Below are 55,923 nucleotides of genomic sequence, written 5' to 3'. Positions count from 1 at the left end.
AGCGTCACCACCCCGCCCTCGGGATGGCGCAGCAGAAGGCCGTACCCGTCGCGGTCGCCCGGCACGAGGCGGGGGCAGGCACCGGGATGGCGGCCGGCCCACTCCTCGATCGCCTTGCCCGCCTCGGTGAGAGGCGTGGCCCGACGGCTCAGGGTGCGCAGGATCTCCGCGCCCTCGGCGAGTACGACGGCGAACCCGGCGATCGCCGCCGCTCCCCCGTCTCGCGTCACGAGCGGGCCGTGGTCTCCACGAATCACGGTAGGGAGGCTAGGAACCCGTGCTTGAGTGTCACTGGTTCCGATCTTGCAGACGGCTTGTACGCCCCGAGCCGGCGGGCGTGACGTGCTCCTCCGGGGTTCACTAGCGGCGCAGTCACGAGCGGCGGGTGCGCGGAGCTCGCGCCCCGGCGTCCTCCGGAAAGGCGACCGGCGGCGGAAGGGCCGGAGACCGCCGATCGGTCTCCGGCCCTCCGGGGAATCGTGTGCGTCAGCTCCAGGCGAGCATGCGCAGGGGGTCCTCCAGCATGGCGCCGACGTCGCGCAGGACATGGGAGCCGAGTTCGCCGTCGACCACACGGTGGTCGAACGACAGCGCCAGCGTGGTCACCTTCCGGACGGCGAGCTGCCCGTCGACCACCCAGGGCATGTCCCTGATCTGGCCGACGGCGAGGATCGCCACCTCTCCCGGGTTCAGGATCGGCGTCCCGGCGTCGACGCCGAAGACCCCCACGTTGGTGATCGTGATCGTGCCGCCGCTCAGCTCGGCCGGCTGGCACCTGCCCGCCCGCGCCCGCTCGGTGAGCTCGCCGAGCGCCCGCGCGAGGTCGGGCAGCGACATCGCGTCGGCGTCCTTGACGTTCGGCACGATCAGCCCGCGGTCGGTGGCGGCGGCGATCCCGAGGTTCACGTAGTGCTTGACCACGATCTCCTCGCCGGTCCACGAGGCGTTCGCCATCGGGTGCCGCTTCACCGCCGTGATCAGCGCCTTCGCCACCAGGAGCAGCGGCGACACCTTGACCTCGGCGAACTCGGGCAGCGTCCGCAGCCGCCGCACGGCCTCCATCGTCCCGGTCACGTCGACCTGGAGCCACTCCGTCACGTGCGGAGCCGAGAACGCGCTGGCCACCATGGCCTGCGCGGTCGCCTTCCTGACCCCTCGGACCGGGATGTACTCCTCCCGCGCGGTCCCCGAGGCCGCGGAGGTTCCCGAGGTCGCCGGAGCGGGCGCCGCCACCGCGGCCTCCACGTCAGCCCGGGTGATCGATCCCTGCGGGCCGGTGCCGGTGAGGGCCGTCAGGTCGACGCCGAGGTCCCTGGCGAGCTTGCGCACCGGCGGCTTCGCCAGCACGCGGGCCCCGGCGGAGGCCGGGTGCCCGTTCCCGGGCACAGCGGGCACGGAGGACACAGCAGGCGCGGAGGACACAGCGGGCGGGGTGGCCGGAGCAGGTGTGACCGAAACAGGCGGGGCCGAAACAGGCGCGGGCGAGGCCGGTTTGCGGGGCCGGCGGCGGGTCGCGGACGTCTTCACGCCGTATCCGACGAGCACCGGCTGACGCTTCTCCTTCTTCGGCTCGGCGCCGTCTCCCGCGCCCGGCACCAGATCGTCGGCCAGCGCCTCCCGGCCGGCGTCGGCCGGGCCCTCGCCGTCGCCCGTACGGACCGAGATGATCGGGGCGCCGACGTCGACCGTCTGGCCCTCGTCGGCCATCAGGGCCGACACCGTGCCCTCGTACGGGCAGGGCAGCTCCACCACGGCCTTGGCCGTCTCGATCTCCACGATCGTCTGGTTGATCTTCACGGAGTCGCCCGGGGTGACGTGCCACCTGACGATCTCGGCCTCGGTCAGCCCCTCGCCCACGTCGGGGAGCCTGAACTCACGGAGCATCAGATCTCTCCCCTCTAGTAAGCGAACGAGCGGTCGACGGCGTCGAGCACCCGGTCGAGGTCGGGCAGGTAGTGCTCCTCCAGCCGGGACGGCGGGTACGGCGTGGAGAACCCGCCCACCCGCAGCACCGGGGCCTCCAGGTGGTAGAAGCAGCGCTCGGTGACCCGCGCCGCGATCTCGGCCCCGAACCCGGTGAAGACCGGAGCCTCGTGGACGACCACGCAGCGGCCGGTCCGCGTCACCGACTCGGTCAGCACCTCGGCGTCCAGCGGGTTGAGCGAGCGCAGGTCGATCACCTCGATGTCCCGTCCGTCCTCCTCGGCCGCCGACGCGGCCTCCAGGCAGGTCTTCACCATCGGCCCGTACGCCACGAGCGTCACGTCCCGGCCGGGCCGTACGACGCGGGCGCGGTCGAGCGGCAGGCCGGGGTCGGCGAGGTCCACCTCGGCCTTGTCCCAGTAACGGCGCTTGGGCTCGAAGAAGATGATCGGGTCGTCGCAGCGGACCGCGTCCTGGATCATGGTGTACGCGTCGGCGGGGTTGGAGCACGCGACCACCCGCAGGCCGGCGGTGTGGGTGAAGTACGCCTCCGGCGACTCGGAGTGGTGCTCGACCGCCCCGATGCCGCCGCCGCAGGGGATGCGCACGACGACCGGCAGCTTCAGCGTGCCGAGCGACCGCAGCGGCATCTTGGCGAGCTGCGTGATGATCTGGTCGGCGGCAGGGAACACGAACCCGTCGAACTGGATCTCGCAGATGGGCCGGTAGCCGCGCAGGGCCAGGCCGATCGCCGTGCCGATGATCCCCGACTCGGCGAGCGGAGTGTCGATGACGCGGTCCTCGCCGAAGTCCTTCTGCAGGCCGTCGGTGACCCGGAAGACGCCGCCGAGCTTGCCGACGTCCTCTCCCATGAGGAGGACCTTGGGGTCGTCCTCCATCGAGCGCCGCAGTCCCTCGTTCAACGCCTTGGCGAGAGTCAGTGTGGTCATCGCTCGAATCCCGCCAGGTAGGTCAGATACTGCTCGCGCTCCTCGTCGAGGAGTGCGTGGGCGCCCGCGTACACGTGATCAAAGATAGCCCCGGGCGGCGGGTCGGGCAGCGCGAGGCACCGGTCGCGCACGTCCTTGCCGAGGGCGTCGGCCTCCGCGTCGACCTTCTCGAAGAACTCCTGGTCGGCGAGCTGGTTCTTGAACAGGTACGCCTTGACCCGCTCGATGGGGTCCTTCAGCTTCCAGGCCTCCAGCTCGTTCGCGAGGCGGTAGCGGGTGGGGTCGTCGGAGGTGGTGTGCGCGCCCATCCGGTAGGTGAACGCCTCGATCAGGGTCGGGCCCTGCCCCTCGCGGGCGTTCCGCAGCGCGCGGCGGGTCACGGCCAGGCAGGCGAACACGTCGTTGCCGTCGACCCGGATGCCGGGGAAGCCGAAGCCCGAGGCCCTCTTGTAGAGGGGGATCTTCGACTGCTTCTCCAGCGGCTCGGAGATCGCCCACTGGTTGTTCTGGCAGAAGAACACGACCGGGGCGTTGAACACCGAGGCCCAGATGAAGGACTCGTTCACGTCGCCCTGGGAGGTCGCGCCGTCGCCGAAGTAGACGATCGCCGCGGACTCCCCGCCGTCGCGCTGGACGCCCATGGCGTACCCGACCGCGTGCAGGGTCTGGGAGCCGATGACGATCGTGTAGAGGTGGAAGTTGTGCTCGGCCGGGTTCCATCCGCCGTTGTTCACTCCGCGGAACAGCGCGAGCAGGTTGACCGGGTCGACGTCGCGGCACCAGGCCACGCCGTGCTCGCGGTAGGTGGGGAAGGCCATGTCGGCGCCGGTGAGCGCCCGGCCCGACCCGACCTGCGCGGCCTCCTGCCCGAGCAGGGACGCCCAGAGGCCGAGCTCGCCCTGTCGCTGGAGCGCGACGGCCTCCAGGTCGATGCGGCGGACGAGGACCAGGTCGCGATAGAGGGAGCGGACCTCTTCGGCGGTCAGCTCGATGTCGTAGTCGGGATGCTCGACCCGCTCTCCCTCGGGGGTGAGCAGTTGGACGAGCTCCGGGGGTGCGTCGGCACCGCGAGGGGCGTGGGCTGTCACATGCCACTCCTGTGCGTCTCGTGCCCGCCACGGGTGGGGTCGCCACCGCCGGAGGGCCGGGTAGGGTCGGCGGACGGCCGCTGGGGGTGGGCGACCGGTCGCATATGCGGACATCGTGGCAGAAGTCACACCCCTTCGCGCAAGACCCCGCCTCCTGTCCATACTTCTCCGATTCCCGGGGCGTGAGGCGCCACACCCCTCCGCCGCGGCCCCGCCCGCCGCGTGGCCCGTCGCGAGCGCGTCGCAGGGCCGCCACTAGGCTTGACCCAGAAACGGACCCACCGAAACCGGCGGACCCACCGAAACTGGCGGACCACTCGAAATTGGAGGCACATCGTGGCGCGCGTCATCGTCGACGTCATGCTCAAGCCGGAGATCCTCGACCCGCAGGGGCAGGCGATCGCCCGGGCGCTGCCGCGGCTCGGCTTCTCCGGGGTCTCCGAGGTGCGGCAGGGCAAGCGGTTCGAGCTGGAGCTGGACGGGCCTGCGGACGAAGCCGCCCTTTCGGAAGTCCGAAAGATGGCCGAAACCCTGCTGGCCAACACGGTGATCGAGGACTTCGCAATCCACGTCGCAGAGTGAAGTGGTGCATTTCACACCGCCGCGCCCCTGACTTCTCCCTCGTAAATGGGACATAGGTCGTCTTAAACCCACCCATGAGGCACGCCCCGAATAACAGGACCGTGATTTTGCGGTTAGCCCTGATTCAGTGGGGAAGCCTACCGTGGTGACCTTCGACACCGGGGAGGGGTCCGGTGGATATTGAGTTCTCGCTGGCCATGCCGAGGGATGCGATCGGCATCCCGATGGTCCGCCGCGTGGTGGGTAACGCGCTCAGGTCGCTCGGCGTGACCGAGGAGTGCGTGTCCGACATACTCCTGGCCACGTCCGAGGCATGCGCCAACGCTGTAAGGCACGGTGGACCGGCAAACCGTTACGAGGTCATGGCCACCATCGGCAACGGCCGATGTGAGCTGCGCGTCGCCGACGGCGGCGAGGGGCTGCACATGATTCCCCGCCAGCACCCGCCGGCCGAGACCGAGCACGGCCGTGGGATCCTGATCATGCGGGCCGTCGTGGACGACCTGTCCTTCGACATCACGCCCGGCCGCGGCACGACCGTGCGGCTGTGCAAGGAGCTCGACTGGGCCGAGGACGCCATCGCCCACCATCTCACTCTCGACCGCCACCTGGCCGGGGTCTGAGGACCCCGGCCACCGGCCGCGCCGGCCCAGGGCGCGGCACGTGTGGCTCATGACGCGGCCCGATCGGTTCGGGGCTCCGCGAGAGCGGCCGATTTGGCGGCTCCGATACTCTGAGGTGTACCGCCACTGACCGCCGTCCGGCACATGAGACGGTGGCGTCCGGCCTGGCGGCGATCCTTGGAGGGAACACAGTCATGAGCGCTGCCCGGGTGGGCGTCGTCACCTTCCCCGGAACACTCGACGACCAGGATGCCGCGCGAGCCGTACGGCTGGCCGGAGCGGAGGCGGTGCCGCTGTGGCACGCCGACCACGACCTCAAGGGCGTCGACGCCGTCTTCCTGCCCGGCGGGTTCTCCTACGGCGACTACCTTCGCTGCGGGGCGATCTCCCGGTTCTCCCCCCTCATGACCGAGCTGATCCCGGCCGCGCAGGCCGGGCTGCCCGTGCTCGGCACCTGCAACGGCTTCCAGATCCTCTGTGAGGCGCACCTGCTGCCGGGCGCGCTGACCCGCAACGAGGGCCTGCACTACATCTGCCGCGACCAGCGCATCCGCGTGGAGAGCACGCGTACGGCCTGGACCGCGGACTTCGCGGACGGCCAGGAGATCGTGCTGCCGATCAAGCACGGCGAGGGCCGCTACGTCGCCGACGCCGCCACGCTGGCGGCGCTGGAGGGCGAGGGCCGGGTGGTCTTCCGCTACGCCGGCGGCAACCCCAACGGCTCGCTCAACGACATCGCGGGGATCGCCAACGAGGCCGGGAACGTCGTCGGCCTCATGCCCCACCCCGAGCACGCGGTCGAGGACCTGACCGGCGCGCCGAGCGTGGACGGCCGCGGCTTCTTCACCTCGATCCTGAAGAGGCTGGTGAACGCGTGATGGCCCTCGACAGCGTGAAGCGTGCGCAGGAGACGCCCGAGGAGCGTCAGCCGTACGCCGAGCTGGGCATGAAGGACGACGAGTACCAGCGCGTACGGGAGATCCTCGGACGGCGGCCGACCGGCTCCGAGCTGGCGATCTACTCCGTGATGTGGAGCGAGCACTGCTCCTACAAGTCGTCGAAGGTCCACCTGCGGCAGTTCGGGACCAAGGCGCCCGAGTCGGAGGCCCTGCTCGTCGGCATGGGCGAGAACGCCGGCGTGGTCGACGTCGGCGACGGCTGGGCCGCCACCTTCAAGATCGAGTCGCACAACCACCCGTCGTACGTCGAGCCGCACCAGGGCGCCGCGACCGGCGTCGGCGGCATCGTGCGCGACATCATGTCGATGGGCGCGCGGCCGGTCGCGGTCATGGACTCGCTTCGCTTCGGCGGGGCCGATCAGCCCGACACCCGCCGGGTGCTGCCCGGGGTGGTGGAGGGCATCAGCCACTACGGCAACTGCCTCGGCCTGCCCAACATCGGCGGAGAGGTCGTCTTCGACCCCTGCTACATCGGCAACCCGCTCGTCAACGCCCTGTGCGTCGGCCTGCTGCGCAAGGACCAGATCAAGCTGGCCACCGCCCCCGGCCCCGGCAACAAGGTCGTGCTGTTCGGCGCGCGTACCGGCGCGGACGGCATCGGCGGCGCGTCGGTGCTCGCGTCGGCCACCTTCGAGGACGAGTCGCAGGCCAAGCGGCCCGCCGTACAGGTCGGCGACCCGTTCATGGAGAAGCTGCTGATCGAGTGCTGCCTGGAGCTCTACCAGGCGGACGTGGTCGTCGGCATCCAGGACCTCGGCGCGGCCGGGGTGTCCTGCGCGACCACCGAACTGGCCGCCAAGGGCACCGGCGGCATGCGGGTGGACCTGAACCTCGTCCCGCTGCGCGATCCCTCGCTGCGGCCCGAGGAGATCCTGATGAGCGAGTCGCAGGAACGCATGATGGCGGTCGTCACGCCCGACGACATCCCGGCCTTCATGGCGATCTGCGACAAGTGGGACGTCCCGGCGACCGTGATCGGCGAGGTCACCGACTCCGGCAGGCTCGTCATGACGTGGGACGGCGAGGTCATCGTCGACATCCCGCCGGGCACGGCCGCCGACGAGGGCCCGGTCTACGAGCGTCCGTTCCACGAGCCCGCCGGGCAGGCGGCGCTCAACGCCGACGGCCCCGAGCGCCTGCCCCGGCCCGCGGACCTGCGCGAGACCCTGCTCACCCTGCTCGGCTCGCCCAACCTCGGGTCGAAGGAGTGGGTGACCTCCCAGTACGACCGGTACGTGCGCGGCAACACCGTCCTGGCCCAGCCCGCCGACGCCGGCATGCTCCGGATCTCGGAGGCGATGCCGGGGGCGGAGGAGACCACCCGGGGCATCGCGCTGGCGACCGACGGCAACGGCCGCTACGCCAGGCTCGATCCGTACAGCGGGGCGCAGCTCGCGCTGTCGGAGGCGTACCGGAACGTCGCCGTCACCGGCGCGAAGCCGCTCGCGGTCACCAACTGCCTCAACTTCGGCTCTCCGGAGGACCCCGAGGTCATGTGGCAGTTCTCGGAGGCCGTACGCGGGCTCGCCGACGCCTGCCGCACCCTCGGCGTGCCGGTCACCGGCGGGAACGTGTCGTTCTACAACCAGACCGGCTCGACCGCGATCAACCCGACACCCGTGATCGGCGTGCTGGGCGTGATCGACGACGTGGCGCGGCGGGTCAGGTCCGGCTTCCCGGAGGCCGGCCTGCGCGTGCTGCTGCTGGGCGAGACCCGCGAGGAGTTCGGCGGCTCGGAGTGGGCGCACGTGGTCCACGGCCACCTGGGCGGGCTGCCGCCTCAGGTGAACCTGGAGGCCGAGCGCGCCCTGGCCGCGGTGCTGGCCGAGGCGGCGGCCCGCGGGCTGCTGGAGGGCTCGCACGACCTCTCCGACGGCGGTCTCGCGATCGCCCTGGCCGAGGCGTGCCTCTCCCGTGGCGTCGGCTGCACGGTGACGCTGCCGGGCGAGGACGCGTTCACCGACCTGTTCAGCGAGTCGGCCGCGCGTGCGCTGGTGTGCGTCCGCCCGGACGCGTTCGACGCGTTCGCCGAGCTGTGCGTCCGGCACGAGGTGCCCTGCTCCGGGCTCGGCCTCACCGGCGGCGACGCGCTCGTGGTCGAGGGCGTTCTCGACGTCCCGGTCGCCGAGCTTCGCGAGGCCCACACCTCGGCCCTGCCCCGCGTCTTCGGCTGATCGTCATCAGAGGGCCCTTCCGGACGACCCCGTCCGGAAGGGCCTTCGCTTTCGCCGGGGTTCCGTCGCGGCGGGGAAAACGGCTGGCGAGCGGGGTGCTCGGGGACCACCATGGGCACGGTGAACGACCAGCCCCAGCGGTGGACCCAGGCGACCGTATATCGAGACATGTGGGTGGATCCGGCTGACGATCCCCGCGAGAACAACGAAGTCAGCCCGGAAGGCGAACCGGCGACGCTGCGGGAGTACCTGAGGAACTACCGGCTGACCCTGCTGATGAAGTGCGAGGGGCTCAGCGCGGAGCAGCTGGCCCGCCGATCGGTGCCGCCGTCGACCATGTCGCTGCTCGGCCTGCTCCGGCACCTCGCCGAGGCGGAGCGGGACTGGCGCGGCTGGATCCTTCCCGGCGGCCCGCCGCCGAAGCTGTACGGCCCGGGTGGCGACTTCGACGGAGCGGTCGGCGACCAGGCGGTGGTCGACGCCGCGTACGCCGACCTCGCCCGTGAGCAGGAGGCCACCGACGCCGCGCTGGCCGAGCACCCGGATCTGAGCGTGCGTCTGGGGAAGGACGCCATCGCCGTCCGCGACCTGCTGGTGCACCGGATCGAGGAGTACGCCCGGCACTGCGGCCACGCGGACCTGCTGCGGGAGTGCGTCGACGGCCGCGTGGGCCAGTGAGGCACATCGCCCGGGGGCGTCAGGAACACCTGCCGTTCTTGAGCAGACGCCCGCCGACCGCCTTGTTGTCGCAGGTGATCCTGTTTCCGCCTACGGTGTCGTTGATGCCGACGCCGGCGGCGCCGTCGAGATAGAGGGTGTTCCTGCGGAAGACGTTGCCGGTGCCCCAGCCGTCGACGATCTCGTGGGTCTGGAAGCCGTCGACGGGGGTGTTCCTGCCGACGTTGCCCTCGATCAGGTAGCCGTTGCCCTTGACGTCGACCCACGAGTCGGCGGTCGCGGCGACGAGCGCCGACCCGTCGAAGACGTTGCCGACGATGCGGCCCCCGCGGGTGCCCTCCTTGACGTCCACCGCCTCGGCCCTGGACCGGATGACGTTCCCGCGAACCAGGTTCCGGTCGCTCCGGTCCATCCGCCCGCCGGAGTACCGATCCCAGTTGGACTTCGCTGAGCCGAGGTAGACGCCCTCGCCGAACTCCGCGCGACGCAGGCCGGTGTTGTCGATCCGGTTGTACTGGACGATGTTGCCGCTGCTGAAGGCACGCAGATGGACGGCCTCGTCGCCGATGTCGCGGACGGTGAGGCCCTGGATGACCGAGCCCCGGGTTCCGTCCGCCATGACGCCCTTCTGGCTGTTCCTGACGGTGAAGCCCACCAGGCGCCAGTAACCGGCCCGGTCGAGGTGGAAGCCGTACCCCTTGCCGACGCCGCCGCCGTCCAGCACCGCCGCGGCGGGGCCGCACAGGTAGATCGGCTTCTTCGGCGTGCCGGAGTGCCGGGCGACGAACCTGCCCCGGTAGGTGCCGGGCCGCAGCCGGATGACGTCGCCCGCACGTGCCGACCTGAGCGCCTCGTGCAGCTCACCGGCGCTGCCGACGGTCCTGGTCGGCTTCGGGCAGCGGATCGCGCCCGTCCCGGTCGGCACGGACGTCGCGGGTGCGGCGGTGGCCGCGGCCGCCGGCCACACCACGGCGGGGACGACCAGGGGTACGACGAAGGCGCCGACGAGCGTGGCGTGGATTCTCATGCGACGTCTTTCCGTCCGGATACGCAGTCGACCACAAAGGGTGCGAGGTGGTGCAAAGCTACACCGTTCCATAGTCGGTGTCCCGGGACCATCGTGATCAGACGGCCTATCCGGGGCGAGAGCGCGTAAAGTCACTCCGGTGATCGCCGCCTCCGGCAGAGGAGAAGACAGTGTGGCTTGACGCGGAACTGAGTCCCCGGTCTCTTCACGACCCGGAGGACTTCACCGCTCTCAAGGTGACGGCCCGGCGCGAGGACCATGTCTGGCTCACCCGGGAGGACATCATCCGCCTGGCCGGTGACCAGGGCCGGGACCCGGAGTGGCGGGACAGGCTCGACCGGATGCTGGAGTACGCCGCCTCCAAGGGCTGGGTCGACGACGCCGGGGCCGTACGGGCCCACGTGGAGTGGACCTGACCCTTCGTCACGACCCGGACGGCGTGCCGGCGGCGGCCACCGGCTTGCGGGCGACGAGGTAGGCCTGGGGGGTCCGTTCGGACTCGCCGCGTTCGCACAGCAGGCGGGCGATCACGGGGATTCCCGCGTCGGCCAGCAGCCGGGTCAGGTGATCCGGCGAGACGCGGTGGAAGTCGAGCCCGACCTGGTGCCCGAACGCCTCCGCGAGGTGGAACGGCTCGTCGCCGACCTGGCCGACCTGGAAGGCGAGCAGGAGATGACCGCCGGGCGCCAGCACCCGGTGGAACTCGGCGAGCACCGCCGGATGGTCCTCCGGTGGCGTGTGGATGATCGAATACCAGGCGACCACGCCGCTAAGGGACTCGTCGGCGATGTCCAGGGCCGCGAGGCGGCCTTCCTGGAACCGGATGTGCGGGTGCTCCTGACGGGCTATCGCGATCATGCCCGGCGACAGGTCGACGCCGGAGACGTCGAGGCCGAGCGCGTGCAGGTGCGCCGTGATCCGGCCCGTTCCGCAACCGGCCTCGACCACCGGGCCCGGGAGGTCCGACGTCCGCACGAGCTCGGCGTACGTGGCGAGCATGGCGCGTTCGAACGGCTTGCCAGCCAGCGAGTGCCGGGCGAAGTCGACGTAGTCTCCGGCCATCGCGTCGTACGCCGCCCGGGCGACCCGGACGTAGGAGGGCTCGATCATGACCGGCCACCCTAGTCGTCGGAGCCGGCAACCGCCTTCCGGGGCTACGAGGGCCGCGCCCGTGCCTGTCGCGTGGCCTCCGGGAGCGGCGGAGGCCGGAATTAGGCCGGAAACGCGCGAAGACCCCTCCGGTAACCCCTCCGGAAGGGCCTTCGCGGTGCCGTACGCCAACGCCTCGTCGCGTACGGCAGGCATATGTGGAGCGCCGTACGGTGGAGCCCCCACGGACTCCACCCTTCCGGCGGCGTGGCTGACTCAGACGCCGACGCAGATGACGTACATGGTGCCCTTGGTGCCGACGGACCCCTTGACCTCCCAGCCGGTCGGCTTGCCTCCGGTGATGATCGGGCCGTTGGTGGTGACCTCACCGACGATGTTGGTGCCGCGGTAGCCGCCGCCGGTCGCGTAGGTCCCGCTGTCGCAGCTCAGGCTCTTGGAGCCGCCGCCGAGGCCGAAGCTGAACTCGGCCGACTTGTACGAGACGGCGGCGACGCCGTCCTTACCGTCCTTGCCGTCCTTGCCGTCCTTGCCGTCGTCACCCTTGGGACCCTGCAGACCACGCGGGCCCTGCTCGCCGGCCTTGCCGTCGTCGCCCTTGGGACCCTGGGCGCCGGTCTCGCCCTTCGGGCCCTGGGCGCCCGTGTCACCCTTGGGGCCCTGAAGGCCACGCGGGCCCTGCAGACCGCGCGGGCCCTGGGGACCCTGCGCACCCGTGCCGCCGATCCCCGCCGGACCCTGCGGCCCCTGCGGACCCGCCTGGTTCCACGACACCTTGTACTCGGTCGCCTTGCACCTGGTCGTCACCCCGACCAGACGCATGTACCGCGTCGACTTGTTCACACACGCGTAGTACGCGCCACCACTCGCCGACGAGGCCGTCGCCGCCCCACCCAGAACCAGAACCGACCCCACCAGAGCACCAGCCGTCACAAGGCCGATGGTCCGACCGCCCGGCAACTTGATAGCCACGGGACTTCCCTTTCTGCGGCACGCGAGGTGCTTCGATCACAAGAGGTACGAGTGATACACGTGTGAGAGAAAGGGATGGTTGACGGCACAAACATCACGTATGCGCATCAAGGCCGCGAGTAAGGCCGCACAGTCAGATCTGCCGCTTTGGCCGACGAGGACACCGGGCGCGATGTGGTCCACGCCTTCAACGAGAAGGGCCTGGCCGCCCTGGGCCCTCAGTGGGCGGGAGGCCGTCCCCGCCTGATCGGTGACGACGACATCGCGCCCATCGTCGCAACGGCCTTGATCTAGATGTCGATGACGACCTTGCCGTGCACGTGCCGGCCCGCCTGGAGCTCAACCGCGCGGCGGATCTGCTCGACCGGGAAGCTCGCCGCGACAGGCACCCGCAGCCGGCCCGCCGCGACCAGGGCGGCGACCTCTTCCAGGGCGCCGGGGGCGGCGTTCGCGCCGTTGGCCGTCGGCACGCCGTCGACCTGCGCGGCGATGGTGCAGATGCGGCCGTCCGGGACGCCGAGTTCCCTCGCCGCGTGCACCGTCTCCGTCCCGTAGAGGTCGATGGCGGCGGTGACACCGCCGGGAGCGAGGACGCGGACCCGGTCGGCCAGGCCGTCGCCGTACGCGACCGGCTCGGCTCCGAGATCGCGCAGGAAATCGGAGGATGTCGCCGATCCCGTCCCGATCACGCGCGCTCCCGCGATCCGGGCCAGCTGGACGGCGAACACCCCGACCCCGCCCGCCGCGCCGCCGATCAGCACCGTGTCGTCCGGGCCGGGGCCGACCACGGCGAGGGCGGCGGATGCCGTGCAGCCGGCGATCGTGAGGGTGGCGGCGGTGCGGTCGTCGACGCCGTCCGGAGTGTGATGGGCCTCGTTCGCCGCGCTCCCCCCGGCCGCGTCGACCACCACGAAGTCGGCAACCGCGCGGGACAGGGCGCCCCCGAACACCCGGTCGCCGGGCGCGAAGCCGGTCACCCCGTCACCGACCTGGTCGACGAGTCCCGCGTAGTCGGTCCCGAATCCGGCCGGGAGGCTCAGGCCGAACCGGGCGGCGGTGTCCGCGTCGGCGGTCATGATCCAGTCCATCGGGTTCAGACCGGCCGCGGTGACCCGCACGCGGATCTGTCCCGGGCCGGCCTGCGGAGCGGGAACCTCACGGATGTCCAGGACTTCGGGGCCGCCGAACGAATCGAGCCGGACCGCCCTGCTCCTGCCCGTCGGCGGTTGATCGCTCTGTTCCTGCATGTACGCCTGGCTCCTTGGGGACGAGGGAACGCGTTGAAACGGACTATGCTCCGTTTCCATGGGCGACCCTAACACAACCGGAGCGCGATCCGTTTTTACTGAGGCGGAGCTGCGCGCGCCACGGGCGGACGCGACCCGTAACCGCGACCAGTTGCTCGCGGTGGCGACCCGCGTGTTCGTGTCGGCTGAGGCCGAGCCGTCGATGCGTGCGATCGCCCGCGAGGCCGGAGTCGGCATCGCCACGCTCTACCGGCACTTCCCGACCCGCGAGTCGCTGGTCGACGCGGTCTACCGGGACCAGGTCGTGCGGCTGACGACCGGCGCCCGCGAGCTGCTCGGCCGGTTGCCCCCGGCTGCGGCGATGCGGCGCTGGATGGACTTGTTCGGGGACTGGATCGCGACCAAGAACGGCATGCTCGACACGCTGCTCGCGATGATCGAGTCGGGCGAGATCGCCCATGCGCAGACCCGGAGCGAGCTGCTGGCGGCCATCACCACGATTCTCGACGCCGGTCGCGCGGCGGGCGACCTCCGCTCCGACGTCACCGCCGACGACATCGCCGCCTCCCTCATCGGCATCTTCACCGTGGCCCCCCGGCGCCATCATGAAGCCAAGGCCGGGCGCCTGCTGGACCTCCTGATGGACGGGCTCCGGCCCCCCACCCGGCCGGCCTGAGCCCGGATCGAGGCGCGCCTTTCTCGCCGCGTACGCGGGCGCGTTCCCGGCGTGCCGATCGGATGTGATCGAACCCATCCGATCGGCACGGGGAGCCACGCGCGGGTCCGGTGATCGTTTCCGGCTACAGCACTAGCTCTTGAGGCACAGCACGTAGATGGTGCCGCTGACGTTCTTGCCGTAGAGCTTCCAGCCGACCGCCTTGCCGTCGTCGTTCAGGTACGGCGCGTTGGTGGTGATGAAGGGCTGGCCCGAGCCACCGGCGACGAAGCCGCCTCCCGTGGCGACGGTTCCGCTCGGGCACATGACGGAGTCGCTGCCACCGGCGGCCGGCAGGTAGAGGGAGTCAGCCTTGGTGACGACGGTGGCGGAACCCCCCTCGCCCGCGGGGCCTGCGGGACCCGCCGGACCCGCGGGACCACGCGCGCCCGTGTCGCCCTTCTCGCCCTTGTCACCCTTCGGACCGGCGTCCCCCTTGGGGCCCTGCGGCCCGGTGACGCCGTTCCTGCCGTCGTCGCCCTTGGGACCCTGCGGACCAGCCGGACCGCGCTCGCCCTGCGGCCCCTGCTTGCCGTCGTCGCCCTTGGGGCCCTGCGAGCCTGCCGGACCGGCCTTGCCGTCGTCGCCCTTGGGACCCTGGGCGCCGGTCTCACCCTTAGGCCCCTGCGCCCCGGTCTCGCCCTTCGGGCCCTGGGCGCCCGTGTCACCCTTGGGGCCCTGCAGACCTCTCGGACCCTGCAGACCACGCGGGCCCTGGGGACCCTGCGCACCCGTGCCGCCGATCCCCGCCGGACCCTGCGGCCCCTGCGGACCCGCCTGGTTCCACGACACCTTGTACTCGGTCGCCTTGCACCTGGTCGTCACCCCGACCAGACGCATGTACCGCGTCGACTTGTTCACACACGCGTAGTACGCGCCACCACTCGCCGACGAGGCCGTCGCCGCCCCACCCAGAACCAGAACCGACCCCACCAGAGCACCAGCCGTCACAAGGCCGATGGTCCGACCGCCCGGCAACTTGATAGCCACGGGACTTCCCTTTCTGCGGCACGCGGAGCGTGAAGATCACATTTGTACGCGCGTATCACACGTGCCGGAAGGTGCTTTGGTTGACGTCCGAAACATCACGGATGCGCAACTTCGACCACAGCGCCTACGACGCCGCGTCGCCCGTCGCGCCTCCCTGCGGCTTCCTCGCGGCCATGGTCTCGACGCCGCTCATGAGGAGGTCCAGGCCGAACGTGTAGTACGCCTCCACGTCGGCCTCGTTCTCCATCAGCTTCGCGAACTCCACCATCCGAGGGAACTCGTCGGCGGGCAGCCGTTCCAGGGCGAGCCGCTTCTGCCGCCGCCACTCGGCCGCCTGGGCGGCCGTGAGCGTCCGGGGGCACCCGGGCTCGCCGCCGACGAGAGCGATCGCGCCCTGCAGGAGGTAGTGGGACACGGCCCAGCCCTCCCGGAGCGTGAAGCCCGCCAGCGACAGCAGGTCGAGCGCGGCCTCGGTCGCCCGGGTGAAGCTGGGCACCTCCTCCTCCTTGACCAGCGCGAACAGCTGCGGCATGAACCTGTGCCGCCGCATCACCCCCACCAGCGCCTCGACCATCGCGCGCAGCCGGAGGTTCCACGGCGCGGCGGGGTCGAACTCGGGCGTGACCTCGGCCAGCAGGTGGTCGGAGAGGCAGGCGAGCAACTGGTCCTTGTTCTTGACGTGCCAGTACAGCGCCATCGGCGTGACGCCCAGCTCCTGGGCCAGCCGCCGCACCGTGACGGCGTCGAGGCTCTCGGAGTCGGCCACCTCCACGGCCTTCTCCACCAGCGCCCGGCGGCTCAACCGCTCCGTGTCAGCCATGGTCCGCTCCCTCGCTACCTCCGCACTTGACAACTATACGACGTACAAGTTCTCCTATGCACTGTACATGTACGCCGTACACGTACTCCGTACAAGAGGAGGACTCATGTCTGGACGGTGGTGGGCGCTCGTCGCGGTGGCGCTTGCGACATTCATGACGTATTTGGACAACAACGTCGTCAACGTTGCGTTGCCCACGATCCAGCGCGACCTGGCGCTGACGATCTCCGGCCTGGAGTGGATCGTGAGTGCGTACATCCTGGTTTTCGCGGGACTGCTGCTCGCCGGGGGACGCCTCGCTGACGTCTTCGGTCCCCGGGCCGCGTTCTTCACCGGCTTGACGGTCTTCACGCTCGCCTCGGTGGCGGCGGGCCTGGCCTGGAACCAGGAGACGCTGATCGGCGCGCGGGCCCTGCAAGGGCTCGGCGCGGCGCTGGTGACTCCCGCCACGCTGGCCTTGCTGCCGCGGATCTTCCCCGACCCGCGCGAGCGGGCGACGGCCGTCGGCGTCTGGAGCGCCGTCGGCGCCCTGGCCCTCGCGATCGGCCCGCTCACCGGCGGTTTCCTCAGCGAGAACGCCCACTGGGGCTGGATCTTCCTGATCAACGCGCCGATCGGCGTGGTGGCGGCCGTGATCGGCGCGCGGGCGATCCGGGTGGAGCGGGTCACCCCTGAGCAGGTCACCACCGGGCAGGTCACGGTCACTTCCCGGCGGGGCGCGACCGGGCGGCTCTCCCTCGACCTGCCGGGCCTGGCCACCTCCGCCGTCTCGCTGTTCGCCCTCACCTACGCGCTGATCGAGGGCGCGTCCCGCGGGTGGACCTCCGGCCCTATCCTCGGCGCGTTCGCCGTCGCCGCGGTGGCCGCCGTCGCCTTCCTCGTGGTCGAGTCCCGTACGGCGCAGCCGATGATCGACCTGACGCTGTTCAGGGAGCGGGTCTTCAGCGGCGGACTGCTGGCGATGGGGCTGTGGGCGTTCGGGGTGTTCGGCATCTACTTCTTCACGGCGATCTACCTGCAGAGCGCGCTCGGGTTCTCCCCGATCGAGGCCGGTGCGGGCTTCGTGCCGATGGCGCTGCTCATGGCGGTGTCGGCGACCGTCGCGCCCCGGCTCGCCGAGCGTTTCGGCAGCGGGCCGACCGTCGCGGCGGGTCTCGGCCTGATGGCGGTGGCCGTCGCCGGGCTGTCGAGCGCGGGCGAGGGCTCCCACTACGGCGATCTGCTCCCCTGGTTCCTCGTGTACGGCCTGGGCGGCGGCCTGCTCGTCCCGCTGACGAACGTCGTGCTGAACGCCATGCCCCCCGCCCGTGCGGGGGTGGCCTCGGGTGTGCTCAACGTCTCCCGCGAGGTCTTCGGCCTGCTCGGGGTCACGATCCTGGGCGCCGTCCTGAGCGCCAGGCAGAGCGCGCTCACCGGCCCTCCGCTGCACACCTTCCTGGAGGCGTACCGGTTCACACTGCTCATCGCGGGGGCGATCGTGCTGGTCGGCGTGCCGGTGAGCCTCTACTCGCTGCGCCGCACCCGCACCGCCGCGTCCGTGCCCGCCGAATCGGCCGTGCCCGAGCCCGTCGCCTGACTCTCCGGACGGCCGGGCGCCGGTCGCGCCCGCACCTCGCGCTCCCGCACCGCCCGCACCTCGCGCTCCCGCGCCGTCGGCACCGCCCGCGTCCTGCCGCCGCGCAGGCCGGCGGGCCGGCTGACGGTGCAGGACGACAGGGTGAAGGGCGGCGACGGTTCAGGACGACAGGGCGACGCCGGGGAGCGGGGTGGCGGGCAGCAGGGCGCCGGCCCGCTTGATCGTGCGGATCACCGGAGCGGTCTCCACCTCGAGCACCCCGCTCAAAGACGCCACCCGTTCGGTCAGGTAGCGGTAGAGGGCCCGAGTGTCGCGGCAGGTCACCCCGGCCATGAGGTTGGCCGGGCCGGTGGTGGCCGCCACCACGTCGGCCTCGGCGTGACCGGCCATGGCCGCGCCGACGGCGGTCAGGGCCCGTGGCTCGACCTTCATCCACAACCATGCCTCGGCGTGGTAGCCGAGCACCTGTGCGGGGATCTCCACATCGAGACGCAGGGCCCCGGCGGCGCGCAGTTGCTCGAGTCGCCGGCGGGCGGTGGTCTGCGAGCATCCTGCGGCCGCAGCCAGTTCGCCGAGGCCGGCCCGGCCGTCCCGGGCCAGCACCCGCAGCAGGGCGTGGTCCTCGCCGCTCAGGGTGATCTCGTGCTCGTCGTCCAGGGGATCCGGGCGCAGGCGGGCGGCCTGCTCCTCGGAGAGCGCGGCCGTCCGGCTGCGCCACCCGGCGAACATGTGCAGCGTGGCGTGAGCCGACATCGAGGCAATGCGCGGAGTCCTGGGAAGCCTCCTCAGCAGCAGGTCGTCCCCCTCCTCACCGGCCTGGACCCCGCAGGCGATCTCGGTGCCGCCGGACAGCAGCCGCACCCAGACGGTGTCCTCGCGCCGGGCCAGCGCCTCGGCCACCGGCCCGGCGGCGTCTGGCGTGCACACCAGACGCACCGCCCAGGAGACCTGCCCGAAGCGAGTGCCGTCCAGCATGCCGACCACCCGCAGGAGTCCCTGAGAGCGCAGCCTGCGGTAGCGGCGCCCGATGGTGTGCTCGGAGGTGCCGATGACCTCGGCGACCCGCCGGAAGGGCACCCGGCCGTCGATCTGGAGCGCGTGCACGAGAGCGCGGTCAATGCTGTCCAGCACGCCAATTTTCGCCATATTGCATGGTTTCCTGCGATTTGCCGCCACGTACAGGCCGTTGAGCTGCGGGCCCGGCCGTGCCGAGGCGATCGTGGACGCATGAGCACCTATCCGGTTTCCGGAGCCACAGGGAACGTCGCGCGATGGGCCGCTGAGCACGCGGCCGGCTTCGGCGGTGGGCCGCGATGAGAGTGATCGTCGTCGGAGCGGGCCTGGGCGGCCTGGCCCTGGCCAACGGACTGCGTGGGCACGGCATCGACGTGGCCGTCTACGAGCGTGATCCCTCGCCCGTGGTCCGCGGTCAGGGCTACCGTCTGCATCTGGGCGACCCGGGCATCGACGCGCTGACATCGGTGCTCGCGCCCGCGCGGGCATCCGCGTTCCTGGCCGGCGCTCACGCGCCCAAGGCCCGGTTCATGCGTTTCGATACGGCACTCCACGTCGTGGAAGAGCATGATTTCGGCGGCCGGCACCTGTCGGTCGACCGGCAGGAGTTACGCGACGTCCTGCTGGCGGACGTGAACGACATGATCAACTATGGCAGGCGCCTCACCGCCTTCCGGAACGAGGCCGGACGGGTGACCGCGTACTTCGACGACGGCACCACGGCCGGCGGCGAGGTGCTGGTGGGCGCCGACGGCGTCAACTCCACGGTCCGCAGGCAGTACCTGCCGCACGCCCGCGTCGTCGGCACCGGCCTCGCACAGCTCTACGGCAAGATCTCCCGCAGCCTGACCGAGGACCTGGACAACGTGTTCAGCGCGGTCACCGGACCCGGCCACCGCGTGGTGGGCGTCGCCCGCACCCGCGATTACGCCACCTGCTCGTTCAGCGCCCGGGTCGACGAACTGCCGCCCGATCTCCACCGCATGACCCAGCAGCAGCTCAAGTCCCTGGTCATGGAGATGACACACGGCTGGCACCCCCGCGTCCGGCAGATGCTCGAAGACTGGCGGGAGATCGTCCCGCTGGCGCTGCGCACCAGCATCCCCGTCGACCCCTGGCGCACCACCCGCGTCACGCTGCTCGGCGACGCGGCCCACGCGATGAGCCCGGCGGCGGGGGCCGGGGCCAACCTCGCACTCCAGGACGCCGCGCGGCTCACCGCCGCTCTCGCCTGCGGCGGCCCGCCGATCCCGGGGCTGCGTTCCTACGAGCGCGAGATGATCGACTCGGGCTTCGCCGCGGTTCGCGCCTCCGCCGCCAACGGCACTCGGATCCTCGGTCAGGACCCGCTCCCGGACCGCCAGGAGGATCGACGCACCGTCCCCCGAAGTTCATAGCCCCGGCCCGGCCGGACGGCCGGGCGCCGGGCAGGGCGAGCCGCGCGGCCCGGACCGCGGCGCGGACGTGACCCGACGGGGAGCCGGGCCGCGGGCCGGATCCGGGACAATGGGCCGGTGCCGGCACGCAGACTCGACCCCGAGAAGATCAGAGAGGCGCTCGACGCCCAGCTCGCCGATCTCGGACGGCCGCCGTACGACGGCCCCGCGACCAGGGCGGCCGGCGCGTGTGTGGGGGCCGTGCTGGACGCCTTCGAGGCCGGGCGGGCGCCGGTCAGGACAGCCGCCCGCGCCGCCGTACGGCACCTGCTGGAGGAACTGGCCGCGCGGGCGCCGGGGCGGTCGGTGGAGGTGCGGGTCCCGCCGTACGCGGCCGTGCAGTGCGTGGAGGGGCCCCGGCACACCCGGGGCACTCCGCCCAACGTGATCGAGACCGATCCGCGCACCTGGCTCGAACTGGCCACCGGCCGCCTGTCCTGGGCCGACGCGACGGACGCCGGGAAGATCGCGGCCAGCGGCGCCAGAGCCGACCTGTCCTGGCTCCTGCCGCTGGCGTGACCCCGCACCCCGGAGCCCCGCGGCCACCGGCCTGTCCGGCGACCCTGAGACGCTCGGTGGCCGGCTCGCAGGGGTCACCGCGGCCGGCCGAGCCTGTCGTCCACGCAGCGCCGCGCGTCCTCCTGGGTGGGGTAGAGCCGGGAGTCGAAGCACTCGCCGAGGCGCCTGCTCTGGAACCAGTTGTAGAGCAGCACGCCGAGGATCAGGGCGAGGACCAGGGTCAGCGCGTTCAGCACGACCCCGGCGGTGGCTCTGCGCCTGTTGGAGTTCCTGGCGATCGCCACGATGCCGAGGACCAGTCCGACGACGGCCAGGACCGTCCCGACGCCGCAGAACAGCAGCAGGACGAGCGAACAGATCCCGAGCACCAGCGCCGCCGTGCCGAGGCCCCCACCGGGTCCGCCGGGCCCACCGCTGGGCCCGCCGCCCGGCCCTCCGGGTCCCCAGGGCCCGCCGGGACCGTCCGGCCCCCAGGGCGGCGGCGGCAACGGCCCGCCGTACGGTGGCCTGCCCGGAGGCTCGCCATAGGGCGGCCCGCCGTGAGGAGGCCCGCCCGGAGGTCCCCCGTACGGGGGCTCGCCGTACGGCCCGCGCGGGGGCCCGGGGTCGCCGGGTCTCGCCACGATGATCCCTCCCGTACGTGATTCTGGCCTCTGCCGCGGCCCTCAGACTCTCCCGGAATCACGGTGTGAGCAGGGACGACACGGCAAAGAGCGGTTGAGGGTTACGGCGGCCGAAGGGCATGCGCCGGTTTGAGCAGCGTCAATGCCTGAATAGACTCGACTGTGTGTTGAAGGGCGACGGCCGGCTGGGCCATGACCTCGACCCCCAGGACCGCGCTCCGAAGGACGCCTGTGGCGTCTTCGGCGTATGGGCGCCTGGGGAGGACGTCTCCAAACTCACCTACTACGGCCTCTACGCGCTGCAGCACCGTGGACAGGAGTCCGCGGGCATCGCGGTCAGCGAGGGCAGCCGAATCCTCGTCTACAAGGACATGGGCCTGGTGGCCCAGGTCTTCGACGAGTCGATCCTCGGCACCCTGCGCGGGCACCTGTCCATCGGGCACTGCCGTTACTCCACGACGGGATCGAGCGTCTGGGAGAACGCGCAGCCGACGCTGAGCTCCACCGACGGCGGCGGGCTGGCGCTCGCCCACAACGGCAATCTGATCAACACCGCGCAGCTCGCCGAACGGCTCACGTCCGGTGCGATGCGGGCCACCACCGACACCGAGGTGCTCACCGCGCTGCTCGCGCAGGACGCCTCGCGCCCTGTGGACGACGTCGCGGCCGAACTGCTGCCGGAGGTCAAGGGCGCCTACTCGCTCGTCTGGATGAACGAGACCACGCTGTTCGCCGCCCGCGACCCGCAGGGCATCCGGCCGCTCGTGCTGGGCAGGCTGGAGCGCGGCTGGGTGGTCGCCTCCGAGACCGCGGCGCTCGACATCGTCGGCGCGTCGTTCATCCGGGAGATCGAGCCCGGCGAGCTGCTGACGATCGACGAGCGCGGCGTGCGCTCGCGCCGCTTCGCCGTGGCGGAGCCGAAGGGCTGCCTGTTCGAGTACGTCTACCTCGCCCGGCCCGACACCACGATCGCCGGGCGCGGCGTGCAGTCCACCCGGGTCGAGGTCGGGCGCGTGCTCGCCCGCGAGCACCCGGTGGACGCCGACCTCGTCATCCCGACGCCCGAGTCCGGCACCCCGGCCGCCATCGGATACGCCGAGCAGAGCGGCATCCCGTACGGCCAGGGCCTGGTGAAGAACTCCTACGTCGGCCGGACCTTCATCCAGCCGTCGCAGACCATCCGCCAGCTCGGCATCCGGCTCAAGCTCAACCCGCTGCGCGAGGTCATCGAGGGCAAGCGCCTGGTGGTCGTGGACGACTCGATCGTCCGCGGCAACACCCAGCGGGCGATCGTGAAGATGCTGCGCGAGGCGGGCGCCACCGAGGTGCACGTCCGGATCTCCTCGCCCCCGGTCGCCTGGCCCTGTTTCTACGGCATCGACTTCGCCACCCGGGCGGAGCTGATCGCCGGGTCGCTGTCGGTGGAGGAGATCCGCTCCTCGCTCGGCGCCGACTCCCTCGGCTACATCTCGCTCGACGGGCTGACCCGGGCGACGACGCTGCCCGCCGACCGGCTCTGCCGCGCCTGCTTCACCGGTGAGTACCCCATCCCGATCGAGGACGACCGGGTGGGCAAGTTCGTGCTGGAGGCCCAGCGATGACCAGCTACGCCGACGCCGGCGTCGACATCGAGGCGGGCGACCGCGCGGTCGAGTTGATGAAGTCGCGGGTGGCGCGGTCCCGGCGGCCCGAGGTCGTCGACGACGCCAGCGGCTTCGCCGGGCTCTTCGACGCCTCGGCCTTCCTGCGTTACCGCCGGCCGCTGCTCGCCACGTCCACCGACGGCGTGGGCACCAAGGTCATGCTGGCGCAGCGGCTCGGCAAGCACGACACGATCGGCATCGACCTCGTCGGCATGGTGGTGGACGACCTCGTCGTGTGCGGGGCCGAGCCGTTGTTCATGACCGACTACATCGCCTGCGGGAAGGTGGTGCCGGAGCGCATCGCCGACATCGTGGGCGGCGTCGCCGAGGGCTGCCGCCTCGCGGGCTGCGCGCTGGTCGGCGGCGAGACCGCCGAGCATCCCGGCGCGATGGGCCCCGACGAGTACGACCTCGCGGGCGCCGGCACCGGGGTCGTCGAGGCCGACGAGATGCTCGGGCCCGACCGGGTGGTGCCGGGGGACGTGGTGCTCGGGCTGGCCTCCAGCGGCGTCCACTCCAACGGCTACTCGCTCGTCCGGCATGTGATCGCGAAGGCCGGGCTGGACCTGGAGCGGGAGTTGCCCGAGCTGGGCCGCACGCTCGGCGAGGAACTGCTCACGCCGACCCGCGTCTACTCGCTCGACTGCCTGGCGCTCATCCGGGAGACCGAGGTGCACGCGCTCGCCCACATCACCGGCGGCGGGCTCGCGGCGAACCTGGCCAGGTCCCTGCCCGCGACGGCCGACGCCGTGCTCGACCGGAGCTCCTGGACGCCTCCCGCGATCTTCGAGGTGCTGGCCGGCCACGGCGGCGTGCCCCAGGAGGAGATGGACAGGACGTTCAACCTCGGCGTGGGCATGTGCGCGATCGTCCCGGCGGCGGAGGCCGACAGGGCACTGGCGCTGCTGACCGGCCGCGGCCTGCCCGCCTGGGTGCTGGGCGAGATCGTCGCCGGAGAGGGGCGGGCGCGTTTCCGTCGGTGAGCCCGCGTCGTCCGGCGGCCGGTGTGGTGTGACACGTCTCACCGCGTGCCCGCCGTTCACCCCGACCGGCGGCGAGGGCTCGCCTCGGCTCCTGTCGCACGGGCTCCCGTCGCAGGGTGCCCGTCAGCGGAAGAACGCGGGCATCCTCGGGCGCTCCCCGAACAGGCCGATGTGGCGAGTATGCGAGGCGGGCACGCACACAACCGGGCGTACCACCTCGCGTGAAGGCGCGTCGCTGGTCGCGGACACGCTGGTCACTGCATATGAGTCAGCAACCCGGCGGGGGAACGGTCCCCGCCGGGTCACTCATCTGGCGATCGGTAACGGCTCAGCGCCGCCCGGGGCTGCCGTCGTCGCCGTCATCGTCGTCGACGGCCGCGTAATCGCTGTAGCGATCAGCCAACTCGTCGTAAGGGTCATGCTCGTCACTGTGGCCGGAATCGTCGGCGTCCACGACTCCGAGCTCCGCGCGCAGGCGCTCAAGATCCGTCCCGCCGCTGTTGTACTTCAGCTGACGGGCGACCTTGACCTGCTTGGCCTTGGCTCGGCCGCGCCCCATTGGCTCGACCCCCTCATGCGGGGTCGTGCCCGACCCCTCGTCACTAACGCACCGCGCACCGACGCCACCTGACTTCAGGCGTCAGTCTCTCGTTCGCCTATTACCGTACCTGGTTTGTGCGCCGCTCGGTACGTCGTAAGAGCGGCGGCGGTCAGCGCCGGAGCCAAATCCCCCTAAGGCGACCTATTTCCGACATTCTGCGCTCCGCCAGCCTATCCGCGGCGACCGCGGGAGGAACCCCTTCCTCCTCGGCCGACCGGAAGATCCTGCGGGTGGTGTCGAAGATCATCGCGGCCCGCGCGCGGGCGCGTTCCATGTCGAATCCCCCGATTTCATCGGCCACCTGGATGACCCCGCCCGAGTTCACGACGTAGTCGGGGGCGTACAGGACGCCCCGCTCGGCGAGCTGCTTCTCGACGCCCGGATGCGCGAGCTGGTTGTTCGCCCCGCCACAGATGATCTTCGCCTTGAGCCGGGGGACGGTCTCGTCGTCCAGCGCCCCGCCGAGCGCGCAGGGGGCGTACACGTCGATGTCGGACGCGGCCAGCGTGGCGGCGTCGGGCACGACCTCGACGGCCGGATGGCGCTGCCGGACCCACTCGACGGCCCGCTCGTCCACGTCGCAGACGACGACCTCGGCGTCGTCCGCGATCAGGTGGTCGACGAGCCGGCGGCCCACCTTGCCGACCCCTTCGACCCCGACCCGCCGGCCGCTGAGGGACGAGGTGCCGTACATGTGGTCGGCGGCGGCCCGCATGCCCTGGAAGACCCCGAAGGCGGTGAGGATGGAGGAGTCTCCGGCGCCGCCGTGCGCCGGGGTCCGGCCGGTGACGTAGGAGCACTCCCGCGCCACGACGTCCATGTCCTCGCTGTAGGTGCCCACGTCGCAGGCGGTGTAGTAGCGGCCGCCCAGCGACTGGACGAACCTGCCGTACGCGCGCAGGAGCGCCTCGCTCTTGTCGGCCGAGGGATCGCCGATGATCACGGCCTTGCCGCCGCCGTGGTCGAGCCCGGCCAGCGCGTTCTTGTACGCCATGGCCCGGGAGAGGTTGAGGACGTCGGCGAGGGCGGCCTGCTCGCTCTCGTAGGGATAGAACCGGGTGCCGCCCAGCCCCGGTCCGAGGGCGGTGCTGTAGATCGCGATGATCGCGTAGAGGCCGCTGCGCTCGTCGGTGCAGAAGACGACCTGCTCGTGCCGTACCGGCTGAACGGGGTTGACGCCGTCACCCGAGCCGGATTCCTTGTGGGACAGCCCGAAAACGTCGGTCACGGTAGTGACTCCTGATCGTGTACGCCGCCTCGTCGCGGCGATTCGCCTCCAGCTTAGCCGACCCGGCCATGAAACGATCATGAAAAACCCGGACAGTGCTGCGCGTTCCTCCCCCGACATGGCACGATTCTGGTGTGCTCCCCTACGCCGCCTATCTCCGTGTGTACGAGCCGCTGACCGCTTTCACCCCTCAGGATCGGGCGCGGTGGGCCCGGTACGCCGGGTCGCGCGACCGGCCGCGCCGGGCCGGCGCGCTCGAGGTCGAGCACGGCGAGGCGGTCCGCCGGCTGCTGAGCGTCCCGCCCCTGCCCGCGCCCGAGCGCGAGAGCCCCAACGCCTACCTGCGGCGGGTGGAGGAGACGCTCTACGTCTGCCCCTGGCAGAGCAGGCTCCGGTCGTGGCTGGCGTTCGCCTCCTTCCGCGGCAGCACGCCGGTCAGGCTGGCCTCCCGGTTCGTCCCCCAGGCCATCGCCGAGCAGACCGCCGACGACTTCGACCGGTTCAAGCGCGGGGAGGAGTCCCTGCGCACCTACATCCGCACGAGCACCTGGCATGTCCCGACCGCGTGGTTCGTGCCGTTCGACTCGGCCGAGCGCTGGCTCGTGCTGGGCTCGGAGCAGCCGGCCGAGCCCGTCTCGCAGACCACCGCCGCGCCGCCCAGGAACATGCTGTACGTCACCTCGATGGCGCAGGCCCGCCGCCGGGTGGCCCGGGCCCTGGTGGTGATCCGCCGGCACGTCGGGCAGGTCGCCGCGCTGACCGAGGTGGAGGACATCGGCCGCTGGCTGGAGGAGTTCCATCCCCACTCGCTCGTCGAGCTCGACTACGGCGGCCTCGTCCACCTGATGGACGACCGGACGCTCCAGGGCGACCAGTCCGTCGCGGAGGTCGCCGCGGCCCTGGCGGGCCTTGATACGGGTCAGGAAGAACTTGCCTTCGCGATGTATCAGCGGGTGATTGTCCGCTGGAGGTCGATCCGCGCCCTCGAATCGGCAAACTGAGGGTCATCAACACGCCCCGACCTGCAGATTCTGGTCATGGGATAGTCGATCACACATCTACGAACTGAGTAGTTTGCCGTTTTCACTGCGATACCACGAAACGTGTCGCTAGAATCACCCAGCGTGACATCAACCCGTGGTCGAGACGTTGTGCCCGGAGGGCTCGCCAATCGCGCTACGTGGCTGTATGGTCACATCGGGTGATGCCGTAAATGATCCTAGAAACCGCACGTTTTTGGATCATTGACGGACATCCGTGACAGTGCCGCGCCGACAGCATTGTGCTGTACGGAGCGGCACGAGCGTCAGACAAGTCGGAGGATCGCTGCCGACGGTCCACACGGAGGAGAGGCCGCACAAATGTCAGCTCGTACACCCGAGGCCGAGCCACTGCTCACCCCGGCGGAGGTCGCCACGATGTTCCGCGTCGACCCGAAGACCGTCACGCGGTGGGCGAAGGCGGGCAAGTTGACGTCGATCCGCACCCTCGGCGGTCACCGGCGGTACCGGGAGACTGAGGTCCGCGCACTGCTCGCGGGGATTCCGCAGCAGCGGTCCGAGTAGGACGTGGCCGCCGCGTCACGGGGGAACGACGGCGCGCTCGCGTCGGGGATGTGAGCGCGCCCACCATGCTCCCGTGACCGATCACCGGTCACGGGAGGGATCTGGGGCCGGCGCCGCCCGCCCGGCGCCTCCCCGCGCACACGCTGTCCCGTGCGCCTTTCTTCCCTGACTCCACGGCGATCCGATCCTTACCGGAACGCCCCGAGCAGGCGCCCTCGCCGTCCCCGTACGGGGAGCGCACCCGACCGTTCGGCGATCAGACCGGCCCGTTCGGCGATTGACCTGATCCGGTTCAGGGGACCGGCTCGCCACCCGGCACGAGCGCCGGCGAGCCCAGCAGCGTCCCGACTTCGGGGTCGTGCCCACCGGCCACCTCCAGGAGCGCGACCACCTGGCTCACCAGCAGCCGCTCCAGGTCGTCCCGCGCCATGTCGCGGTGCTCCAGCCAGTCGAGCCCGGCCGTCTCCACCGACGCGATCCACGACCTCAGCGTGACGCGCAGCGCCGGGCCGGGCGTCTCGACGCCCAGCTCATAGGTGATCATGCGGAGCATGCGCTGCCGCACGCCGTCCACGATCTCGCCGATCTCGCCCGCGCGGTTGGCCGGGCCACCCCTGAGCAGTGCGGCGAACCCGGCCGCGCGTTCCTCCACGAAGTCGAAGTAGCGCGTCAGGCCCAGCGCGAGCCGCTCCAGGGGCCCACCTTCGCTCTGCGGCTGCAACCGCGCCTGTAACTCGGCGGCGGCGCTGCGCAGGGCGGCCACGTAAAGCTCCTGCTTGCCCCCGAAGTAGTGGTAGACGAGCGCCCGGGAGGCGCCCGCGGTGACCGCCACGTCGTCGATCGAGACGTCCTCGGCGTCATGCCTGCTGAACAGCTCCAGCGCGGCGGCGATGAGCTCTTCCCGCCGCCTGTCGACGCTCAGCCTGCGCCGCGCCGGCCGTGCGCCCTCCTCAGCTTGGCGTGTGGCACCCACATCCCGCACCCTAGCGAATCGTCCTCGTTATGGGGGGATCGGGCAGATCAAGGGTTGACCCCGGAACCGCATCCGCGGCGGGCACCGTACCCGCGTTCCGGCTACCCTTCCCACACCCGCTGGGAAGGAATGATCCCGCTTTAAGGCGCTCTTAAGGCGGTCAACCCGTACCCTCAGGGCAACTCGATCGTTTGGTGTGTCAGGTGCACGTCCACGCATCGTGGGGAGAACCATGTCAGGACCGTCCATGCAGACCACTGCCCGGAAAGACGCCGGGGTCGGGATACCCGACTGCGGACTGTCCGACGGGTTCAGCCCTCGGCCACGTCCCACGATCCGCAACGTGGCCGAACGCGCCGGCGTCTCCAAGTCGCTGGTGTCACTCGTACTGCGGGGTTCCCCGCACGTCAGCGAGCACCGCAGGGAAGCGGTGCTGCAGGCCGCCCGCGAGCTCGGCTACCGGCCGAACGCGGTGGCGCGCAGCCTCGTCGAGGGGCGGACCCACCTGGTGGGCGCTCTCGTGGCCGACCTGCACAACCCGTTCTACGCCGAGTTCCTCGACGGCCTGCAGGAGAGCCTGCACGGCGACGGGCTGCGGCTGCTGATCGGCAGCGGCCGCTGGGACCCGGCGTTCGAGGACGAGGCCGTGGAGGCCTTCCTGGAACTACGCGTGGACGGCCTCGTCCTGCTCGGCGTCGCGCCCTCCAGCGACACGCTGGCGGAGGCCGCGGCGTACACCCCGACCGTGGTGGTGGGCGAGCGCGACGTCGAACTCGAGGGCGTTGACATCGTCGTCGACGACGACCAGTACGGCGCCCGCCTCGCCGTCGACCACCTCGTGGAGCAGGGGCACCGGCGCATCGCCCACATCGAGGGCGCTCCGTCGTCGGCGGCCCGCTGCCGCTGCGAGGGATACCTGGTGGCCATGCGCCGCCACGCGCTGGCGCCGTACATCATGGTCGAGCACGGCGACTTCAGCGAGGAGGGCGGCCGGCGCGCGGCGCTGGCGCTGCTGCGGCGCGAACCCCGTCCGACGGCGATCTTCGCGGCGAACGACATCGTGGCCATGGGCGTGCTGTCCGCGGCGAGCGAGCTGGGCCTGCGGGTGCCCGAGGACCTGTCGGTCGTCGGGTACGACAACACGCACCTGGCGTCCGTCACCCACATCTCGCTGACCAGCGTGGACCAGCCCCGGCGGGCCATGGGCCGCTCGGCGGCGGCGCTGCTGAGCGACCGCATCACCGAGCCGGGCCAGACCGCGCGGCTGCGGCAGGTGACCCCCCAGCTCGTCGTACGGCGCAGCACCGGCCCCGCGCCAAGCGACGCCAAAAGCTAGGTCAACCGGCGACGTGTCCCCTCGCGGCCGGTGTTGACTGCGGCCGTGACGCCGGCCCCCCGGCGGGTCGCCGAGTGGCTTCCCGCGGGCCGGTGACCGAGAATCGGGGGGGATTCATGCGTGATCCTGAGTTGGTCTCCTGCGCCCAGCGGGCCGCGGTCGAGCTGGAGCGGGCCTGGGCGCACTGGCGGGAGAGCCGGGGGCTGGACGGCGAGGACGTCGCGGAGTCGGTGGCGAGCTACGTCGCCCACTCGATCGACCATCCGTGGGGACGGCCCCGCGTGGTGCTGGGCCTCGACGCCGAGGACGCCCGTGAGCTGGCCGCCCTCCTGCACCGGCAGGAGATCCCGGAGCCGGCCTGGATAGCCAGGTTCCCGGCATAACGGTCTGATCACGAGCCCCTTCCGGTTAGGTTGGTGAGACCACACCTCCGGGAAGGGACTTCCAGCGTGATCAGACGCCCGCTCGCCGCCGCAGCCCTGGCCCTGTGCGGGTTCGGCGCCGCCGCCTGCGGCGGCGGTGAGGCCACCGGCACGGGGGCCGCGGCCCCCGCCGCCTCTCCGCCGGCCGCGGCCCGGGACACCGCCTCCGGCACGGCCGGCGGCACCGCTGCGGGCTCCGCGGACGGCACGCCGGCCACCCCGGACACCGGCGCGGCCAGCCCGGTCACCCGTACGGCGTCCGAGTCCGCCGCCCGGCCGCTGAGCGGCAAGGTCGTGGTGATCGACCCGGGCCACAACGGGGGCAACTTCCGGCACACCCGGGAGATCAACAGGCAGGTGAACATCCTCACCCAGAAGAAGGCCTGCGACACCACCGGGACGTCGACGAACGACGGCTACACCGAGGCGGCCTTCACCTGGGACGTGTCCAACCGGCTCGCCCGGCTGCTGCGGGACCAGGGGGCCACGGTCAGGCTCACGCGGGCGGACAACACCGGCTGGGGCCCGTGCATCAACCAGCGGGCCGCGATCGGCAACAAGGCGCACGCCGACGCCGCGATCTCCATCCACGGCGACGGCGCGGCGCCCGGCGCGCACGGGTTCCACGTCATCATGCCGAAGAAGATCGGCGGGCCGGTCGACCCGGTCGTCGGCGACTCCCAGCGGCTGGGCCGGAAGGTCCGCGACGCCTTCCACAACGGCACCGGGCTGCCGTACTCGACCTACATCGGCAGGCAGGCGCTGAACTACCGCAGCGACCTCGGCGGGCTCAACCTGTCGACCGTGCCGAAGATCTTCATCGAGTGCGGCAACATGCGCAACGCCGGCGAGGCCCGCAGGTTCAGGGACGCGAGCTTCCGGCAGACCATCGCCGAGTCGCTGGCGAAGGGCCTCAAGGCCTACCTCACCACTCGGTAGAGGCGGCCGCCGGGGACGGCCCGCGCCGCGTGCTCGTGAGCGCGCGCCGCGGCGGCCGTCCCTCCCTCTTCCAGGCATCTCCGGGGACTCCGGCCGGCCTGTGGACGCCATGTCGTGCCTGTCGGTGGGGTTTGGCATCATCGCGGGATGGATGACCTGCTTCCCCTGCCGAGGACGATCGAGACGGGCGCCGGGTCGGCCGAGATCGCGGCCGGGGCCGTCGTGTCGGGGCCGGCCGCCCTCTGCGACGCCGTACGGCTCGCGCTCGGCGTGCTCGACCCGCGGCCCGGCGACGCCGCCACAGCGGCCCTGCGGGTGGAGGAGGACCCCCGGCTCGGGCCGGAGGCGTACGTGCTCACGATCGCCCCGGACGGCGTGCGCATCGCGGCCGGGGATCGGGCGGGCGCCTTCTACGCGGCGCAGACGCTGCGGCAGGCGCTGCCGGACGAGGCGTTCCGGTCGGCCCTTCCGCCCGGGACGCGCTGGACCCTCCCCTGCGGGCGGGTGGCGGACGCGCCGGCCTTCGCCTGGCGCGGCACGCATCTCGACGTGTCCCGCAGCTTCCTGCCCAAGCGGGAGGTGCTGCGCATGATCGACCTGATGGCGTCGCACAAGCTGAACCGGCTCCACCTGCACCTGGCCGACGACCAGGGCTGGCGGGTGGAGAGCAGGGCGTTCCCGCTGCTGCACGAGGTGGGCTCGCACCGCCCTCGCACGGTCGTCAGCCATCACGGGGAGGACCTCGCCTTCGACGACGTCCCGCACGGCGGTCACTACACGCTCGCCGACCTGGCCGAGATCGCGGCCTACGCCCGGGCGCGGGCGGTCGTCGTCGTGCCGGAGATCGACGTGCCGGGACACGCCTCGGCCGTGCTGGCCGCCTATCCGGCGCTCGCGTCGCGACCCGGCGAGCGCTACCGGGTGCTCGACCGGTGGGGCATCTCGCCGGCGATCCTCTCCCCGCTTCCGGCGACCGTCGACTTCCTGCTCACCGTCTTCGGTGAGATCGCCGACGCCCTGGGCGAGGTGCCGTACTTCCACATCGGCGGGGACGAGTGCGTGCTGGACGACTGGGCCGCCTCGGCCGAGATCTCGGCGTACCGCGCGTCGCTGGGGCTGGAGAGCACGGGCGACCTGCACGCGTGGTTCCTGCGGCGACTGGCCGACGCGCTGGCCGAGCGCGGCAGCCGGGCGGTGGTGTGGGACGAGGCGTTCGTCAGCGGCGGGCTCAGGCCGGACACGATCGTGATGCCGTGGCGCGGCGAGCACGTCGCCCGGCGGGCCGCCGCGGCGGGGCACGACGTGGTGGCGACGCCGGTCTTCCCGATGTACTTCGACTACGCCGAGGCCGCCTCACCAGAGGAGCCGGCCGGCCTGGGTGACGCGATCACGCTGGCCGACGTGGCGGCGTTCGAGCCGGCGCCCGCGTCGTGGTCGCCCGAGGAGCGGGCCCGGGTCGTCGGGACGCAGTTCCAGCTGTGGAGCGAACGCATCCCGGACGGCCGTTCGCTCGACTACCGCGCCTGGCCCCGGGGCTGCGCGGCGGCGGAGGTCGCCTGGACCGGCGGCCCGCCCGCGTCCGAGGACTTCGCACGCCGTCTCGGCAGGCATCTCGGGCGGCTGGACGCAATCGGCGTCGAGTATCGCCCGCTCTCGGGGCCCCGGCCCTGGCAGCGCGGCGGCACCGGCCGGCGCCGGCACCGCCCGGGGGTCGTCACCGTCCAGGAGGTCATGCGCCACCTGCACGAGCTGAGCCTCTCCGCCGACTCCACCCGCCCCAGCATGTGACGGGTCAGGCGCCGTCGAGGACCTCGGCCACGATGGCGGCGGCGATCTTCTCGGTGTCGAGGTCCCGGTGTGCCTCGATGACCTCCCGGATCCTGGTGGTCAGGCTCAGGTCGGCGTGGGCGGCGTCGCCGATGTGGTGGGCGGCCACCGCGACGGCGGCGGCGAACTCGTAGGCGTCGTCCGGCCCGAGCCCCTGCGGGTCGATCTCGGCGAGCACGCGGGCGCCGTTCTTCGGCGAGACGCGGACCGTCCAGCCGCCGGACCGTGCGGCGACCGACAGGGTGTCCTTCCGCAGCGCGGGCGGGAACAGGACGACTGCCATCCGGCCCGCCGCGGCGAGGATCCGCTCCGCGAGCCTGCGGACGTCCTTCTTCGCGACGACGATCCTCCCGGAGCGGTTGACGATGCTCACGAGATCACCGCTGTCGGCCACGGCGATCCTCTCGCCGTCGGCCTGGTCGTAGATGGCGCTCATGGGGGTGTCACGCTTACCAGTTCTCGTCGGGGCGGGCTGCGAGACGTCGCCCATGCATGATCTCGCACTTTCCCCCCGAAAAGATCGCGTTCGGCCCTTCCGCCACAAAGGCCGGCCGGGTCACACCAGGGTGTAACCGGCCTCCTTCACGGCCTCGCGCACGGCGTCGTCGGTGACGTCGCCGGAGACCTCCAAGCGGCCGCTGCCGAGATCGACCTCGACTCCGGTGACGCCGGGGATCTCCCCGACCTCCTCCTTCACCGAGCTGACGCAGTGGCCGCAGGTCATGCCTTCGACGGTGTAGGTCTTCACGCTCATGACGGTCTTCCTATCCGAGAGAACGGGGTTCAGGCGGTCCGGCCGATCACTTCGCGGACCGAGCCGTATCCGTGCCGCCGCAGCCGGCGGGCGAGCCGCCGGTTGATCCGGGACGGCCACAGCGGGCCCTCGTAGATCAGGCCGGTGTATCCCTGGACGAGGGTGGCCCCGGCGAGCAGCCGTTCCCACACGTCGTCGACGTCCTCCACGCCTCCGACGGAGACGATCGCGAGCCGGTCGCCGGCCTTCTGGTGCAGGCGGCGCAGCACTTCGAGCGAGCGGCTCTTGAGCGGCCGTCCGGACAGCCCTCCGGCCTCGGTGCTGGAGACACCCGTACGGCTGATCGTGGTGTTGGTCGCGATGATCCCCGCGAGGCCCAGGTCGGCGGCGAGCTCGGCCACCGCGTCCACGTCCTCGTCCGCCAAATCCGGCGCGATCTTCACGAGCAGCGGGGTGCGACCGGCCGCCTCCTTCACCGCCGAGAGCAGCGGCCTCAGGCGGTCGACCGCCTGGAGGTCGCGCAGGCCCGGGGTGTTGGGCGAGCTGACGTTGACGACCAGGTAGTCGGCGAGCGGCGCCAGCCTGCGGGCGCTGTCCACGTAGTCCCGTACGGCCTCGGACTCGGGCACCACCTTGGTCTTGCCGATGTTGACGCCGACCACCGCCGGGAGATGCCGCACCCGGCGCAGCCGGGTGGCGGCGGCGGCCGCTCCCGCGTTGTTGAAGCCCATCCGGTTGATGACCGCGCGGCTCTCGGGCAGCCGGAACAGCCGCGGGCGCGGGTTCCCCGGCTGGGCGTGCGCGGTGATCGTGCCGACCTCGACGTGCCCGAAGCCGATCGCCGAGAGCGGCTCGACACACCGGGCGTCCTTGTCGAACCCGGCGGCGAGCCCGAACGGCGAGGGGAAGTGGACGCCGAACGCCTGGACGCGCAGCGACTCCGCCCGCGGCGCGAGCAGCCGGTGCAGCAGCCGCGTGAGGGGCGGGAACATCGCGAGCAGGCGGAGCAGCCTGATCGTGAGATGGTGGGCGGCCTCGGCGTCGAGGCGGCTCAGGACCTGCGTGAACACGAGTCGATACATCACGGCCAGACTATCGTCCGGGCGCGGGTCAGTTGAGCCGAGGACGGGCCTGGGCGGTGGGCTCGACGAGCGGCACCCGCCTCGCCACCCGGATGGACAGCGCGGCGTCGAGGCCCAGCAGCCGCAGCAGGCGCAACGGGCCTCTGCCGGGGTGGTGGAAGGTCACGCTGCCGCCCCAGCTCCGTACGCGCTCGTCGGCCCACAGCAGGCTCCGCGCGCCCGCGCAGTCCAGGAAGCCGACTCCGGACAGGTCGACCTCGACGTGCCCGGGCCGGCAGGTCTCCAGGACCTGCCCCAGGCACGCGCGGAACTCCGGCGCCCCCGACAGGTCGAGGTCGCCGCTCAGGACGAGCCCGACGCCGGCCTCAGACGACGTGGTCTGGATTCGCAACATTCCGCGGACCCTGCTCGCCCAGCAGCTCCGCCGCGAGCTCGGATACCTTCCGTCTGCTGTCCCTGGCCTGTTTGCGCAGTCCCGTGAACGCCTGTGACGCGGTCAGATCGTGCTTGCCCATGAGATAGCCGATGGCCCGCTCGATCACGACCCGGTAGTCCAGGGCGTACTGGAGCTGGTCGGCGAGCACCGCCTTCTCGTCCGCCTCCATGGACGCGAGCAGGACCTGCTCGATCACATGCGCGTACGCGTGGAGGGCCTGGGTGTCGGTCTCCTGCCACTCGTGCGGCGCGTCCTGGTAGACGTTCAGGGTGCCCACGGGCACGCCGCCGAGCCGGATCGGCACCCCCGCCACCCCGCGTACCTCGGGGTGCAACAGGTCACGCAGAGCCGGCCACCGCCGGTCGGCCCGCACGTCGACCGTCGTCACCGCGGTGTCCCCCACGTACGCCGCCACGCACGGGCCCTGGCTCGTCACCGCCTGGGCCCGTTCGAGGCTGCGGCCGCGCTCGTCCGTCGCGAAGAGGTAACGCAGGGTGCGATCCTCCTCGGCGAACATCAGGCCGGCGCCGGAGTAGCCGAAAAGCCGATCGACCACTTGGACGATGCGCTCGAGGTGGTGCACGATCCCGGTCGCCGACCTGTCCTTCTGCAGACGTCGCAGGCTGGCGACAAGAGCCTCAGGATCGATATGGGTCATTCCGTATCCTCTCGTGAACCTCACCTCGCACCGCCGTGGCCGTGGGAGAGGTGGCGATTCGGCCATCACAACTGCCCCAGAGGGGCGCGATCAGTCCTGTTCTCTGCCAGGACCTGCAGAACGATGACCATCAGCTCACCGAGGCGGTATCCGGCTTCCACCTCTGTGCGGTCCCAGACGTGCCCCACTCGGGCGTAGAAGTCCAGGACGCCGATGAGCTCCCCGCCCTCGACGAGAGGTACGGAGAGGACAGCCCGGACCGGGAGTGCGTGGACGGCCACGTGCGGGAACCCCAGGGGGCGATCGGCGTGCAGATCCTGGATCGCGACGAGACCGCCGCTCGCGGCGCTCGCGATGGCCGGGCCGTCGCCCACGTATTCCTGGGCGGACTCCAGCAGGACCCCGTCGTCGTCCGTCGCACCGATCGCGCGAAGGCGGTCCTGCGCGTCGAGGAGCATCAACGCGGCGCCGTCGACGCCGAACAGACCGGCCATGCCGGTGAGGACGTTCTCCAATACAGACGACGCGTCCGATGCCATCGCGAGCCCACTCTCAAACGATCAAGCGGCCGCGGACACAGGGCGGATTGCCCCTAAGCCTAGTGGGCTCTGAGCAGTTGAAGCCAGGTGATCCCCAGGGTTGCCGACAGGGTTGGCCGACAGGGCTGGAGAGGATACGAAAAATCCGCCCTCCTGCGGGGAAGGCGGATCGGGAACGGATGGGGAAACGGGGTCATTCGCCCCAGAATGCGTCAACCTCGTACTGGTCGCGGCTGTGCAGCCACGACTCGGCGATCCTGCCGTCGCGCATGGTGATGACGTGCGCGAGGTTGTTCTCCAGCGGCACCTCACGGTCCGGCCGCGTCGCGGTGTACGTCGCGAGCGCGACGGCCGCCTCGTCGTCGGCCAGGACGCGGTGGACGTCGAGCTTGAGCGTCCCCTGACTGAGCGTGGCGGCCTTGAGCACGAAACCGATCACGGCCTCCCGCCCGGCGTAGTCGCCGGTGTTCGTGCTCTTCCCGGGGACATGGAGCACCGAGTCGTCGGTCAGGAACGCCCCGGCGGCCTCCAGGTCTCCCCCGCTCAGCGCGTCGTAGAAGCCCCTGACGACCCGGGCGTTGTTCTCAGCCTGCGCCTTCTCCGATTGGGCGAACATGCGAACCCCTCCTCAAAGTATTTCGATGTCGAAAGAGTCGCACAGAGGTCTTTTGATGTCAAAATAGATGAGTGAGGGATCCAGACTTCCCCGTACGGCAGATGATGGACCAGTGGGCCGCGCGCAGGCCGGACCTCGACCCCCGGCCTATGGCCCTTTTCGGACGGCTGACCAGGGCCGACACCCTGGCCAACGGGGCCATCGCGGCGACCCTGAGGGCGCACGGGCTCAACCGCGGGGAGTTCGACGTGCTGGCCACGCTCTACCGGGGCGGGGAGGAGATGTCGGCGGGCGCGCTCGCCGGGGCACTCCTGCTCTCCCCCGCCGCGACCACTAACCGCCTCGACCGCCTCCAGGCGGCGGGGCTGCTGGCCCGCCTGCCCGATCCGGAGGACGGCCGGGGCGTCCGCGTACGGCTCACCGACGCGGGCCGGGATCTGCTCAAGCGCAGCGTCGAGGATCACGTGCGGGGGCTGGAGTCGCTTCTGGCGCTGCTGTCACCGGACGAGCGCGAGCAGTTGTCGGCCCTGCTCGCCCGGCTGCTGCACAGCATGGCCGCGCTTCGGGACTAACGCCTGGCCCTCTTCCCCTCGGGGGTGACGGCGTACCACTCGCCGCCGAAGTCGCGGACGTTCTGGCCGGTCACGTCTCCGGCCTTCCGGTCCTTGGCGTAGTAGTACAGCGGGTGCTTGTTGTAGGTCACCTGGGTGCCGCCGTCCGGCCGCCTGATCGTCCCCAGCAGGTCGGCACGCACTCCCGAGCCCGGCTGGGGCGTGCCCGCGGTGAGAACCGGCGGCCAGGCCGCGGCGCAGGCCTGCGTGCAGGCGGAGACGCCGCCCTTGTCCTTGGTGAACAGGTAGACCGTCCGGCCGTCCACACCGGCCAGCACGGTGCCGAGCGAGGTGGACGCCGCGTCGAGACGCGCGGGACCGGTCGGGGTGGCCTGGACGGGAGAGGTCGGCGTCGCCGGGACTCCGGTGCTCGGCGCGACCGTCCCCGACGGATACTCGGAGGGCTCCGCCGGGGTCGGCTCTTCGACCCGGTCGTTGGCGACCCGGTTCGCCTCGTTGTCACCGGCACCGCCGCATCCGGCGGCCAGCAGGCTGAGCGCGACCGCGCCGGCATACAGCAGTTTCCTCATGTTCGGCCTCCTCGGAAGTGGGCGAGTCGGCTCCAAGGACACACGCGGCGCCGGGGCTCCCGCCGTCGGACGCCAAGATCGGGGACAGGGCTTTGCCGTTCCGTGGGTTCCTCCTCACCGATCTCCCGCCCCTTCGGGGCGGAGGCCGGACGTCCGCGGATGAACCGCCGCGTCCCGGGAAGACGACCCGAAGCCGTACAGCCGCGCCGCGTCCACGTGAGGTCCCCTGGAGGGCCGGCGGAGGGCGCGCCGACACGCGGAACGATCACGAGGAGGTACGCGGGCGTCCGCCCCGGGCGGTGCGAAGCTGAACCCGCGGCGGCCCGTGGGCACGGCCGGCAGGCCGGCGACGGGGGGATGCCGATGACGCCCCCCGCCGGGGACACCCTGTCGCCGATGCCGCTGAAGACAAGGAGTATCCGCATGACCGAGGACACGCGACCGCCCGCCGTCGAGCCGTCCGAGGTCGGACGCCCGGTCGGCCGTGCGGGAGCGTGGCCGTCCTCTCCGGACCCGGCGGGCCTGGTCTCACCGGACCCCACGGCGCCGGCCTCGCCGGAACCCAACGGGATGATCTCGCCGGACCCCACGGGCCTGGAGGCGTGGATAAGGCAGGTCCTCGGCCTGGCCGGGGCCCGGGCCTCGGCGTTCACCCTTCCGCTGCCCCGGCCCACCGCCCCCGCCGACGCCGCCCCGGCCGAAGGCGCTCAGCCCGGCACCGCGCCTGCCGACACCGCTCACGCCGACACCGCCCGGGCCGGGAACCCGGCCGCCGGGCCGGACGCGGACGGCACCGGCGGCGGCTAGACCCGGCGGCGCATGGAGACGGCGGCACGGGGGTCCCGGCGAGCCGCGCCGTGCGCCTGCGCGCGGCTCCGCGAACCGTCCTCCGGGGAACGGGTCCGGCGGGTCAGGCGGCCTGGTGGCGCACCTGCTCGGCGAGGCGTTCGAGGCTCTCGTCGAGTGCCCGCTCGATCGCCTCGGCGGGCGGCGTGTGCCCCTCGTCGAAGAAGGACAGGTGCACCGTGACGTCGCTGCTGTCGTCGTCGATGCCGGCCACCTGCAGCCAGCCGGCGTACCGGTCGACGTCCCGGGTGCCCCACTCCATGCGCAGCTGGTCCTGCTCGGCCCGCAGCAGCGCGCGCTCGTCCTCCCCCGTCTGGTCCTCGTGGACGGTGACCGCGGGCGGCTCCTCCTCGCGCACGTGCAGGTCGCGCGGCATCCACAGGTCGAGACCGCCGACGTCGCTCGCCTGCCGGAAGACCTGGTCGGCCGGGGCGGGCATCCTGCGGGAACGCTCGAATTCGCTCATGGTCGGTCATTCCTCCCTGTCTAGCGCGTAACCGGCCCCTACCCCGGGCAGGCCCGTCCATCCGGCCCCGGGGAACGCGGGAGAAGGCGGCGGCGTAGGGTCCGGTGCATGACCGATCATTACGATGTCGTGGTCCTCGGCGCGGGACCCGGCGGCTACACCGCCGCGGTCCGCTCGGCCCAGCTCGGGCTCAGCACGGCGGTCGTCGAGGAGCGCTACTGGGGTGGTGTCTGCCTCAACGTCGGATGCATCCCTTCCAAGGCGCTGCTGCGCAACGCCGAGCTCGCCCACATCCTCACGAACGAGACCAAGACGTTCGGCATCCAGGCGGACGGCCCGATCACGCTCGACTACGGCGCGGCCTTCCGCCGCAGCCGGCAGGTCGCGGACGGGCGGGTCAAGGGCGTCCACTACCTGATGAAGAAGAACGGCATCACCGAGTACGACGGCCGGGGCGCCTTCACCGGCCCCGACGCGATGGAGGTGCGCGGCGCGGACGGCTCGGTGCGGACCATCACCTTCGACCACTGCATCGTCGCGGCCGGGGCGACGACCCGCCTGCTGCCCGGGACGTCCCTGTCCGAGCGCGTGGTGACGTACGAGGAGCAGATCCTCAGCGAGACGCTGCCGGAGAGCGTCGTCATCGCGGGCGCCGGGGCGATCGGCGTCGAGTTCGCGTACGTGCTGCACAACTACGGCGTGAAGGTGACGATCGTCGAGTTCCTCGACCGGATGGTCCCGCTGGAGGACCAGGAGGTGTCCGCCGAGCTCGCGCGGCGCTACCGGCGGCTCGGCATCGAGGTGCTGACCTCCACCCGGGTCGAGTCGATCGACGACACCGGCGAGAAGGTGAAGGTCACGGTCTCCCGGAACGGCGAGACGTCCGTGCTGGAGGCCGACAAGGTCCTGCAGGCCATCGGCTTCCAGCCGCGCGTCGAGGGATACGGCCTGGAGAAGACGGGCGTACGGCTGACCGAGCGCGGCGCGATCGCCGTGGACGGCAGGTGCCGCACCAGCGTCCCGCACATCTTCGCCATCGGCGACGTCACGGCCAAGCTCATGCTGGCGCACGCCGCCGAGTCGATGGGCGTCATCGCCGCCGAGACGATCGCCGGTGCCGAGACCATGGAACTCGACTACGTGATGATCCCCCGCGCGACCTACTGCCAGCCGCAGATCGCGAGCTTCGGCTACACCGAGGCCCAGGCGCGTGAGCAGGGCTTCGACGTGAAGGTGGTCAAGTTCCCCTTCACGGCGAACGGCAAGGCCCACGGCCTCGCCGATCCGGCCGGGTTCGTCAAGGTGCTCAGCGACGCGAAGTACGGCGAGCTCCTCGGCGCCCACCTCATCGGGCCCGACGTCACCGAGTTGCTGCCGGAGCTGACGCTGGCCCAGCAGTGGGACCTGACCGTGCACGAGGTGGCGCGCAACGTCCACGCCCACCCCACCCTCGGCGAGGCGGTGAAGGAGGCGATCCACGGACTGGCCGGCCACATGATCAATATGTGAGGACGTCCGCACGGTCGGTTACCCTGATCCCGAAGGCCAGGCGCGAGGACGTGGGTGGGGACGTCCCCAGGGACGGCCCGCGCGTGGCGCGGCGGCCCGGTACGGGCGGACGACGCGAGGGCGGCCCGATGGCGAGGGACGACGCGAACGGCACGGGCACCCCGCTGCCGCCGGGCCATGCCGGCGCCGCCGACGCGCCGGCCCTGCTGGCCGTCATGCGTGAGCTGGTCTTCCCGCCGTACCTGATCGAACGGTCCTCCGTCGTGCCGCAGCACGTCACGCGGCGCGAGAACGACGCGGAGCACTCCTTCGCCCTGGGCCTGGCCGCCGTCTGCCTCGCCCCGCTGGTCGACCCGGCGCTGGACCTCGGCAGGATCGCCAGGTACGCGCTGGTCCACGACCTGCCGGAGGTCCACGCGGGGGACGTCTCCGTCTACGCCGGCCCGGCGGAACGGGAGAAGAAGGCCGTACGCGAGGAGGAGGCGCGGGAGATCATCGCCCGCGACTTCGGCGGGACGTTCCCCTGGCTCGTCGAGGACCTCGACGGCTACCGCGCGCAGCGCGACGCGGAGAGCAGGTTTGTCTACGCGCTGGACAAGCTGCTCCCCCACGTCAACGTGCTCCTCGCCGACCACCACCCGCTGCGGCCGACCTGGGCGGCGTACCGGCGCACCGAGATCACGGCCAGGCGGAAGATCGCGGCGAGCTGCCCGGCACTGCTGCCTCTCTTCGAGGAGCTGTGCCGGGAGTTCGCCCGGCGGCCCCACCTCTTCTCCGGCGGGGAGCCACTTCAGGAGTCGTCACCTCCCGCCGCGGGAGATGACGATGGTCGCCAGGGCGAGCAGGACCGCCCCGGTGACGGCGGACAGCATCCGCAGGTGCAACGGGAACGACGGCCCGAGCACGGCGGGCAGGGCGACGAGGAAGGCGCCGGCCGCGTTCGCGGACACCCGGAGGAAGAGCCGCGACCGCGACCGGTGCACGACCACGGGAAAGCCCACCTTCGTCGTCAGTGAGCCCGGCGCCTGCTCCGCCTGCCCGTCCGCCGCCAGCCTGATCGTCACCCGCGCGAGCGCGTCGAAGGCGAGCGCCTCGGGCTGGAGCCAGAACTCCACCGTGTCGTAGCGGAGCGACAGGTCGTACGACCAGTCGGAGGAGATCTTGAGATAGGTGCCGTCGGTCGCGCAGGCGAGTTGCCGCATCGGCTCGCAGTAGCCGTCCGCGTAGAACGTGACCCGCACCTTCACCGAGTCGCTGTCGCTGAGGCTCAGCCGGCCCGCCGCGTCGAGCCCGGCCGTCCTGTCGTCGCCCAGCACGGGTTCCTCCACCCGGACGAAGTAGGAGGACCTGAAGGTGGGATGCTGCGCCAGCCGCCGGGCCACGCCGAGCCACAGGTGCGGGTCGTCGGCACGGGTCCGCGGTGGCGGGAGCGGGTCGGGGAACCGGGCGGTGGCCGGGTAGAAGCGGGCGCCGTTGACCGCTTCGAGCCCGGCGACGAACGACGCGCCCCTTTCCCTGATCTCCGCCTCGGTGAGGGGGAAGTCGTCCAGGTTCGCGTAGTCGTCCACCCGCAGGCGGAACACGAACATGTCGGCGACCCGGACGGCAGCGACGATCACGGCGAGGCGCACCGGCACCACGAACGGCGGCGGCGCCGGAGACCGCGACACCGGACCCTGCGACACCGGACCCTGCGGAACCGGACCCTGCGGCATCGGGGACTGCGCCGTCGAAACCAGGGGCGCCGGGGCCTGGGCGTCGGCCACGAAACCGAGCAGGCACCGCCGCCCGACGACCGAGCGGTCCGCGACCGCCCGCTGGAGGGCCCGCGCGACGTAACCGGCCTTGTACCGGAACTGGATGACCGCCCCTCGGGGCAGGGCCAGCGCCGTCAGGACGTCCTCGGCGTATCTCCGCCGCAGGTCGGACGAGAGCAGGAGCACCGAGGGCCGGGCGTCCGCCGGACCCGCCGCCCTCGTCCGGAGGAGACCCGGGGCCCTCATCGCCGGGCCTCCGATCGCCCGTCGAGCGGATGGTCGTCGAGCAGGTGGTCGTCGAGCGCGAGGAACCGGGGCCACACCCGGTCCTTCGGCAGTTCGTCGAGGCCGAGCCTCGTCGTGGGCTCGTACCGCAGGCCCCGGTCGGCCAGCGCCCGGTGCTCGCCGAGGACGATCGGCTCCGGCACGCTCCTCGACTGGTCTCCGGTGAGGTCGACGACGAGCCGCCGGGGGTCGTGGGACGGGCCGATCTCGACCCAGCAGTGGTGGCTCACGTCCTCGTCGTCGCGGCGGCCGACCCGCAGGCGGCCGTAGCAGTACGCGGGTTCGAGCAGCAGGCCGGCCCGCAACTCGCGGGCGAGCCAGACCGACGTCACGCCGCACTGCCCGCGCGGGTCTCCGTCGCCCGCCCGCTCCTGCTGGTAGCGCGGGTGGACCGTCCGGTCCGACCAGCAGGCCTCCAGCATCCGCCGGTAGCCGAGGAGCCGGGCCCGCCACTCGGGCGAGGCGAGATCCGCCTGCCGGGGTCTCACGTGCTCACCGCCCGAGTGGGTGCGCCGCGGCACCGTGATCAGGCCGTCGAGCGCCCGGACGGTCCGCTTCGCCGCCGTGGTGACGCCGAGGATCATGAGGACGTTGCGCGGCGTGTCCAGAAGCTGCGGCACCGACCTCCCCGGCATCCGCCGCGTCTGGAAGAGCCCCGTCTCGTCGTACCGGTACGCCACGGGAGACAGCGCGACGGGGACGAACCCCGACGCCAGGAACGCGGCGCCGTCGAAGCCGAGCATCGGGTTGCAGGCGGTGACGACGTAGTCGCCGGCGTCCGCGAGCCTGATCTCCCTGACGGCGCGGGCGACGGTCAGGCTCATGAGGTTGGCCGGGATCCCGGCCAGTCCGTGCATCCTCGTCAGGACCAGCACCCGGCCGGGCTCCACCCGCAGCCCGTGCCCCGCCAGCGCCTCCATGACGTACTGCCGGTCGCACCGCGAGAAGGCCACGTACGTGAGCGGCATCGTGGCGCCCGGCAGGAACAGCCCGAACTGGAGGAGGGTGTCGGCCCGCTCGCTGTGCAGGTAGTGCAGGCGGGACTGGACGAGATGACCGACGCTGGGCCTGACCTTCCCGAAGCGCAGCCGGGTCCGGTACCCGTCGGTGAACGAGAGGCTCAGGTCGCGGCGCACCTTCTCGACGTTCAGCAGGACGGAGGCGTGCGCCTGGTGCGCCGCGTCCTGCGCCGACTGCTCCACCTGCGCCGCCCGTACGACGGCCGGCAGCCGGATCTCCTCGTAGACCTTGTCAGGCGACCATCCGACGATCGCCGTTCTGCTCAGCCGCGGCAGGTGCAACCTCACCTGGATCTCCAGGGCCCGGAGATCCACCCCTGTCGTCTCGGCGTCGGCGCGGATGCGCGCCCGCATCACCTCCATGAAAGACTCGACATCCCGATCACGAAGCCCCTCTCCCCACGAAATCTCGCTTCGCGCTTTCTCCCTTCGCGGCGTACACGTGGTCTTGGGCACGTTTTCTCCCGCAATCCGCGAGAAGTTCTGTCAAGGACGCCGTCAAGGATAGAACCCGAATGCTCCCCTGTCAGGGCCGCGACCGATTCGGCATCACCTTTTAACGCGCTCGCCGCAATTGCCGGGAACCGGCGCCGTGAATTCGTCATGGGACGATTTCCCGATAGGGCGGCCCGCCGCCCGGAGCAGCGACTGAGGGCCGCCGCCCGCGCCCGGGTTGTGTCGGTTCGAGTGCGTACGATCGGTGCCGGTCCGCCGGTCGGTGGGCCGCACCGACAGAAGGGGGCCGCCGGTGAGCGGGGCGGGGTTCCAGACGCGCAGGATCGGGCTCCTCGTCACCGGCAACCTGCTCGGCGGCATCGGGGTCGCGGGTGGATTCGCGGTCGGCGGGCTGCTGGTCGAACGGCTGGGCGGCACCTCGTTCGCGGGGCTCGGCCAGGGCGCGAGCGTGCTCGGCTCGGCGGTCGCGGCGGTCCCGCTGGCCGCTCTGGCGGCCCGGTACGGACGGCGCAGGTCACTCGCGGTGGGATACGCGCTGGCGATGGCCGGCGCCGTGCTGATCATCACCGCGGCGGTGGTCACGCAGGTCGTCGTCCTGCTGGCCGGGCTCGCCCTCTTCGGCGTCGCCCAGGCGGTGAACCTGCAGACCCGGTACGCCGCGGCGGACGGCGCGCCCGCCGCGACCCGGGCCCGGCTGATGTCGCTGGTGATCTGGGCGACCACGATCGGCTCGGTGGCGGGGCCCAACCTGAGCGAGCCGGGCGAGCGCACCGGCCGCCTGCTGGGCCTGCCCGCCCTGACCGGGCCGTACCTGTTCGCGGTCCTGTCCTTCGCGCTGGCGGCCGTGGCCGCGCTGTTCCTGCCGCGCGCGGGCCGCGCCCCCGTCCCGGCGGCCGGCACAGCGACCGGCACAGCGACCGGCACCGCCGCCAGCACGGCGCCGGCCGGAGCGGGTGATCCCACGGGCGCGGACGGCGCGTCCCCCGGTGCGTCCCCCGACGGATCCCCGGGCACGTCTCCCGGCGCTTCTCCCGGCGAGTCCCCGGGCGCGTCTCCGGGCGGGGCGCGCGCCGCGCTGGGCTGGGCCCTGCGGCATCCTGCGGCCCGGCTCGGTGTGGTGCTGATCGCGGTGGCGCACGCGGTCATGGTCATGGTCATGGTCATGACCCCGCTGCACATGCAGCACCACGGCATGTCGCTGCGGCTGGTGGGCGTGGTGATCTCCCTGCACGTGCTGGGGATGTACGCGCTCAGCCCGCTCTTCGGGTGGCTGGCCGACCGGTTCGGCCCGGTCCGCGTCGCCCTCGCCGGTCTGGCGATGCTGGCGGTGTCCGTGGTCCTCGGCTTCTCCGCCGCCGCCCTGCAGGCCGGGAGCGTGCTCACCGCGACCGCGCTCACCGTGCTGGGCCTGGGCTGGTCGGCGTCGATGCTCTCCGCGTCGGTCCTGCTGGCGAACGCCGCACCGGACCGGTTGCGGATCCCGTTGCAGGGCGCCACCGACGCCGGCATGAGCTACGCGGGGGCGGTGGCGGCCGCGCTGGCGGGCCCGATCCTCGCCGCCGGTGGGTTCCAGGCGGTCAACATCGCCGCCGCGGTCATCATGCTGCCGGCCGTGGCCGCCGCGGCGTCCGCCCTGCGGGCCCCCGGCGAGGGAGGGCACGGGGAGGGAGGGCTCGGGGTGACCGGCCCGCGGGACGCCGAACCCGCGGCCGAGCGGGGCTGAACGAATCATGGCCGTGAGCGGCGCCGGACACCGCTGATCGGCGCTGATCGGCGCTGATCGGCGCCGGCCCCGGGGACGGCGCCGGACGGGCGGGCGCCGGGCTTGACTAAACGATCACAGCGGGTCGATCGTCGGAGCCTGGTGGCACTGAAAGCACCCCTCCCCGCATACCGGAGTACTACATGCGAAGAGCCCTGGCCGTTCCGCTCGCCGCGCTCGTGGCCGCGCCCCTGCTTGCCGCCGCGGCCCCCGCCCAGAGCCCTCCGCCGCCGCCCGTCCCACCGGTGCGGGGCGACGCCGTCACGGTCACGGTCAACGCGAACGCCGGGCTCGGCGCCGTCCACGAGGCGGCGTACGGCGCCAACGCCGCCATCTGGGACGCGCACATGAACGACCCGGAGGTGGCGCGGCTGTACCGGCGGGCGGGCATCGCCGCGGTGCGCTACCCGGGCGGCTCGTACGGCGACCTCTATCACTGGAAGACCCACACGGCGCCGGGCGGGACCGTGGCGCCCGGCACGGACTTCGACGCGTTCATGCGCACGGTCAGGGCCGCCGGCGCCCAGCCGGTGGTGATCGCCAACTACGGCACCGGGACCCCGGAGGAGGCGGCCGGATGGGTCCGGTACGCCAACGTCACCAAGAAGTACGGTGTGAAGTACTGGGAGATCGGCAACGAGCTCTACGGCAACGGCCACTACGGCGCCACCTGGGAGTCCGACGACCACCCGGACAAGAGCCCCGCGGCGTACGCCCGCAACGCGCTCGACTACGTCCGCGCGATGAAGGCCGTCGATCCCGCCGTCAAGGTCGGGGCGGTGCTCACCATCCCCGGAAGCTGGCCGGACGGCGTGGTGGCCGCGGGCGACTCGGCGAACTGGAACCACACCGTCATCCCGGTGCTGGCCTCCGAGGTCGACTTCTTCACCGTTCACTGGTACCCGGGCACGAGCATCCCGGACACGACCGGCGACGTCACCGCGTTGCTGGCCTCCCCGCCGAGGCTCGCCGAGATGCTGGCCCAGGTGCGGGCCGACGTCGCCGCCCTGGGCGGCCGCGACGTGCCGCTCGCGCTGACCGAGGTCGCCTCCAACATCGGGCGCAACGTGCACGCGGCCGGGCTGTTCGCCGCCGACGCCTACCTGACCGCGCTGGAGAACGGCGTCTTCACCGTGGACTGGTTCGACACCCACAACACGGTCGAGAAGGTCAGCACGATCGACGGCGAGACCGACTTCCAGGACATCGGCTTCCTGTCGCTCGGCCAGTGCGCCGACGGCGTCTGCGAGCCCCCCGTCAACACGCCGTTCCCCTCCTACCACGGCATCGAGATCCTCGGCACCGCCGCCCGCCCCGGCGACGACCTGATCAGGGCGGCCTCCGACCAGCCGAAGGTGGCCGTGCACGCCGTACGGCGGGCCGGCGGCGACCTGTCCGTCGTGCTGATCAACAAGGATCCGGCCACCGCCTATCCCGTGCGGTTCCGGTACGACGGGTTCACCCCCTCGGGGCGGACCCCCGTGACGTACGCCTTCACGCGCGGAGCCGACTCGATCGTCCGGGCGGAGCAGGGCGGCCCGTACACGACGACGCTGCCGCCGTACTCGGTGACGACGATGACGCTGAGCGCGGCGAAGGGCCCGAAGCCCGCGCCGGCCCCGGGGACGCCCACGGCGCGCGGCACCGCGGACGGCGTCACCGTGAGCTGGCCCGCCGTCGGGGGACCGCGGGCGGACCGGTACGAGGTGTACCGCCAGGTGGGCACGGAGACCACGCTGCTGGGCACGACCCGGGACACCTCGCTGACGCTGAGCGGTCTGGAGCCCGGCGCCGCCTACACGGTCAACGTGCTGGCCCGGGACCGGGCCGGACGGCTGTCGCGGCCCTCCGCCCCGGTGACCTTCACCGCTCCCACGCCTCCGGACAGCGCCTGCGCGGTCCGTTACCGGGTGACGCAGGGCTGGGGCCGCGGCTTCGTCGCCACGGTCACCGTCACCAACCGCGGCGCGGCCGACGTGTCCGGCTGGACGCTGGCGTTCCGCTTCCCGGTGGCCGGGGAACGCGTCAGCAGCGGGTCGGGCGGCACATGGACGTCGGAGGGTCAGGACGTGCGGGTCGTCCCCGGTGAACAGAACGGGACGATCCCCGCGGGCGGCTCAATCTCCGTCGGCTTCGTCGGCGCGAACGAGGGGGCGTATCCGTCCCCCACGGTCTTCCGCCTGAACGGCGCCGTCTGCTCGACGCTCTAGTCGTCCCCACTGAGGGCGTCCCCACCGGACTCGTCAGGGGGACGCCCTCAGTGGGTGACGCGCAGCTTGGACTGCTTGTGCCGGGACCGCTCCCAGTCGTCCATGAACCTGGCCTTCAGGCCGTACCGCTCGGCGAGCCGCACCAGCGTCTCCGTGCGGTAGTAGAAGTCCTCGCGCAGCACGTGGTGCTCGGCCTTCTCCGTACGGTCGAAGGTGAAGTCGAAGAAGCCGTCGGGGTGCAGGACGCGTCCGACGTGCCGCAGGCACTCGTCGATCACCTCGATCGGGCTGTGGGAGAAGACGCTGTGCGCGTGGACCACGGTGAAGTGCGCGTCGGGGAGGAAGCCGAAGGTCAGGTCGTTCACCAGGGTCAGGTGCGGCAGCCGCGCCTGCAGCCCGCGCTGCGCGACCGTGTCCGCGGCGGCCAGCAGGATCTCCGGCGAGATGTCGATCCCGTGGTAGTGGCCCGGCTCCAGGTGGTCGATCAGCCGCCACCCCAGGCGCAGGTTGCCGCAGCCGATGTCGAGCACGCGGTCGCGCGGCGTCAGCCCGTGCCGGACCAGGTAGTCGAACTGCAGCTTTCCGATCCGCAGCCAGCTCTCCCTGCCGTGACTGCCGATCGCGGCGTCCGCGTTCATCTCCGCGATGTCGGCCCGCATCACCTCCCGGTAGTACGAGACGTGGTCGGCGGTTGTCAGCCGCAGCCGCGTGTCGCGGGTCATCCGCCGCAGATGCGGCCAGACCTTTGCGGGATGACGCAGAGCGTAGGCCACCTGGTAGCTGAGACGTGACCGCGGCCTTTTCACGTATGGCTGTCGCTGCATGCCCCAACGGTAGGCGCGTGGCAGGCGAGGTCATTCGGTTTCACGTACGGCATCAAGGAATTTTTGCCCGGAAGAATTTCGCGGCCGCGGCGGGATTCCCGGAGATCTCGAATGAGGGTGCGCCGCATTTTGGGCGAAACGCGGTGAATTCTTGCCCTCGATGCCACTGAGGGTTGAATTCCGCCGTGAGAGACTTTCTCACAAGCGCCCGCCTCGCCGGGCGCGACCCCGCGGCCCATCGCCAACAAAGCCGCCCGGTGTTGTGATGGCGAAAAACCGCATGAAGCCCGCCCTCCTCGTTCTTCGCGACGAGGAGGGCGGTGCCGCGTACGGACGGTTCCGGGAAGTTCCGGGGCTCAGCCGGCGGCGACCAGCGGCGAACCCGACTGTGAGGCACCGGACTGTGACGCACCGGACGGTGCCGGACCGGATGACGGCGGACCGGCGGGCTTGGGCCTCGTGTAGCCCGCGGGCCGCAGCGCTCCGGGGTCGTCGTGCGTCACCGGCAGCAACGGCATCACCTGGGTGCCGAACCGGTAGGTCTCCTCCAGCAGCGGGTTGCCCGAGACGATGAACGAGTCGATCCCCAGGGCGTGGTACTCGCGGATCCGGGCGGCGACCGACTCGGGGCTGCCGACCAGCGCCAGCCCGGGACCTCCCCGGATCAGGCCGAAGCCGGACCAGACGTTCGGGTAGACCTCCAGGTCCCTTGCGAAGCGGGGTTTGACGCCCTTGTGGAACGACAGTTGCCGCGCCTGCCCGACCGACTCCTGCCGCCCGGACTCCGCCTGCACCCGCGCGACGACGTCGTCGTCCAGGTGGTCGAGCATGTCCTGCGCGGCGGCCCACGCCTCCTCGTCGGTGTCCCGGACGATGAGGTTGAGGCGGATGCCGAAGCGGAGGCTCCGGCCGTGCCGCGCCGCGCGGGCGCGGACGTCCGCGATCAGTTCGGCGGTCTCGGCGGGCGGCTCGCCCCAGGTCAGGTAGTTGTCGATGTGCTTGGCGGCGACGTCGCGGGCGATCGGCGAGGCGCCGCCGAACCACAGCGGCGGGTACGGCTGCTGGAGGGACAGGAACGCCGCCTCGGCCCCGCGGATCTTGAGGTGCTTACCGTCGAAGTCGACCCGTTCCCCGCGCATCAGCGCCCGGTAGACGGTGAGGAACTCGTCGGTGTGCTCGTACCGCTCCTCGTGCTTGAGGTGCACGCCGGCGGCCTCCAGCCCGGTGTGGCCGCTGACGACGTTCAGGACGACCCGGCCGCCGGAGTTCTGGTCGAGCGTGGTCGCGAGCTTGACCAGCGACGTCGGCGTGTACACCGAGGGGTGTACGGCGATCACGAACTTCATCCGCCGGGTGGTCGGGACCAGCGAGGCCGCCGTGATCCAGGGGTCCATGCCGCTCGTCGGCTGGGTGGCCAGCAGCGCCCCGTAGAAGCCGTTGACGTCGATCGACTTCGCCCACGCCTGGACGTACTCGAAGTCGACTCTGCGCCTCCAGGCCGGGTCCCAGGGATAGCGGCCGTCGCCCGCGATCAGGTACCAGAGGATCTCCAGGCGGCGCTCGGGGAGCGGCGGGAGGGAGCCGGGGTCGGTCATGAGTTCGCTCCTGCTGTCGTGCTCCGGCTCATCGGACGATCGGCTTCGAGCCGCCCAGGGGTGCGGCGAGGATCTCCAGGGCCGCCGCCTCCTCGATCGTGGCGACCAGCCGCGCCGTGCTCAGCGGGCCGTCGTCGAAGGCGAGCAGCCCGTGGTTGGCCAGCAGCACGGCCCTGGTGTCCGGGTGTTGTTCCAGGAGCGCGGTGATCGAGGCGCCGAGATCTCCGTTGTTGCGCGCGCGGTACGGCGCGCAGGGGATCTCCACCGTCTGCCCGCGGTTGACCAGCGGCTCGTAGTTCGGCGGGATGGGCCGGTGCGCCAGGGCGAACGCGGTGGCGTGGAGCGAGTGCGTGTGGATGACCGCGTGCACGCCGGGGCGGGCATAGGCCAGGGTGTGCATCTGAAGGACCTGCCGCACCCCGGGGCCGAGCCTCCCGGCGACCAGGTCGCCGTCCAGCGTCACCACGCCGAAATCCTGCTCGGAGATGTCGGCGGGCAGCCCCTTGGCGTTGATCAGCACATGCCCCGGGGAGCCCGGGAGCCGGACGCTGGCGTTGGCCGAGTAGGGGTTCCGCAGCGCGCCCAGCTGGTGCAGCAGGTGCACGGCCTTGATGAGGTCGGCGCGCACGGCCGCGTCGGCGCCGGTCAGCACGACCTCTCCGGCGGTGAGCCAGCCGTCCTCCCGGACGGGGCTCGTCAGTGTCGACGTCATTGGTCTTCTTTCTTTCTCGTGGATCTCAGTCCTGGGCGCGGGTGGCGCCGAAGTGCCAGTGCAGGATCCGTCTCTCGACGAACAGGAACGCGAAGTTGAGGAGGTAGCCGAGCATCGCGATCGTCGCCGCGCCGACGATCAGGTCGGTCACCAGGAAGCTCTGCTGCTGGATCATCAGAAGGTGGCCGAGCCCGTCGTTTCCGGCGATCATCCCGACCACCACCGAGATGACCAGCGACGCGGCGAGGGCCGAACGGAGGCCGACGAAGATGGCCGGCGCGGCGGCCGGGATCACGACCTCGGCCATGGTCTGCCGCCAGGTCAGCCCGAAGGTGCGGGCGGTGTCCATCATCGTGCGCGGGGTGGAGCCCGCCCCCGAGTACGCGTTCAGCAGGATGTGGAAGAACGCGGCCAGCGCGACCACACTGATCTTCATCGCGTCGTCGATGCCAAGGTAGAGGATGAGCAGCGGGATCACCGCCGAGATCGGCATCGGCCGCAGCAGTTCGAGCGGGGGTTCGACCAGCACGTAGACGAACCGCACGCGGGCCATGAGCACGCCGACGGCCACCGCCAGGACGGCGGCGATCGCGTATCCGATCAGCATCGTGCGCAGCGTCTGCAGGATCGCGGCCGGCAGCGGCCCGCCGAGGATCTCGCTCCACCATTTGGCGGCGACGTCGGTCACGGTGGCGTACCTGGGCGACGGATGGGTGGAGGCGTAGCGCTGCCAGGCGAGCAGGACGCCGGCGAAGACGAGCCAGCCGAAGAACCTGCTGCGCAGCGCGCGCGGCAGGCGGCCCGCCCGCCGGGGCGTCGTCACGGTGGAGTCTGTGGCCATCGGCCGCGTCCTTTCAGTCCAGCACCAGGTTCAGCAGGTCGCGCCGGTGCCGGAGGAAGTCCGGCAGCTCCCGGGTGGTCACCTGCTCGCGCGGGCGGGGCAGGTCCGTGCGCACGTCCGCGAGCACGCCGTGGCCCTCCGGGTGCAGCACCACGACCCGGTCGGCGAGGTAGACGGCCTCGTCGATGTCGTGGGTGACGAACAGCACGGTCACCCCGGCCTCGGCCCAGGCACGCAGGATCACGTCCTGCAGCGTGGCCCGGCTCAGCGCGTCCACGCCGCTGAACGCCTCGTCCATCAGCAGCAGCCGGGGCCCGGCGGCCAGCGCCCGGGCGATGGCCGCCCGCTGCTGCATTCCGCCGGACAGCTCCCAGGGGTAGCGGTCGGCCGCGTGACCGAGACCGACCAGGTCGAGGTAGTGCGCCACCAGCGCGTCGTGGTCCCCCGCCGGGGCCGCGTACGCGTGCCGTAGGCCGAACCGGACGTTGCCCGCCACGGTCTTCCACGGCAGCAGGGACTGCGCGTAGTCCTGGAAGACGCAGCGGGCCTGCCGCGGCGGCCCGTCGATCGGCTGCCCCGCCACCCGGATCTCCCCCGCCGACGCGGGGAGCAGCCCGCTGAGGAGCCGCAGCAGCGTGGACTTGCCGCAGCCGGAACGGCCGACCACGGCGACGAACTCCCCCGCGCCGACGCGCAGGGACAGGTCGCGCAGTGCGGTGACCTCGCGCCGCCGGCCGCGGTAGGTCATCCGGACGTCCTCGGCCTCCAGCAGGGGCGCGGGACGTCCGGCGCCGCCGGCCGGGGACGCGACCGATGCCGCCGATGCCGAGGATGTCACCGATGTCGTCGAAATCGCCATCCGAAGAGCTCCCAGCGTTCGTCGTGAGGTCAGGGATTGGCGGCCGTGGCGGTGGGCCACAGGTAGGGCGTGAGGTCGATCGCCTGCTTCAGCGCGCCGTACCGCGCGCCGATCTCGATCCACTTGTTCTCCGCCGCCACGTCGAACGGGCCGCGCAACTCGCCGCTGGTCGCCGCCGAGGCCTTCTGCAGGGCGCCCGGATACTTGGACTCCAGCTTGCCGACGTCGGCGCCGCCGTACTTCACCAGCAGGGTGTTCTGCTCCAGCGGGGCGACCGACTGGAACGCGGTCACCCCCTGCCGGACGGCCCGCACGAAACGCTTGATCAGGTCGGGGTGGGCCTCGGCGTACGCGCGCTTGGCGCCGTAGCCGGAGGTCGCCGCGCCGTCCGGGACGCCGGAGTCGAACGCGCCGGCCACCGTCAGGCCGTACTGCGCCTGCCAGGCGGTGACGTACGCCCCGCTGGTGGCCGCCGCGTCGAGCGTGCCCTGGGCGACCAGCCCGCCGGAGGTGGTGCGGTCCTGCACCGTCGTGTACTTCGGACCGTTCGGGTCGAGCCCCTGGTCCTCCAGCCACTTCTTGATCTGTACGGTGGTCAGCGCCTGCGCCGGGACGCCGAGCTTCCGGCCGGCCAGGTCCTTCGCGGAGGTGATGCCGCTGCCCGGCTTGGCCACGATGACGTTGACCGGTTGACCGGGCTTCAGGGCGTTGGCCGGATTGATGATCGTCAGCTTGAACCCCTGCTGGATGGCGGAGGTCCAGGCGAAGATGTCGGCCCAGGCGATGTCGATGGACCCGCCCTCGGTGGCCGCCACCAGAGCGGGACCGCCGCTGAGGGTCACGAGCTCGACCTTGATGCGCTCCTTGGCGAAGAACCCGTTCTCGATAGCGGAGTACACGCCGGGGGGCGATCCGGCGATGACGCCGACGCGGACGGTGTCGACTCCCTGCCCGGAGCCCTGCCCGGTCTCGGACGACGCCGCGGGACCGCCGCAGGCGGCCAGCAGCGCGCCGAGGGCGGCGACCGCCACCGGGAACACGAGGCGGCGGACGGATGCACGTCCGGCGGGGCGGGCCGCGGAGCCGGGGCCGCCGGGCGTGGGTGTGCTGATCACTGCATGGCCTTTCGGGTCAGTCCCGCCGGGAGACGCGTTCGTACGCGAGCCGCAGCGGGTCGGGGTCGATCCAGGAGTCGAGGTCGAAGTCGGCGCTCAGGAAGCCGTGGCGCTGGAGGAACGCCTTCTGTGTCCGCAGCAGGTCGACGCGCTCGTCGTCCAGCGTGGGGTGCAGGGTGCGGTGGAACCCGTCGCGGTAGGCGAGGAGCACCCCGTCGGCGCCGGAGCCGGTCTCGGCGGCCAGCACCTCGCGAACGCCCTCCAGGTCGCCCGCCGCCCAGTCGGCCGCGCGCAGCGACTGGACCAGGAACTCGACCACGAGCTCGGGCCGCGACCGCAGCAGGTCCTCGTGCACGGTGATCGGCCGCGGGGTGCCGTTGTTCACCCTGGAGCGCCGCGCAGGCAGCGCGTCCAGGTCGATGCCGACCACGGCGCCGCGGAGGCGGGCCTCCTCCAGCGCCGCGGCGCCCTTGGCGTACACCGCGTCGACGCGGCCGGCGGCGAGCGCGTCCAGTTCGGGGAAGCGCGGCGCGGCCCGCTCGGCGCGGACGCGCCCGGGAGGCACCACCGGGTCGAGCGGCAGCTCGACGAACTCGACGTCGTCGAGCGACAGGCCCGCGAGGCCGAGCGCGCCCTTGAACCCGTGCAGGGCCATGGCGCGGGCCATGCTGGTGTCCCTGGTCGCGGCCCAGCCGGGAACCGCGACCCGGGCGCCGCGCAGGGCGGCCGGCGAGTCGATCGCGGAGTCCCCGCGGACCACGATCGACTGTCCCTCGTCGATCCAGGTCAGCCCGATCAGCCGGGTCCTGGCGCCCTCGGCGCGGGCCGCGATGGCGGGGACGTTCCCCCCTTCGCGGATCAGGCCGACGAGGTCGTGGTCGTAGTGGTGCCTGGCGATCTCCAGGGGCGCGTCCTGCAGGACCCCGATGTCGACGCCCAGGTCCGCGTAGCGGCCGGCCAGCCAGCCGAGCGCGTGGGCGAGTCCGCTCGCCGTCGGGACCGGACAGCGGGTGAACCAGAGGGTGTCCACGGACTGGGCCGTGGACGGCAGGGTCGCGGGCGTGGTCGTGGGCATGGTGCGCCCCTTCCCGCACTGCGCGCCTCAGGGGCGGCAGGCATTTCCTAGTAACTCTGCCGGAATACTAGGTTGGGAGGGACGATCTAGGCAAGTCGCCGCAAATAAGACACTGGAACGAGTGCGGTGGCGCGGCCGGGCCGTTACGGCCGGGCGGCCGGACCGGTCACGAGAGCGGCACCGAGGTCGACTCCCGCACCACGAGCCGGCACGGGTGGGCGTGGCGGCCCGGGGAGGGGGAGCCGTTGATGGCCGCCAGCAGCATCTCGGCCGCCGAACGGCCGAGCCCTTCGAGGTTCAGGTCGATGCTGGTCAGCGGCGGCTGGCTGGCCTCGGTCATGACATCCCAGTTGTCGAAGCCGATGAGGGCGACGTCCTGGGGAACCCGGCGCCCGGCGGCCCGCAGCGCGTCGCAGACGCCCCGGGCGATCTGGTCGTTGCCGCAGAAGACGGCGTCGAACTCGGTCCGGCCGGCCAGGAGGATGCCGACGGCCTGACGTCCCCACACCTCGCTCCACCCGCCGAACAGCGGTGGAGCGACCAGGGACAGCCCGGCCTCGGCGAGCCGCTCCGTCGCCGCGGCCGCGCGCACCCGGGCGGAGTCGTGGTGCTCGGGTCCCGTGATGTGGGCGATCCGGGTGCGCCCGACGGCCAGGAGATGCTCGATCGCCTTGCGCGCGCCGCCCGCCTCGTCCGGGACCACCGAGCAGTCCTGGGGGTCGGAGGAGCTGATGAAGGCGTAGACCACGGGCACCGGCAGGTTGGCGCCGATGGGCGCCCGCGCCTCGGTGCGCCGGCCGGTCACGATCATGCCGTCGACCCGGCG

General features: G+C 71.9%; 58 protein-coding genes (2 of these 58 cut by a window edge). 25 read left to right on the top strand and 33 right to left on the bottom strand.

What is annotated here, in order from left to right:
- The 4 genes from FED44_RS20820 to pdhA form a co-directional block, all read right to left on the bottom strand.
- Positions 1-257 carry the 5' end (the start) of a hypothetical protein gene (locus tag FED44_RS20820; RefSeq protein WP_138461736.1) on the bottom strand. Its footprint begins 643 nt before the window's first position, so 257 of the gene's 900 nt are visible here — the first part of the coding sequence; the start codon lies at positions 255-257; the stop codon falls past the left edge of the window.
- A 229-nt stretch (positions 258-486) separates the two neighbouring features.
- Positions 487-1,884 carry a dihydrolipoamide acetyltransferase family protein gene (locus tag FED44_RS20815; protein ID WP_138461735.1) on the bottom strand — a complete coding sequence of 466 codons (1,398 nt, stop codon included), beginning with the start codon at positions 1,882-1,884 and terminating at the stop codon, positions 487-489.
- 14 nt (positions 1,885-1,898) lie between these two features.
- Positions 1,899-2,873 carry an alpha-ketoacid dehydrogenase subunit beta gene (locus FED44_RS20810; protein ID WP_138461734.1) on the bottom strand — a complete coding sequence of 325 codons (975 nt, stop codon included), beginning with the start codon at positions 2,871-2,873 and terminating at the stop codon, positions 1,899-1,901.
- On the bottom strand, positions 2,870-3,961 hold the full coding sequence (pdhA, locus tag FED44_RS20805) for a pyruvate dehydrogenase (acetyl-transferring) E1 component subunit alpha (RefSeq protein ID WP_244302105.1): 1,092 nt from the start codon (positions 3,959-3,961) through the stop codon (positions 2,870-2,872). The genes FED44_RS20810 and pdhA overlap by 4 nt, the downstream gene beginning before the upstream one ends.
- Positions 3,962-4,297: 336 nt before the next feature.
- Here pdhA and purS point away from each other — a divergent pair, with 336 nt between their 5' ends.
- From purS to FED44_RS20780, 5 genes are all read left to right on the top strand, one after another.
- Positions 4,298-4,543, top strand: coding sequence for a phosphoribosylformylglycinamidine synthase subunit PurS (gene purS, locus FED44_RS20800; RefSeq protein ID WP_138461733.1), 246 nt, complete (start codon positions 4,298-4,300; stop codon positions 4,541-4,543).
- A gap of 173 nt (positions 4,544-4,716) precedes the next feature.
- Positions 4,717-5,166, top strand: coding sequence for an ATP-binding protein (locus FED44_RS20795; protein WP_117409638.1), 450 nt, complete (start codon positions 4,717-4,719; stop codon positions 5,164-5,166).
- Positions 5,167-5,360: 194 nt separating this feature from the next.
- A complete protein-coding gene (purQ, locus tag FED44_RS20790; RefSeq protein WP_138461732.1) occupies positions 5,361-6,044 on the top strand; it encodes a phosphoribosylformylglycinamidine synthase subunit PurQ in 684 nt (227 codons plus the stop codon).
- A complete protein-coding gene (gene purL / locus FED44_RS20785) occupies positions 6,044-8,299 on the top strand; it encodes a phosphoribosylformylglycinamidine synthase subunit PurL (RefSeq protein ID WP_138461731.1) in 2,256 nt (751 codons plus the stop codon). The genes purQ and purL overlap by 1 nt, the downstream gene beginning before the upstream one ends.
- A 120-nt stretch (positions 8,300-8,419) precedes the next feature.
- Positions 8,420-8,977: a DinB family protein gene (locus FED44_RS20780; protein WP_244302104.1), complete on the top strand. Its 558-nt coding sequence runs from the start codon at positions 8,420-8,422 to the stop codon at positions 8,975-8,977.
- A 19-nt stretch (positions 8,978-8,996) separates the two neighbouring features.
- Here FED44_RS20780 and FED44_RS20775 read toward each other — a convergent pair whose 3' ends face one another.
- Complete coding sequence (locus FED44_RS20775; protein ID WP_208759094.1) at positions 8,997-10,004, bottom strand: right-handed parallel beta-helix repeat-containing protein; 1,008 nt, start codon at positions 10,002-10,004, stop codon at positions 8,997-8,999.
- A gap of 170 nt (positions 10,005-10,174) precedes the next feature.
- Here FED44_RS20775 and FED44_RS20770 point away from each other — a divergent pair, with 170 nt between their 5' ends.
- A complete protein-coding gene (locus FED44_RS20770) occupies positions 10,175-10,420 on the top strand; it encodes a hypothetical protein (protein ID WP_117409633.1) in 246 nt (81 codons plus the stop codon).
- 7 nt (positions 10,421-10,427) lie between these two features.
- On the opposite strand, the gene FED44_RS20765 is transcribed toward FED44_RS20770, so the two are convergent.
- Together FED44_RS20765 and FED44_RS38155 are read right to left on the bottom strand one after the other, a co-directional pair.
- Positions 10,428-11,114 (bottom strand): class I SAM-dependent methyltransferase, encoded by a 687-nt coding sequence (locus FED44_RS20765; RefSeq protein ID WP_117409632.1) that lies wholly within the window; start codon positions 11,112-11,114, stop codon positions 10,428-10,430.
- Positions 11,115-11,369: 255 nt separating this feature from the next.
- Entirely contained in the window at positions 11,370-11,954 is a 585-nt protein-coding gene (locus tag FED44_RS38155) for a collagen-like protein (RefSeq protein WP_222867901.1), read from the bottom strand.
- A gap of 276 nt (positions 11,955-12,230) precedes the next feature.
- Between FED44_RS38155 and FED44_RS20755 the strand changes: the two genes are divergently transcribed.
- Complete coding sequence (locus FED44_RS20755) at positions 12,231-12,377, top strand: helix-turn-helix domain-containing protein (RefSeq protein ID WP_208759093.1); 147 nt, start codon at positions 12,231-12,233, stop codon at positions 12,375-12,377.
- Here FED44_RS20755 and FED44_RS20750 read toward each other — a convergent pair.
- Positions 12,374-13,330: an NADP-dependent oxidoreductase gene (locus FED44_RS20750; protein ID WP_138461729.1), complete on the bottom strand. Its 957-nt coding sequence runs from the start codon at positions 13,328-13,330 to the stop codon at positions 12,374-12,376. The genes FED44_RS20755 and FED44_RS20750 overlap by 4 nt on opposite strands.
- Before the next feature lie 58 nt (positions 13,331-13,388).
- Here FED44_RS20750 and FED44_RS20745 point away from each other — a divergent pair, with 58 nt between their 5' ends.
- Positions 13,389-14,006, top strand: coding sequence for a TetR/AcrR family transcriptional regulator (locus FED44_RS20745; protein WP_117410206.1), 618 nt, complete (start codon positions 13,389-13,391; stop codon positions 14,004-14,006).
- 132 nt (positions 14,007-14,138) lie between these two features.
- Here FED44_RS20745 and FED44_RS20740 read toward each other — a convergent pair whose 3' ends face one another.
- Together FED44_RS20740 and FED44_RS20735 are read right to left on the bottom strand one after the other, a co-directional pair.
- Positions 14,139-14,906 (bottom strand): collagen-like protein, encoded by a 768-nt coding sequence (locus FED44_RS20740; protein WP_208759092.1) that lies wholly within the window; start codon positions 14,904-14,906, stop codon positions 14,139-14,141.
- 253 nt (positions 14,907-15,159) lie between these two features.
- Entirely contained in the window at positions 15,160-15,855 is a 696-nt protein-coding gene (locus FED44_RS20735) for a TetR family transcriptional regulator (RefSeq protein ID WP_117410249.1), read from the bottom strand.
- A gap of 106 nt (positions 15,856-15,961) precedes the next feature.
- On the opposite strand from FED44_RS20735, the gene FED44_RS20730 reads away from it, so the two are divergent.
- On the top strand, positions 15,962-17,431 hold the full coding sequence (locus FED44_RS20730) for an MFS transporter (RefSeq protein ID WP_138461728.1): 1,470 nt from the start codon (positions 15,962-15,964) through the stop codon (positions 17,429-17,431).
- Between the two features lie 159 nt (positions 17,432-17,590).
- Here the strand turns inward: FED44_RS20730 and FED44_RS20725 are convergent, their stop codons facing one another.
- Positions 17,591-18,562 carry an Lrp/AsnC family transcriptional regulator gene (locus FED44_RS20725; RefSeq protein ID WP_208759091.1) on the bottom strand — a complete coding sequence of 324 codons (972 nt, stop codon included), beginning with the start codon at positions 18,560-18,562 and terminating at the stop codon, positions 17,591-17,593.
- Between the two features lie 182 nt (positions 18,563-18,744).
- Here FED44_RS20725 and FED44_RS20720 point away from each other — a divergent pair, with 182 nt between their 5' ends.
- Positions 18,745-19,842, top strand: a complete 1,098-nt coding sequence (locus tag FED44_RS20720) for an FAD-dependent oxidoreductase (RefSeq protein WP_138461727.1) — start codon at positions 18,745-18,747, stop codon at positions 19,840-19,842.
- 117 nt (positions 19,843-19,959) lie between these two features.
- A complete protein-coding gene (locus FED44_RS20715) occupies positions 19,960-20,400 on the top strand; it encodes a sterol carrier family protein (RefSeq protein WP_117410245.1) in 441 nt (146 codons plus the stop codon).
- A gap of 74 nt (positions 20,401-20,474) precedes the next feature.
- Here FED44_RS20715 and FED44_RS20710 read toward each other — a convergent pair whose 3' ends face one another.
- Complete coding sequence (locus FED44_RS20710) at positions 20,475-20,768, bottom strand: DUF4190 domain-containing protein (protein ID WP_138461726.1); 294 nt, start codon at positions 20,766-20,768, stop codon at positions 20,475-20,477.
- A gap of 419 nt (positions 20,769-21,187) precedes the next feature.
- On the opposite strand from FED44_RS20710, the gene purF reads away from it, so the two are divergent.
- A complete protein-coding gene (gene purF, locus FED44_RS20700) occupies positions 21,188-22,624 on the top strand; it encodes an amidophosphoribosyltransferase (RefSeq protein WP_117410308.1) in 1,437 nt (478 codons plus the stop codon).
- Positions 22,621-23,649 (top strand): phosphoribosylformylglycinamidine cyclo-ligase, encoded by a 1,029-nt coding sequence (gene purM / locus FED44_RS20695; protein WP_138461725.1) that lies wholly within the window; start codon positions 22,621-22,623, stop codon positions 23,647-23,649. The genes purF and purM overlap by 4 nt, the downstream gene beginning before the upstream one ends.
- A gap of 328 nt (positions 23,650-23,977) precedes the next feature.
- Here purM and FED44_RS20690 read toward each other — a convergent pair whose 3' ends face one another.
- Complete coding sequence (locus FED44_RS20690; protein WP_117410310.1) at positions 23,978-24,208, bottom strand: DUF3073 domain-containing protein; 231 nt, start codon at positions 24,206-24,208, stop codon at positions 23,978-23,980.
- Between the two features lie 151 nt (positions 24,209-24,359).
- The gene (locus tag FED44_RS20685; protein WP_279633901.1) at positions 24,360-25,478 is read right to left on the bottom strand and encodes a Leu/Phe/Val dehydrogenase; all 1,119 of its coding nucleotides are present in this window, start codon (positions 25,476-25,478) and stop codon (positions 24,360-24,362) included.
- 134 nt (positions 25,479-25,612) lie between these two features.
- On the opposite strand from FED44_RS20685, the gene FED44_RS20680 reads away from it, so the two are divergent.
- Together FED44_RS20680 and bldC are read left to right on the top strand one after the other, a co-directional pair.
- Positions 25,613-26,479: a DUF8083 family protein gene (locus FED44_RS20680; protein WP_117410312.1), complete on the top strand. Its 867-nt coding sequence runs from the start codon at positions 25,613-25,615 to the stop codon at positions 26,477-26,479.
- Positions 26,480-26,839: 360 nt separating this feature from the next.
- Entirely contained in the window at positions 26,840-27,043 is a 204-nt protein-coding gene (gene bldC, locus FED44_RS20675; RefSeq protein ID WP_013133571.1) for a developmental transcriptional regulator BldC, read from the top strand.
- Between the two features lie 292 nt (positions 27,044-27,335).
- On the opposite strand, the gene FED44_RS20670 is transcribed toward bldC, so the two are convergent.
- Positions 27,336-28,016: a TetR/AcrR family transcriptional regulator gene (locus FED44_RS20670; protein WP_244302103.1), complete on the bottom strand. Its 681-nt coding sequence runs from the start codon at positions 28,014-28,016 to the stop codon at positions 27,336-27,338.
- A 232-nt stretch (positions 28,017-28,248) separates the two neighbouring features.
- On the opposite strand from FED44_RS20670, the gene FED44_RS20665 reads away from it, so the two are divergent.
- The 4 genes from FED44_RS20665 to FED44_RS20650 all read left to right on the top strand — a co-directional run bounded on the left by FED44_RS20665 (position 28,249) and on the right by FED44_RS20650 (position 32,501).
- Entirely contained in the window at positions 28,249-29,352 is a 1,104-nt protein-coding gene (locus FED44_RS20665) for a LacI family DNA-binding transcriptional regulator (RefSeq protein ID WP_117410313.1), read from the top strand.
- 116 nt (positions 29,353-29,468) lie between these two features.
- Complete coding sequence (locus FED44_RS20660; RefSeq protein WP_138461723.1) at positions 29,469-29,735, top strand: hypothetical protein; 267 nt, start codon at positions 29,469-29,471, stop codon at positions 29,733-29,735.
- A 66-nt stretch (positions 29,736-29,801) separates the two neighbouring features.
- Positions 29,802-30,713, top strand: coding sequence for an N-acetylmuramoyl-L-alanine amidase (locus tag FED44_RS20655; RefSeq protein WP_138461722.1), 912 nt, complete (start codon positions 29,802-29,804; stop codon positions 30,711-30,713).
- 147 nt (positions 30,714-30,860) lie between these two features.
- Positions 30,861-32,501, top strand: coding sequence for a beta-N-acetylhexosaminidase (locus FED44_RS20650; protein WP_138461721.1), 1,641 nt, complete (start codon positions 30,861-30,863; stop codon positions 32,499-32,501).
- A gap of 4 nt (positions 32,502-32,505) precedes the next feature.
- Here FED44_RS20650 and FED44_RS20645 read toward each other — a convergent pair whose 3' ends face one another.
- From FED44_RS20645 to FED44_RS20615, 7 genes are all read right to left on the bottom strand, one after another.
- Positions 32,506-32,976 carry a hypothetical protein gene (locus FED44_RS20645; RefSeq protein ID WP_117408510.1) on the bottom strand — a complete coding sequence of 157 codons (471 nt, stop codon included), beginning with the start codon at positions 32,974-32,976 and terminating at the stop codon, positions 32,506-32,508.
- A gap of 120 nt (positions 32,977-33,096) precedes the next feature.
- Entirely contained in the window at positions 33,097-33,294 is a 198-nt protein-coding gene (locus FED44_RS20640; protein WP_117408511.1) for a heavy-metal-associated domain-containing protein, read from the bottom strand.
- Positions 33,295-33,323: 29 nt separating this feature from the next.
- Positions 33,324-34,376: a quinone-dependent dihydroorotate dehydrogenase gene (locus tag FED44_RS20635; protein WP_187406054.1), complete on the bottom strand. Its 1,053-nt coding sequence runs from the start codon at positions 34,374-34,376 to the stop codon at positions 33,324-33,326.
- Between the two features lie 28 nt (positions 34,377-34,404).
- Entirely contained in the window at positions 34,405-34,770 is a 366-nt protein-coding gene (locus FED44_RS20630; protein WP_117408513.1) for an STAS domain-containing protein, read from the bottom strand.
- A complete protein-coding gene (locus tag FED44_RS20625) occupies positions 34,742-35,470 on the bottom strand; it encodes a GAF and ANTAR domain-containing protein (protein WP_165900800.1) in 729 nt (242 codons plus the stop codon). The genes FED44_RS20630 and FED44_RS20625 overlap by 29 nt, the downstream gene beginning before the upstream one ends.
- Positions 35,471-35,535: 65 nt before the next feature.
- Positions 35,536-36,009, bottom strand: coding sequence for a GAF domain-containing protein (locus tag FED44_RS20620; RefSeq protein WP_117408515.1), 474 nt, complete (start codon positions 36,007-36,009; stop codon positions 35,536-35,538).
- A gap of 193 nt (positions 36,010-36,202) precedes the next feature.
- Positions 36,203-36,625: a nuclear transport factor 2 family protein gene (locus tag FED44_RS20615; protein WP_138461719.1), complete on the bottom strand. Its 423-nt coding sequence runs from the start codon at positions 36,623-36,625 to the stop codon at positions 36,203-36,205.
- A 71-nt stretch (positions 36,626-36,696) separates the two neighbouring features.
- On the opposite strand from FED44_RS20615, the gene FED44_RS20610 reads away from it, so the two are divergent.
- Positions 36,697-37,197: a MarR family winged helix-turn-helix transcriptional regulator gene (locus tag FED44_RS20610; RefSeq protein WP_208759090.1), complete on the top strand. Its 501-nt coding sequence runs from the start codon at positions 36,697-36,699 to the stop codon at positions 37,195-37,197.
- Here FED44_RS20610 and FED44_RS20605 read toward each other — a convergent pair.
- Entirely contained in the window at positions 37,194-37,766 is a 573-nt protein-coding gene (locus tag FED44_RS20605) for a COG4315 family predicted lipoprotein (RefSeq protein WP_117408518.1), read from the bottom strand. The genes FED44_RS20610 and FED44_RS20605 overlap by 4 nt on opposite strands.
- 423 nt (positions 37,767-38,189) lie before the next feature.
- Here FED44_RS20605 and FED44_RS20600 point away from each other — a divergent pair, with 423 nt between their 5' ends.
- Entirely contained in the window at positions 38,190-38,573 is a 384-nt protein-coding gene (locus FED44_RS20600; protein WP_117408519.1) for a hypothetical protein, read from the top strand.
- Between the two features lie 103 nt (positions 38,574-38,676).
- On the opposite strand, the gene FED44_RS20595 is transcribed toward FED44_RS20600, so the two are convergent.
- Complete coding sequence (locus tag FED44_RS20595; RefSeq protein ID WP_117408520.1) at positions 38,677-39,078, bottom strand: SRPBCC family protein; 402 nt, start codon at positions 39,076-39,078, stop codon at positions 38,677-38,679.
- 108 nt (positions 39,079-39,186) lie between these two features.
- On the opposite strand from FED44_RS20595, the gene lpdA reads away from it, so the two are divergent.
- Positions 39,187-40,587, top strand: a complete 1,401-nt coding sequence (gene lpdA / locus FED44_RS20590) for a dihydrolipoyl dehydrogenase (RefSeq protein WP_138461718.1) — start codon at positions 39,187-39,189, stop codon at positions 40,585-40,587.
- Positions 40,584-41,603 carry an HD domain-containing protein gene (locus FED44_RS20585; RefSeq protein WP_138461717.1) on the top strand — a complete coding sequence of 340 codons (1,020 nt, stop codon included), beginning with the start codon at positions 40,584-40,586 and terminating at the stop codon, positions 41,601-41,603. Before lpdA ends, FED44_RS20585 begins: the two co-directional genes overlap by 4 nt.
- Positions 41,604-42,586: 983 nt before the next feature.
- On the opposite strand, the gene FED44_RS20580 is transcribed toward FED44_RS20585, so the two are convergent.
- Positions 42,587-44,002 carry a hypothetical protein gene (locus FED44_RS20580; RefSeq protein WP_133306079.1) on the bottom strand — a complete coding sequence of 472 codons (1,416 nt, stop codon included), beginning with the start codon at positions 44,000-44,002 and terminating at the stop codon, positions 42,587-42,589.
- Positions 44,003-44,396: 394 nt separating this feature from the next.
- On the opposite strand from FED44_RS20580, the gene FED44_RS20575 reads away from it, so the two are divergent.
- Both FED44_RS20575 and FED44_RS38150 read left to right on the top strand, forming a co-directional pair.
- Positions 44,397-45,827, top strand: a complete 1,431-nt coding sequence (locus FED44_RS20575) for an MFS transporter (RefSeq protein ID WP_208759089.1) — start codon at positions 44,397-44,399, stop codon at positions 45,825-45,827.
- A gap of 182 nt (positions 45,828-46,009) precedes the next feature.
- Entirely contained in the window at positions 46,010-48,076 is a 2,067-nt protein-coding gene (locus FED44_RS38150; RefSeq protein ID WP_138461716.1) for a cellulose binding domain-containing protein, read from the top strand.
- 47 nt (positions 48,077-48,123) lie between these two features.
- Here the strand turns inward: FED44_RS38150 and FED44_RS20565 are convergent, their stop codons facing one another.
- The 8 genes from FED44_RS20565 to FED44_RS20530 form a co-directional block, all read right to left on the bottom strand.
- Positions 48,124-48,900 carry a class I SAM-dependent methyltransferase gene (locus tag FED44_RS20565; protein ID WP_111699228.1) on the bottom strand — a complete coding sequence of 259 codons (777 nt, stop codon included), beginning with the start codon at positions 48,898-48,900 and terminating at the stop codon, positions 48,124-48,126.
- 356 nt (positions 48,901-49,256) lie between these two features.
- On the bottom strand, positions 49,257-50,495 hold the full coding sequence (locus tag FED44_RS20560) for an LLM class flavin-dependent oxidoreductase (protein WP_138461715.1): 1,239 nt from the start codon (positions 50,493-50,495) through the stop codon (positions 49,257-49,259).
- A gap of 28 nt (positions 50,496-50,523) precedes the next feature.
- On the bottom strand, positions 50,524-51,207 hold the full coding sequence (locus tag FED44_RS20555) for a class II aldolase/adducin family protein (RefSeq protein ID WP_138461714.1): 684 nt from the start codon (positions 51,205-51,207) through the stop codon (positions 50,524-50,526).
- Between the two features lie 25 nt (positions 51,208-51,232).
- Entirely contained in the window at positions 51,233-52,048 is an 816-nt protein-coding gene (locus FED44_RS20550; protein WP_111699222.1) for an ABC transporter permease, read from the bottom strand.
- Positions 52,049-52,061: 13 nt separating this feature from the next.
- The gene (locus tag FED44_RS20545) at positions 52,062-52,886 is read right to left on the bottom strand and encodes an ABC transporter ATP-binding protein (RefSeq protein ID WP_244302102.1); all 825 of its coding nucleotides are present in this window, start codon (positions 52,884-52,886) and stop codon (positions 52,062-52,064) included.
- 50 nt (positions 52,887-52,936) lie between these two features.
- Entirely contained in the window at positions 52,937-54,022 is a 1,086-nt protein-coding gene (locus tag FED44_RS20540) for an ABC transporter substrate-binding protein (RefSeq protein ID WP_138461713.1), read from the bottom strand.
- A gap of 16 nt (positions 54,023-54,038) precedes the next feature.
- Complete coding sequence (locus FED44_RS20535) at positions 54,039-55,097, bottom strand: ABC transporter substrate-binding protein (protein ID WP_138461712.1); 1,059 nt, start codon at positions 55,095-55,097, stop codon at positions 54,039-54,041.
- 166 nt (positions 55,098-55,263) lie between these two features.
- Positions 55,264-55,923 carry the 3' portion of a LacI family DNA-binding transcriptional regulator gene (locus FED44_RS20530; RefSeq protein ID WP_111699216.1) on the bottom strand. 357 nt of this gene lie beyond the right edge of the window, so only the last 660 of its 1,017 coding nucleotides appear in the window; its start codon lies off the right edge, out of view; its stop codon occupies positions 55,264-55,266.

The organism is Microbispora triticiradicis, from assembly GCF_005864065.1.
Lineage (GTDB): Bacteria > Actinomycetota > Actinomycetes > Streptosporangiales > Streptosporangiaceae > Microbispora > Microbispora triticiradicis.
The sequence above is the reverse complement of the archived record's forward strand: the minus strand, read 5'-3'. Positions and strand labels throughout refer to the sequence as shown.

Excerpts from the sequence above, each read along its gene's own strand:
- FED44_RS38150 (WP_138461716.1), top strand. The coding sequence starts at position 46,010 with ATGCGAAGAGCCCTGGCCGTTCCGCTCGCCGCGCTCGTGGCCGCGCCC.
- purQ (WP_138461732.1), top strand. The coding sequence starts at position 5,361 with ATGAGCGCTGCCCGGGTGGGCGTCGTCACCTTCCCCGGAACACTCGAC.
- FED44_RS20595 (WP_117408520.1), bottom strand. The coding sequence starts at position 39,078 with ATGAGCGAATTCGAGCGTTCCCGCAGGATGCCCGCCCCGGCCGACCAG.
- FED44_RS20615 (WP_138461719.1), bottom strand. The coding sequence starts at position 36,625 with ATGTTCGCCCAATCGGAGAAGGCGCAGGCTGAGAACAACGCCCGGGTC.
- FED44_RS20815 (WP_138461735.1), bottom strand. The coding sequence starts at position 1,884 with ATGCTCCGTGAGTTCAGGCTCCCCGACGTGGGCGAGGGGCTGACCGAG.
- FED44_RS20630 (WP_117408513.1), bottom strand. The coding sequence starts at position 34,770 with ATGTTGCGAATCCAGACCACGTCGTCTGAGGCCGGCGTCGGGCTCGTC.
- FED44_RS20810 (WP_138461734.1), bottom strand. The coding sequence starts at position 2,873 with ATGACCACACTGACTCTCGCCAAGGCGTTGAACGAGGGACTGCGGCGC.
- purM (WP_138461725.1), top strand. The coding sequence starts at position 22,621 with ATGACCAGCTACGCCGACGCCGGCGTCGACATCGAGGCGGGCGACCGC.
- FED44_RS20645 (WP_117408510.1), bottom strand. The coding sequence starts at position 32,976 with ATGAGCGCCATCTACGACCAGGCCGACGGCGAGAGGATCGCCGTGGCC.
- FED44_RS20765 (WP_117409632.1), bottom strand. The coding sequence starts at position 11,114 with ATGATCGAGCCCTCCTACGTCCGGGTCGCCCGGGCGGCGTACGACGCG.
- FED44_RS20625 (WP_165900800.1), bottom strand. The coding sequence starts at position 35,470 with ATGACCCATATCGATCCTGAGGCTCTTGTCGCCAGCCTGCGACGTCTG.
- FED44_RS20750 (WP_138461729.1), bottom strand. The coding sequence starts at position 13,330 with ATGCAGGAACAGAGCGATCAACCGCCGACGGGCAGGAGCAGGGCGGTC.
- FED44_RS20660 (WP_138461723.1), top strand. The coding sequence starts at position 29,469 with ATGCGTGATCCTGAGTTGGTCTCCTGCGCCCAGCGGGCCGCGGTCGAG.
- FED44_RS20735 (WP_117410249.1), bottom strand. The coding sequence starts at position 15,855 with ATGGCTGACACGGAGCGGTTGAGCCGCCGGGCGCTGGTGGAGAAGGCC.
- FED44_RS20580 (WP_133306079.1), bottom strand. The coding sequence starts at position 44,002 with ATGCGGGCGCGCATCCGCGCCGACGCCGAGACGACAGGGGTGGATCTC.
- FED44_RS20555 (WP_138461714.1), bottom strand. The coding sequence starts at position 51,207 with ATGACGTCGACACTGACGAGCCCCGTCCGGGAGGACGGCTGGCTCACC.
- FED44_RS20605 (WP_117408518.1), bottom strand. The coding sequence starts at position 37,766 with ATGAGGAAACTGCTGTATGCCGGCGCGGTCGCGCTCAGCCTGCTGGCC.
- FED44_RS20560 (WP_138461715.1), bottom strand. The coding sequence starts at position 50,495 with ATGACCGACCCCGGCTCCCTCCCGCCGCTCCCCGAGCGCCGCCTGGAG.
- FED44_RS20565 (WP_111699228.1), bottom strand. The coding sequence starts at position 48,900 with ATGCAGCGACAGCCATACGTGAAAAGGCCGCGGTCACGTCTCAGCTAC.
- purL (WP_138461731.1), top strand. The coding sequence starts at position 6,044 with ATGGCCCTCGACAGCGTGAAGCGTGCGCAGGAGACGCCCGAGGAGCGT.
- FED44_RS20650 (WP_138461721.1), top strand. The coding sequence starts at position 30,861 with ATGGATGACCTGCTTCCCCTGCCGAGGACGATCGAGACGGGCGCCGGG.
- FED44_RS20730 (WP_138461728.1), top strand. The coding sequence starts at position 15,962 with ATGTCTGGACGGTGGTGGGCGCTCGTCGCGGTGGCGCTTGCGACATTC.
- FED44_RS20775 (WP_208759094.1), bottom strand. The coding sequence starts at position 10,004 with ATGAGAATCCACGCCACGCTCGTCGGCGCCTTCGTCGTACCCCTGGTC.
- lpdA (WP_138461718.1), top strand. The coding sequence starts at position 39,187 with ATGACCGATCATTACGATGTCGTGGTCCTCGGCGCGGGACCCGGCGGC.
- FED44_RS20690 (WP_117410310.1), bottom strand. The coding sequence starts at position 24,208 with ATGGGGCGCGGCCGAGCCAAGGCCAAGCAGGTCAAGGTCGCCCGTCAG.
- FED44_RS20600 (WP_117408519.1), top strand. The coding sequence starts at position 38,190 with ATGACCGAGGACACGCGACCGCCCGCCGTCGAGCCGTCCGAGGTCGGA.
- FED44_RS20635 (WP_187406054.1), bottom strand. The coding sequence starts at position 34,376 with ATGTATCGACTCGTGTTCACGCAGGTCCTGAGCCGCCTCGACGCCGAG.
- FED44_RS20745 (WP_117410206.1), top strand. The coding sequence starts at position 13,389 with ATGGGCGACCCTAACACAACCGGAGCGCGATCCGTTTTTACTGAGGCG.
- FED44_RS20620 (WP_117408515.1), bottom strand. The coding sequence starts at position 36,009 with ATGGCATCGGACGCGTCGTCTGTATTGGAGAACGTCCTCACCGGCATG.
- FED44_RS20640 (WP_117408511.1), bottom strand. The coding sequence starts at position 33,294 with ATGAGCGTGAAGACCTACACCGTCGAAGGCATGACCTGCGGCCACTGC.
- FED44_RS20665 (WP_117410313.1), top strand. The coding sequence starts at position 28,249 with ATGTCAGGACCGTCCATGCAGACCACTGCCCGGAAAGACGCCGGGGTC.
- bldC (WP_013133571.1), top strand. The coding sequence starts at position 26,840 with ATGTCAGCTCGTACACCCGAGGCCGAGCCACTGCTCACCCCGGCGGAG.
- FED44_RS20535 (WP_138461712.1), bottom strand. The coding sequence starts at position 55,097 with ATGCCCACGACCACGCCCGCGACCCTGCCGTCCACGGCCCAGTCCGTG.
- FED44_RS20720 (WP_138461727.1), top strand. The coding sequence starts at position 18,745 with ATGAGAGTGATCGTCGTCGGAGCGGGCCTGGGCGGCCTGGCCCTGGCC.
- FED44_RS20550 (WP_111699222.1), bottom strand. The coding sequence starts at position 52,048 with ATGGCCACAGACTCCACCGTGACGACGCCCCGGCGGGCGGGCCGCCTG.